The sequence below is a fragment of the Lentilactobacillus raoultii genome (genome assembly GCF_900411375.1).
Lineage (GTDB): Bacteria > Bacillota > Bacilli > Lactobacillales > Lactobacillaceae > Lentilactobacillus > Lentilactobacillus raoultii.
On sequence record NZ_LS423005.1, the window covers coordinates 1 to 57,671 of the forward strand.

Below are 57,671 nucleotides of genomic sequence, written 5' to 3' on the forward strand. Positions count from 1 at the left end.
TGTTTTCAAGCGGAAAATTAATATTAGCTAGTTTTGAGAGAACGAAGTTCTTTCAGGAAAATAGTGTGGTGGCGATAGCCAGAAGGAGACACCTGTTCCCATGCCGAACACAGCAGTTAAGCTTCTGCACGCCGAGAGTAGTTGGGGGATCGCCCCCTGCCAGGGTAGGACGTTGCCACGCAAACACGAATGAGGTTAAAGCAATTAATAGTTGTTTTGACCTCATTTTCGTTTAAACCGTGAGCCTGTTTTATAAATTAGTAGCCTAATAATATACGAAAGTATTATACAGTTTATCTGGCTTCCTATGCCGTTTTAGCTCAGAAGGTAGAGCATTTCCATGGTAAGGAAAAGGTCCCGGGTTCAACTCCCGGAAACGGCTTAAAATAAGTGTATGAAATATTAGACGTTGATCAGCTTCTATGGCTGCAACGTCTTTTTTGATTGCTGACTAAGATTAATTTGAATGACATAAAAATTTACTCAATATCAAATTAATGTTGAGATATAATTACTTTCTTGCTATAATATAATAACGAATGAAAGATCGTGAAAATGTAAAGGGAGTCATAGAAATGGAGCCAAAAATTCGAATCAATTTAAAAGAAAAAGGCGGTAACGATCGATTTTGTTTTTCTGCAAAATTTGAAAAATATGGGTTTAAATACACAGATCGATCTAAAACACATGCTCAACCCACACTTTTATTGAAAGACGTGATGGATGAAGAAAGGAACCTTTTGACGGACCATCTGTGGTTCAACTTGACTAAAGGATTCAAAAATCTAGGCATTTTGCATGTTGGCGATGTTCTACGTTTCAATGGCCGAGTGAAATCTTATCAAAAGGGGTACCAGGGTCACCAACCGGAAATTAGTCGCACTTTGACAATTGATTATAAAATTGATCGGCCTACTAAAGTCCAATTGAAGGATTGTTGTAATGACCAAAAGATTCACCAAACATTTTTGGGAGAAAATTGGCAGGTATGCAATCAAATTTATGATATGTATCAAGCTGATTATCAATCTCGAGGAATTCCAGTTCCTTATTCTTCCTATTTTTAAAATTGCTAATAGATAGTTTGGTAGTTTTTTCTCAAAAGGTCAACACCTTTTAGACAATTTAACAGATTACAATTTATTTTGAGAAAATTTTAACAATATGTATTAACTTTTTTAAATAGGTCATGTAAAATTTATTTGTACCTAAAAATTCTGGGGGGATTTATTATGAATAAGAAGAATCACCATGTTGGCCAATGGATTTTGGCTGTTATTGCAATTTTGTTTATTGCATTGATTTCAATGCGACCGGTTAAGGCTGATCAAGCTAGTCTTGGTGATGGGTCTTACAGTGTTCCTGTAACATTATTAAAATCTGGTAGTAGTGCGACTTCAATGGCCAATGTGTTTTTTAAAAACACCGCTAATGTTAAAGTCACTGGTTCACAATACCAAATCCAGTTAAACACTACTGGTGCGAATTACATTAAGTCAATGACCATGGGAGGTCAGGCGGTGAATGAAGAAGATCGCTCAGGTTCAAATGCGACATTAACTGTGACGTTAACTAGTCCCAGTGACCTGATTCCCGTAACATTCGACTTACAGATGATACCGATTCTTGGTGCAATGAAACAATCAGCTCAATTTCAATTTGATTGGTCGAATGCGACTAGAACGGAAGGTGCCTCGACAAATGAATCGAGTGCTGGCAATAGTGGCGCAGCAACACCGGCTGCCACTTCGTCTTCAACATCTAGCACGCCAGTTGTTTCATCGTCAAGCAGTTCCGTTGTAACGAGGGAGCCCAATATGGTGGCCCCATCAACCGCAACCAAGAAGGCCACTAAGTCAAAGAAAGTGTCCAATAAAGCCAATGCAGCTACATGGAAATACGTTGTCTTAAAGGCTGATTCTAATGCAAAATCAATGGCCAATAAGTACTATACTCACGTTGCACAAGTTAAAAAGATCAAGCACCATTATCAAGTTTTACTAAAGGTTAGTTATAAAAAGTCGCTTAAATTAGGTTCTAAAGCCGTTCGGCCGATTTTAATCAATGGTCGAAAGCCGGCAAATATTAAATATGGATCAACGACTAAGACATATACAATGACTTATTCATTCAATGTTAGTTCAACAAAGACATTGAAGAAGGTTATTGCCGGTAAAATTCATGTGAAGGTGCCTTATCTCAATATTAGCCAAACTTTCGGGATTAGATTTAAGTTTAGCCATGCTGCAACGACTTCTAAAACCGCGACAAAGGTAACCAAATCAAGCAGTCATCAATTAAAAGCTAAAACAGCCACGGCTTTACCAATTGCACGCAGTCAATCTAAGAGTAAAAGTGAACAATTACCACAAACTGGTAATGATCGGAATACTTCTGCCTCAGTTATTGGGGCAGTCCTTGGAAGCGGTCTCTTATTTAGCTGGGGGTTAAGTCATGAAATTAAATAAATTGAAATTTCTACTGTTGATTTTTAGTTTTATTATTTCGATTGCAAGTCTTTCAAGTTTCGAAACTGTCGCAAATGCTAAATCAGTTTCTTATAAAGCACTTCGCTATGGGGCAAACCAAACATCCATGGCAAGCGGCTATTTTGTGAGGCCAGCTACGGTAACTGTTAAACATCATCGATATGTTGTGACGATGCAAATTAAAACGGCTAAGAGTTTATCATCTTTTCCAGTAGCTGTAAATTGGGTTAATGGTGAAAAGCCCCAGCATGTTCGAAAAATTAAGGACCGGGCTGGCAATTCACACTATTTTTACTCATTTACAACCACTAACCTGCGCAAAAAAGTTAACGCTAAATTAGCTATTGATGTTCCCAAGGTTTATAAGGCTCATCACTTAATCACTTTTAAGTTTAATCCAACAGGATTGCCAAGACTTGGTCGATCCACTGCTTCCACTGCTAAGGTGACAGTTTCCAAATCTCATCCCCAAAAGGCAGTTAAGAAAAAGCAAGTAACACGACCATCAGCGAGTAAGCGCACACATGTAAATAAGGAAAAAACAACTAATTCACCATCCAAACAAAATTCTTCGGCAAAAGCTGTTAGCCCCAAAAAGTCATCACAATCCAAAAAACAATCACAGCAGCCAAAAAAATTAAAACAAAGGGCATCGAGTTCTTCTAAAAAGCCAAGTTCGACTGTCAGTTCAACTCCCCATCAAAAAGCGGCTCCAAAGTCCAAATCAAAGGGTGTTCATTCAAAGAATCATACACCATGGATTGTTAGTGGCGTAGTCGCCGTAGTAGCGGCTATTGGGACTGGCTCTTGGTTGATTTATCGGCACTAGGAGGCCTTAAAATAAATGAAAGGGTCACGAAAAATTGGCTTAGTCTTTTTAGCGGTCATTGCCGTCATCGGAATCGGGTTAGGTCTTGTTTTTGGTTTTCGATCAACTAAGCCGCGTCAAACCAAGCCAAGAATTATCGCAACGACTTATGCCGTTGTCCAAATTGCGGACAAGTTGGACTTGCCATTAGTGGGCGTGCCGACAACGGCCAATAAAATACCCACTCGTTATAAAAATGTTGCTAAGGTTGGTAATCCGATGAATCCAAACGTGGAAAAAATTGCTGACTTAAAGCCGACAGTGATTTATTCTGTTACAACTTTAAAGGATCAATTTGGGAAAGCATTTTCTAAACGACACATTAAGCCCTATTTTTTAAATCTAACTAGTGTTAAAGATTTGGAGACGACGGTTGCTCAGATGGGAAAACGGTATCAGCGAACCACTCAAGCAAAGACAGCGATTAGCCAAATTAATCAGGCAAAGCGCCAAGCTAAAAAAATTGCTTTAACGCATCATCGACGCCCCCGTGTACTGGTCTTAATGGGTTTGCCTGGTGCTGCCTACATGATTGGCACCAATCGTTCTTATGTTGGTAACTTGGTGGCCACTGCAGGTGGTCGAAATGTTTTTAGCTCATCAAATCAGGAATATATTCAACCAAATGATGAAGCGATTAAAAAAGCGAACCCAGACGTTATTCTCCGACTAGAGCACGCACTTCCGAAGATGGTGACAGCACAGTTTAAACAAGCGTTTAAAACTGATCCAATGTGGTCAACTTTGTCAGCGGTTAAACATCATCGAGTTTATGATCTTCAGGAACCTGATTTCGATGCGACAGCTAATATGAAAGCTGCTACTGCAATTAAAAAGGTTTCAAAGTGGCTATACCCACAAAATGGGGGGGGCTCAATGCGGTGACAAAACGTGAAGTCATTTGTTATGTAGTGGTTATTATATTGTTGTTAGTCACTATTTTGGGATCGTTAATGGTTGGGACGACTTTCTTTTCACTAGAGCGCCTTTTAACGGCTTTCTTGGGTCACAATCAAACTGATTTAGCACTCCTGGTTCAAATTAGGTTGCCAAGAGTATTGGCAAGTTTAATTTGTGGTGGAATGTTGTCAGTTGCCGGCGCAATAAGTCAAGCGACTTTTCATAATTACTTAGCCGATCCCAGTATTTTAGGGGTTACTTCTGCGGGGAGCTTTCTAACGCTGTTGGCTGGCTTCGTAATCCCGGATTTTCCACTTGATAAGCTAATTTATGCATTTTTGGGAGGGGGATTGACGCTTGTTTTTCTTTCTTCAAGAACCCTCCTGAAAAATTCTTATAAATTAATTATTGTTGGTGTTGCCCTAAATTTAACGCTTTCTGGACTTCAACAGTTGTTTTCCGGTAATTTGCTGGTTGGTACTAACTCATTTAACGGCATTACCTGGCCAGATACGTTAACACTATTGATAATGGGGGTCATCGGCCTCGCTTTTGCAATTATCTTTTCGCCCTGGGCTAATTATTTAAAAATGCCGGATTCGCAATTAGCACTTCGAGGGGTCACAGCTTCAAAGCTTCGATTGGTACTTCTGGTAATTGTTGTCTATTTGGCTTCGGGAGCGACTGCTGAAGTTGGGGTGGTTCCTTTTGTTGGTATTATTGTCCCTAACGTTGTTCGATATTTGGTGGGACATGATTATCAAACAATTGTGCCATTGTCAATGCTACTGGGATCATGGCTATTACTAATGACTGACACCATCGGTCGAATTATTGTGTTACCCGGGGAAATTCCTGTTGCAACAATTATGACAGTTCTGGGTGGGCCATTCTTAATCTGGATGTTGTGGAGGCAAAAATTTAATGAAATTAGATAATGTTAGTTTTAGCTTTCAATCTGCTCACCCAATTATTCAGAATGTGTCCGCTGACATCCAACCCGGATCGATTCTTTCGATTGTTGGTCCAAATGGGGCTGGCAAGAGCACCCTTTTAAAATTAATGGCTCATCAATTGAAGCCAACTTCTGGCAAAATTAAAATTGATGACCGTTCGATTGACCAAATGAGTAATCTTCAACGTGCTTCAGAAATTGCAGTCGTTAATCAGCAAAATAATTTATATGAGGATATGCGGGTGATTGATGTAGTCAAAATGGGGCGGTTAGTAAAACATCATTTATTATCAACAATTGAAGATAAAGAAGTTTTGCCCTTTCTGGAAATGACGAACGTAAGTGACTATGCCTACCGGGGGATGCTACAGCTTTCCGGTGGTCAGAGACAGCGAGTTTGGATTGCAGCAGCGCTTGCACAAGAGCCCTATTATTTATTGCTGGATGAACCAACCACTTATTTAGATATTCGGTACCAATCAGAATTGATGGCTATTATTCGAAACTTGCATCAAACTCAAAAGATAACGATTGTGATGATCCTTCACGACATTAATCAAGCTTTTAAAATTAGCGACCGACTATTGTTTATTAAAAATGGGCGATTAATTGCTAGTGGCAAACCGATTCAATTTTATGATGAGCAACTACTAAGCAGAGTCTTTCAAACGTCAATTCACATTGTCAAAATTCCCGGATACGGCCCCTATATTATTGAATTACCATCCAATTAAAGTAGGGGTTGCTGGGTGTTTTCGAATAATGATGGTTCAATTAAAATATTACTCCCGTCAAATCCTTAATTCTTCTAACAGATTTGACGGGAGTATTATTTTAATTTTGATTTATAACGAATTACTTTTTATAAATTGATTGTGGCACACCGTAACGTGAACGACCCCATGTCTTTTGAAGCCATGGAATAAACCAATAATCCAGTCCAAATGAACGACCAGAACCGTTCATCAAAGCTAATGCCACAAACAGTACCCATGTGGTTGTCCAAGTCAGCATTCCAAAGAAGAAGAGACAAATGACCAATAGGTTTGCTAACCAAGTGAAGAAGCCAAAGAAGATCAGAACACCTAGAACAATTTCAAGCGGGCCCCAACCAGGATGAGCAGTCACTAGAAAGCTGACTGAATCGTTAACGTTGGCCATTCCATCAAAGAACAGTGCCAGGCCAAAGAAAAGTCTTAGTGGCACACTCCAAAGAACGTTGCTTCTTCTAGAAGTATTATACCCAAAAACGGTTCGGCCATTCTTAACTCTGAAGAATTCTTCCAGCAGATATTTAAACATGAAGTACCCTGAATGGATGCGCATAAAGTACATGATGTTCGTGAAGTGTTTCATGATGGTTGCAACCCAACCACGAATCCGCTTGCCACCAAAGACTTGCGCAATGCCATAGTAAGCACCGAAAGATACGGTGAAGCCCATGTTCTTATCTTTGAATTCCATATAGTTTTGATTGCCTTCGATATCAGCTGCCATATTGGTTGAAACGACGATCGCTTCATTTTCGGCTTCCTGCGCAGTTTGTGGGACAGCTCGTTCGGCACCCTCTTCGGTAGCATTTGCATCATCGCCGGCAACGTAGATACTTTTATCTTCAAAGCCCTTTGCCTGTAGATACTTGTTGGTAACCAGTCGACCACCTCGACCGGCTTCGATTCCAAAGCTGTCTGCGATATGGTTGGTCTTAACACCGGCCGTCCAAATCAGGGTATCCGTGGCGATAGGATCCTGATCTTTAATTTCAACAGAGTTTTTGTTTACCTGAGTGATCATGGAACCAGTTCGAATTTCGACGTTGTTTTTCTTAAGATAATTCTCTGCATGTGCTGCGTTTGTTCGATCAAGCATATTGATAATGGTTGGTGCAGCTTCAACCAGCATAATCTTGATCTCACTCGGGTCAATTTTATTTTCGCGTGCCAAAACCTTCTTATAATCAATCAATTCACCAACCGTTTCGGCGCCGGTAAAGCCAGATCCGCAGACAACCAGTGTCAGCATTTCCTGTCGTTTTTGTGGATCGCGTTCCAAAGCACCTCTGCGAATGGTTAAGTTAATATGATCACGTAAGGTCATGGCATCTTCCATTGACCAAAGTGTAAAGCCGTTTTCTTTAACGCCAGGTGTACCGAAGTCGTTAGGTTCACCGCCCATACTGATTAACAGACTATCAAACGGATAGGTCCCATTTTCGCCAATGACTTGCTTATTTTCTTTATCGACCTCCGTCACATTATCAGTAATCAATTGTACGTTTTTTTGTTTATGAAAGATTCGCTGCAAATCATACTGAATACTATCAGGTGCCACCCGCTCCGTTGCAACTTCGTGTAATCGCGTCATATACGTAAAGTACGAATGACGATCAATTAAGGTAATCTGAACATCAGGATTCCCCTTGAAATGTTTGGCTAACTTTTTAGTGGCGTAAACGCCAGAAAAGCCGGCACCAATGACAACAATATTTTTTGCCATAGTAACTTCCCCCTTACAAAGTTTGACGATAAGTTAAGCAATTAAAAATATATAATGAAATGAATAATAGCATAACCTATTCTTACCATTCATATTATAAAAGCCTGCGGCCAGATTGTCTAATGAATGCCATTACAAAACGAAAAAAATATTTGTGAGATTCTTTTCACAAGTATTCGTGTGCCTGTGATTCAAGCGCTTTCTGGGATTGTTGAGTTAACCGCAATTTTCTTTCACAAAACATAAATAAATATTCATGCTCAAATGATATTTTCATTTGAATATTAACCGGCCAATCGATACAATAGAAGTATATGGGGAGTACTCATAATTTGTAAGTTAAGGGGGGATACAACAATGTTGAATCTTGGTTTATCAATATTAGGTTTATCGCGATTTCAGTTTGCAATGACCACGGTCTTTCACTTCTTCTTCGTTCCGTTTTCGATTGGGTTAGCCTTTATCGTATCAATTATGGAAACGGTCTACGTTGTTAAGAAAGATGAGACGTACAAGAATATGGCGAAATTTTGGGGAAAGATTTTCCTGTTTAGTTTTGCCGTTGGGGTCGTTACCGGGATTATTCAAGAATTCCAGTTTGGTATGAACTGGTCCGAATATTCACGATTTATGGGTGATATTTTCGGTGCGCCATTGGCAATTGAAGCCTTGGCCGCATTCTTCCTAGAATCGACATTTATCGGTCTTTGGATGTTTACCTGGGATCGCTTCAACAAAGTTGTTCATTGCTTGTTTATTTGGTTGACTGCATTTGGGTCAACGCTATCGGCTTTATGGATTTTAGCTGCTAATAGCTTTATGCAGAATCCGGTGGGATATGTGATCAATTCACAGACCCATCGAGTTAACATGACGAGTTTTTCAGCAGTTGTCATGAATCGTCAGTTGTGGAATGAGTTTCCACACGTTATTTTCGGTGCTTTCGTAACGGCAGCCTTTGTCGTTGCGGGCGCTTCAGCTTGGCGATTGCTTAAGAAGGATCATGAACACTTCTATCGTAAGTCGCTAAAAGTTGGCCTGATCGTTGGTCTGTGTGCTTGCTTAGGTTCCATTTGGTCAGGTGATACACAAACCCGTTACTTAATTAACAATCAACCAATGAAATTTTCTGCGATGGAAGGCCTTTATAAGAACTCTACTAATAAAGGTGATTGGGACTTAGGCGCTGGCTTTAACACTAAGCAGCATAAAAAGACCTGGTCCATTGAGATTCCTTATGTGCTGAACATTTTGAGTTATCATAAACTAAGTGGCACTATTAAAGGCCAAAATCAAGTTAACAAAGAGTTAAAGGCCAAGTACGATAACACCAAGCAGGGCCAAAAGATTAAGAATTATTATGTACCGACCAAGACACTTTTCTGGAGCTTTAGAGTAATGGCTTTGTCGGCTGGCTTGTTTGCCTTACTGGCAATCGTTGGTTTGTGGCTCAATCGGGAGAAATCCGATGCGATTATGAGGCAGCGCTGGTTCCTGTACATTATGGGAATATGCTTGTGGCTGCCGTTTATCGTGAATACAGCAGGTTGGTTTATCACTGAATTTGGTCGTTATCCGTGGGTTGTTTACGGACTACTCACAATTGCCGATGCGGTTTCACCAACGTCAACCGTTGTCGGATTGCTGTTTACCAATATCGTTTACTTCCTGATCTTTGCTTCTTTAGGAGCCGTGATGGTCATTTTGAGTCATCGGGTTCTCAAAGAAGGTCCAGATTCGGTATTGACTGATGGTTATTCCAGCAAGCCGGAGAAATCTTCGGATGTAGATCCATATGAAATGGGGGCGGCTCATAATGACTAATCTGCAGTTACTGTGGTTTTTATTGATTGGTGTTTTGTTCAGCGGCTTCTTCTTCCTGGAAGGATTTGATTTTGGTATCGGAATGGCCGTTCGGTTCTTTGCGGCAAATCGTGATGAACGTGATGTGATTATTCAAACGATCGGTCCGCACTGGGATGGTAACGAAGTTTGGCTGATCACAGCTGGCGGTGCCATGTTTGCATCATTTCCGATGTGGTACGCTTCCCTGTTTTCCGGTTACTATATTGTGTTGTTCCTGATTTTAGTTGCCTTGATTTTCAGAGGTGTTTCGTTTGAGTTTAGAGCTAATATGAGAACAGAGGCTTGGCGAAACTTTTGGGAATGGGCTGCAACAATTGGCAGTTTTTGCGCCGCCTTTCTCTTTGGAATGATGTTCACGAGTATGATTCAAGGTGTGCCATTGGATAAGCAGGGGAATATGACAGGAACGTTTACAACTTACGTCAACTGGTTCTCCTTGGTTGGTGGCGTTGCCGTTTCACTGCTTTGCTTCATTCACGGATTGAATTTCTTGCGCTTGAAGACGAGTGGCGAACTTAGACAACGTGCTGAGAAATGGAGCAAAGTGCTTTATCCGGTCTTATTGGCTGGCGAGGTTGTCTTTGTTATCCTGCTTTATCTGACCACTGACTTCTTTACCAAGAAGCCAGCAACTACTTGGAGCATTTTAATTGCGTTAGTCATCTTCACGCTGATTGCATGGTGGGGTGCGATGGCGTCCCACGATTGGGCTTCATTCTTAGCAAGTGGTTTGTCCTTGATCAGTGTGGTCGTCTTGATCTTTAACGGAATTTTTCCAAGGGTCATGGTTGGTCAAAATAACGTTAACTCAATTTTGATCAAAAATGCCTCAAGCTCACCTTACACGTTGCATTTGATGACCATTTTAACGTTCTCGATTTTACCGATTGTGCTCATTTACTTCATTTGGAGTTATTGGGTATTCTATAAGCGGTTACGGTCGCCAAAACAGGCAGCCTAAACGTTTAAGTTCAAATTATTAAAAAAACAGTGGTTGGTTATTTCCGTTTTAAAAGGAGTAATGAATCACTGCTTTTTTAATTTATTGACATTTACGGTTTTATTGCGTGCAACTTTTCACTATACTGGTACTTGTAATTAATAATAGTTGGGGGAGTGAACGAGTTGATTGATAAACGACTTTTGGCACTGCCGGGGATGCGGCGATACATGGGAATTTTAGGAATCCTGGTATTTGTGCAAGCAGTTGCCATCATTGTTCAGGCAAGGTATTTATCGATTGCGATCGTGAATCTTTGGAATTTGAAAGCATTAAATTCAATTTTGGTTCCAACGATCGTTTTTGCCATTGCCTTTCTAAGTCGCCATTTATTAACTGTGGCCGAGAATCGCGTCTTTTTTCCCTTTGTTGAAAAAACGAGTGGTGAGATGCGCGAACATTTAATGGCTAAAATTTTTAAATTAGGCCCAGCAGAAATTGAGAAACAGGGAACTGGTAACATCGTCACGATGGCACTCGAAGGAATTGACAAGGTGCAGACATATTTGATGTTGGTCATTATCAAAATCTTGGATATGTCGATTACACCATGGCTGATTTTGATCTATATTCTTTTTTTGCGATGGGAGCAGGCCATCTTTTTATTTATGATTTTTCCAGTTATTATATTATTTATGATTATTTTAGGATTAGCCGCTCAAAGTAAGGCTGATCGTCAATATGAGGGCTATCAGCGCCTTTCCAACCATTTCGTTGATACTTTACGCGGCCTTTCAACGTTAAAGCAGTTGGGGCTTTCTAAGCGTTATGCGGATAATGTTTATGAAGTGAGTGAGTCATATCGAAAAGAAACGATGTCAACTTTGCGCATTGCATTGACATCTACGTTTGCTCTGGATTTCTTTACAACGTTATCAATTGCGGTAGTAGCTGTTTTCCTTGGGTTTGATCTACTAGATGGAAAAGTCATGCTGCTGCCGGCATTAACGATTTTAGTTTTGGCACCCGAATATTTTTTGCCGATTCGAAACTTTGCCAATGATTATCATGCCACTTTAAATGGTAAAAATGCTTTGACGGCCGTTTTGGAAGTTTTGAATGAACCTGAGATGTCACAAACGAATGTGTTGCCAGACTTTAAGTGGCAATCGACGTCTTCTTTAACATTAAAAAAATTGAATTTTACCTATCCAGATGCTGACCAGCCGGCACTAAAAGATGTTTCAGTAACGGTAAAGGGCATGCAAAAGATTGGCATTATTGGTGCTTCAGGATCAGGGAAATCAACGCTGATCAATTTAATTGGTGGCTTTTTGGCGCCGGATGCGGATGGCCAGGTCGCCATTAATGGGCAATCTTTGCCGCATTTAAATCAAACGGCTTGGCAGAAGAACTTTTTATATATTCCTCAAAACCCATATCTTTTTCATGCAACGCTGGCCCAAAATATTGCTTTTTACGTTGATCATGCAACACCAAAAGAAATTAACGAGGCAGTAAAGCGTGCCGGGTTGTCTGCTTGGGTAGCAACCCTTCCAGCGGGGCTGGAAACGATGATTGGTGAAGGTGCCAGAAGTGTGAGCGGGGGTCAGGCCCAACGAATTGCATTGGCCCGGGCTTTCTTGGACCCGAATCGACGAGTTTTGCTATTTGACGAGCCAACCGCGCATTTGGATATTGAAACTGAGGCGGCCTTAAAAAAGGATATCTTGCCAGTCTTTGACAATCACCTGGTCTTTTTTGCAACACATCGTCTCCACTGGATTAGTGAAATGGATTATGTCTTAGTTATTGATCATGGACGAATTGTTGAGCAGGGAACACCTCAGGAATTGGCAACTCGTAATGGCGAATATGTTAAATTACGTTCAGAAATGGGGGCAGCCGAATAATGAAACAACTAAAACAAACTTTTACGCACGATACTTGGGTCATGCCTTATTTGCGGAAATATAAATTTTTGTTGCTGCTAGTCTTATTTTTGGGCTTCATGACCTTCTTTTCCGGCGGCGCCCTGATGTTTAATTCAGGTTATCTAATTAGTGAAGCTGCCAGACAACCTTCTAGTATTGTTTATATTTATGTTCCCGTCGTTTTGGCCCGGGCATTTGGGATTGCCCGCCCAGTCTTTCGTTATGTCGAACGACTGACTAGTCACAACTGGGTTCTAAGAATTGTATCAGATTTTCGAAAAAAGTTGTATCAGACTGTTGAGCGTAAGGCATCGGCAATTCAGCGTTCCCACCAGACAGGAGATATTCTAAGTATTTTAGCGGATGATATTGATCATATTGAGAATCTTTATCTTAGGACCGTCTTTCCAATGGTTATTGGTTGGTTACTGTACCTGTTTGTGGTGATTGGGATTGGCAGTCTTAATTGGGGTGTGGCCCTCTTGCTGTTGCTGTTACTAGGAATTATTGTCATTATTATGCCGCTGACATCAGTTGCCACCAACGGGGTTCGCGAATTTAAGCAACATCAAATTCAGCACGAATTTTATACAAATTTAACTGACGAAGTGCTTGGATTGGGAGACTGGTTGATTTCCGGCCGATATGATGATTTTATGGCCCTTCAAAAAAAGCCGATTAAATCAATTGCTAAATTGCGACGGAAAGATCATTTTTATCAATGGTGGCGGTCATTTTTCGTCCAGGTTATTGTATTGCTGACGGTGCTGGTGCTACTGATTTGGAGTGGTCTGTCACTAACCGACACGAAGGCGGAAGCCGATTGGATTGCCGCATTTGCGCTGGCAATTTTCCCTGCTGTTTCGCCATTTTTAAATATGAGCCAGGGATTGAGTGAGTGGCCAGTTTATCGGCGATCAATTGAACGCGTGAATCAGTTGGATAAGAATCAACCTCACTTAGCGCCTCAAAAGAACCTTAAAGAACAATTTAAGTCATTAAAAGTTGATCAGTTAACATTTCGGTATCCTGATGGACCAAAAAACGTTGTGAACAAGTTGTCAATGACTATTAAGCCTGGGGAAAAGATTGCATTACTTGGCCCGAGTGGAACCGGCAAGAGTACTCTTTTGAAATTAATTGTAGGTGATTTGAAGCCGGTAAGTGGTCAGGTCACAATTGATGATGTCCCCGTTTCCGCTCTACAGCAGGACCGTGCCGCCTGGTTTGGTATTTTGGATCAACAGCCATACCTATTTGACACAACGGTCATGAACAATGTCCGATTGGGAAATATCAACGCTTCTGATGAGGCCGTTAAAGCAGCGATTGAAGCCGTGGGACTTAAGCCTTTAATTGAATCGTTGCCTGACCAGTATCAAACACATGTTCAAGAAGCCGGTAAACGGTTTTCAGGGGGTGAGCGACAACGGTTATCGTTGGCCAGAATTTTACTCCAGGATGCGCCTATCATTATTTTAGATGAACCAACGGTCAGTTTGGATCCAATTACAGAACGTTATCTGCTAGACCAGGTTTTTGATCTATTGAAGAATAAAACGATTATTTGGGTGACCCATCACTTGGCGGGCATTAGTCACGTTGACCAGGTTCGCTTCTTGGAGAACGGACAATTTGACATGCAGGGGGATCCCCAAACGTTGTATCGAACCGAACCTAGATTCAGACAATTATACGATTTGGATCGAGGAAAATAGCTCAGTTGATTTTACAATCAGCTAATTGAATTAATTTAATATTGTTTTGCGATTAACCAATGATGTTTTTTGGTTAATCGTTTTTTGTTTTAAACTAGCTAAGAATGTTCATCTGTGAAAAAATTAATAAACGATGCAACTGAGTGACGCCAATCTTTTTGAATAATGATAGCGTTTACTAAGCTAAATTGGCTGATCTCTTTAACTTATTTTAAAAAACAAATTAATGGATATCGGAAAAAAATATCAATTACTTTTAAAAGTTAGTGATATTAATCTCAATATGGTATATAATTATATTATATTTTTATATACGTTATTAGAATGTTGGCTAATAAAACAAGTTAATCGACCATTTGGATCCCATTTAATCATGGTATGATAATGGCGAAACGAGGAGTTTAGTTAGTGGTCAAATGATGGAGCAACTAGTGAAGGGATGATCTTTAATGAGAAAATATATTGGTTTAGTCGGAACAACGACTGCCAAGTCAACTAATCGACAGCTTCTAAAGTTTATGAAACGTCATTTTGAAAAACAAGCGACGATTGAATTGATTGAAGTATCCGGATTACCAATGTTTAACAAGCCCCAGGATTTGAAAGTACCGCAGCGAGCAGTCGAAATTGCCAAAAAAATTAATAGCAGCGATGGTGTGATTATTAGTACACCGGAATACGATCATGCGGTACCGGCGGTTTTAATGAATGCTTTGGAATGGCTGTCCTATGGGATTCATCCATTGCTTGATAAACCAGTGATGATCATCGGGGCTTCATTTGGATCTTTAGGAACTTCCAGAGCGCAGGCCCACTTGCGTCAGATGCTGGATTCTCCAGAAATTGGCGCTCGGGTGATGCCTAGTTCTGAATATTTGGTTGGCCACGTTCTTGAAGCGTTTGACAAGGATGGCAATTTATGTGATCAGGAGAAAATTGATCAATTAGACGCCCTATTCGCTGATTTTGAACAATTTGTCAAAATTTCAAAAGAACTTTGGCATACAGAAAAAGCTGATCGAAAAGCAATTCAGAAGCTTGATAAACAGGATTTTAAGTAAGGAGAGTGCGTCATATGAAATTAGTAGGAATTGCCGGCACGGTGGAAGATAAGTCCTATAATAAAATGTTACTTCAATTTATTGCGAACCATTTTAGCCAGTTAATTGATATTGAAATTCTAAGCATTGATGATATCCCGATGTTTGATCAGGATAACGATCAAACAAACAGCGGCGCCATTCAGTATTTGAATCGTAAAATTGCGGGTGCCGATGGCGTCATTATTGCAACGCCTGAGCACAATCATACTATTACGGCAGCCCTAAAAAGCGTGATTGAATGGTTATCATTTAAAGTTCATCCATTTTCAGGCAAACCAGTGATGATCGTTGGTGCTTCTTATTATGAACAAGGGTCATCAAGAGCTCAGTTGAATTTGCGACAAATTTTGGAAGCCCCGGGCGTTAATGCAATTGTCTTTCCAGGAAATGAATTTCTTTTGGCTAACGTAAAGGAAGCATTTGACGATAATGGTAATTTAAAGGACGAGAAAACGGTTGCCTTTCTTCAAACAACACTTCAAAAGTTTCTGAAATTTGTCGAAGTCATTAATACAATGAATCAGAAACCTAAGGGCGGCAGTGATGCTTCCGACAGTGAAGATTTAAATGCTACCGGAAAAATTTCGACGACAGTTGAGGGTGTTGATATGGCAGCCGATGATTGGGTTGAGAAGGCGGCAGAGAAAGTTAAGGCGGTTGATGGGTCGACTTATGTTAAATTGGATCGGGGGTTATTAACGGTTGACCAGCTTAATTATTTTCTGAATTCAATGCCAATTGAGTTGACGTACGCTGATAGTAACAATCAGTTTATTTATTATAATAAAATGACCGAGACTAAGAAAATGCTGGCACCAAGGCGTCCCGGCCAAGTCGGTGACCCATTGGCACTCGTCCATCCCAAACGGGCAATTAAAGGCGTTAAGCACGTGATTCACGCATTGCGAACTGGCCAAACCGATTTGGTTAAAATGCCGGTTCCTGGAAATGGTCCCGATAAGTATATTGTGCATTATTATAAAGCGATGCACGATGAGAAGGGCAAGTATGTCGGAATCAATGAATTTGTGGCAGACATTATGCCGATTGTTAAATGGTATCTAAAGAAAACGGGCCAAAAGTTAACGGTTGATCCCAATGCCAAGGCTGACGCAAACACTGGCGCATCAGCTAAGGATGATCAAACTGATGACTCTGCAGATGCCAATACTGGGGCTTCAGAAAAGGAAGAACCAACGGCGTCCACTAGCACTGAAACCAGTAGTGATGCGACGACTGGTGCATCAGAAAATTAAATTATTTGATTATGAAATCAGCTAATGATTTAGTTGGCTGTTAATGATTCAGACTTAAAAAATTCCGTAAAATCAATGCTTCAAAAACATTGGTTTTGCGGAATTTTCATCGTTATTGATTTCTTTGCAGAAGCATTTTAGTTAATTTGCGTAAGTCGTTTTTGGCTTTTTGATCAGTAAGCTGGTCAATCAGTGCTAAGGATTTTTGGGTCAACTCATGCGCAATATTGTGGGCTTGTTTTAAGCCGCCAGAATCAATGACAATTTTTTGAATTTGATGGATATCGTCATCGGTTAATTGTTGTCGTTTGGCCAAAAGAGGCGCTAGTTGCTGGCCAGCCGTTTGAATTGCCATAATTAACGGCAATGTGTAGACCCCAGACCTAAGATCTTCTAAAACCGGCTTTTTGGTCTGGTCAGAATGACCTTGATAGTCCAAAATATCATCCTGGATTTGATAAGCCTGGCCAACTGCAAGACCAATTTTTTCACCCAGCTTGACGATTTTTGGGGATGCATGAGTTAAGATTGCGGCTTGTTCGAAGCTTAATTTGAAGAGTTCGGCAGTCTTACCCGTGATTTCGTGAAAGTAGTCGCTTTGGGACATGTCTTGTCGATAGTTAAAGGTCATTTGATCCAACTCACCGTTGAGAATGGTTTGCATTGCATTGATATGCCGTTTTAGATCAGCTGTATCGTGGGTTGATTTTAAAACCTGATCGAAATAACAGGTAAATAAATAGTCTCCTGCATATATGGCATTTTTTTGCCCATATTGAGTTTGAATTGTCTGAACGCCCCGGCGAAGAGGTGATTGGTCAATTACATCATCGTGGATGAGTGTGGCGACGTGAAGCAATTCAATCGCTGCAGCACCGGCACGTAATTGGTTACTTGGTGTCGGTTCTCCAAATTCTGAATATATGTAGAAAAACCCTGGTCGTAGCAATTTTCCCCCAGATTTTAGTAAAGCCAAAATTTTTGAATGAACGGGTTGATTCGACAATGAAACCGCCTTTAAAAGGTACGGTTCAAGTTGAATTAATTTTAACTGAATGCGTGGAAATTGGTGCCAAATTCGATGAACCATAGGATATAACCTCAAGTCTTAAGAAAATTTTAATTACCTTATCTAAGATACAAATTACTTGGGTAATTGTCAATCATTGGCAATAATTGAAATATTAAAAAAATAACCCGCAATTCCTGATTAAGGATTGCGGGTTGAGGTAAAACAGCTTATTTTAGAACCGTGAATTTAGACCTTTTTGTTTTTTAGGGTTCGTTCAATTTTGACTTGGCGGTTGGTAAGTGACTCGTCGGTGATAAGTGGCGTCACATTGCCAATACTAATCAGTGTTAAATGATGCATTGCCCGGGTGATAATCGTATAAAGGGTCCCTAGCAGAGAGCTGTCGGGATAGTTTGTAATTGATGTGTCCCAAGCAATCACCGCGTCAAATTCAAGCCCCTTGGCCAGGTAAATCGGTAAGACCAAAATTCCCTTTGGCAGCGTTCGATCAGCATCCTTAAGCAGCTTTGCCCCAGTTTGGCTGTGAATTAACTGGTAGACCGTTTTAGCCTCAGCCATATCTTTGGTTAAAACTGCAATGGTTGCATACGTCTGGCGTTGATTTGAAATAGTCTTAAGTAACTGATCAGTTGCTTCTGACATATCCGGCGTCACAATTAGTTCCGGAATATCGCCATCCCGGTTAAAGGCTTCAATATCATCGCCATTTGGCAGGATCGATTTGGCAAATGTGGTAATGGGATAGGTTGATCGGTAGGAACGCATTAAATTAATAAGGCGTGAGTGACGAACGTGAAATGCCTGGTTTAATTTGTTCAAAATTTCTTTTGGCTGTTCAACGTCTTTAAACAATGCCTGTTCGCTATCACCTAACAATGTCCACTTGGTTTGTGGGAACGCGTACTTTAAATATTTTAATTGAGCGACCGAATAATCTTGCATTTCGTCGACAAACAAATATTTCATCGTATTATTTTGGCCACTTTGACAAATATAATCCCGCATATACAGTAATGGCGCACAATCATCAAGTTTGATTGAATGAAATTCAATTTCTTGGTTGAATTCGGAAATGGTGCGGTGCCACTGAGTTGAATCAATTTCATTTGGTAGCGGAACACGGGTCAGAAAATCAACGTATTGGACATAGGGGTCAAAGAAATTATTATTGAAGATTGCATCATAAACAACCTGAAGCCGTGCGGTCACAATCTTTTTAGCAATATAGAAGCGTTCGTCGTCTTCGTTCTGGAAATCTCGAAGTCGCTTAGTACCTAGTAAATCATGATATTTTTCTTCACTTAACTGGTCGATTTCTTCGTTAACCCAGTTAGCCTTGGTTTCTGTTAAGATTCGATGCTTTAATCGCTTGATCAGGGTATTTTTGGTTTTTAAAAAGCGATCCGGTACGGCCATTGCTGTCGGAAACGAGGCAAAGATTTGCTGAATTTCCTGCTTGCTGAAGAAAACATTTTCGTTAAAAATAATGTCACTAAATTGAATTCGATCAGCGGTTAATGATTGACAATAGTTTTCAACGTTGGCCATAAAGGCAGCGGATTCTTTGAACTCACGGATCTTTTTTTGCTGGGGAGTGAGATGGCCATCGGATTCATAACGATCAAACAAACTTTGAACATTTAACCCTTTCAAACGGTTGTCAATAAATTCGTCAAAAGTGACTTGTCGCATATTGCGTTCACCCAAGCTTGGTAAAACTTCTGAAATGTAGTGGCTAAAAAGCTTATTGGGTGAGAAAAGAATAATCTGATCAGCCTCTAATGTATCGCGACTGTGATAAAGTAAAAAAGCAATTCGTTGTAAAATAGCTGAAGTTTTTCCTGATCCAGCAACACCTTGAACAACGAGTAAGTTGCTTTTAGTGTCACGAATGATATCGTTTTGTTCATGCTGGATGGTGGCAACGATGTTTTGCATATAGTCATCATTTTGGGCGCCTAGAGCACTTTGAAGCATCTCATCGCCAACCGTTTCGTTTGTATCAAACATGTTTCGAATTTGACCGTCAACAATTTGAAATTGACGTTTTTTGGTCAGGGTGGTTTGTTGCTGGCCCATCGGTGTCTCATAGCTGACTTTGCCTAACGTGCCGTTATAGTAAATACTTGAAATGGGTGCCCGCCAATCATAGACTAAAAATTCACCATCGTCATTCTCGAAAGAGGCAATCCCAATATATAATTTTTCGGTCTCAGCCTGATCATCATCTTTGATATCGATTCGGCCGAAATAAGGTGATTTTTGCAAATCTTTCAGAGTTGAAAGTTGATGTTTTAAAATTGTTTCGTTTTCAGTTAGCCGAGAAACCAAACCACGTTGTTGCTGGAGTTCGGCACTGGTTTCAATTCGATCATCAACTTCAAAATAGTTGACAGAAGTATTATCGGAATAAGTCTGCTGAACCTTCTTGGTTTCGGTGTGGGCACGGTTGTATTCGTTTTCCGTGCTGGTAATCTTAGCACTGATTTTATCGATAACCTTGTCAACCCGCTGCTGTTCTTTTTTCTGTTCTTTACTTTCCAAAAAGGGTTCCTCCAGTCTACTTACTGTCCGGTCATCAAATTTAACTTGCAATAAAGGATAATTCACTCATGACACTTATCTTTAATTTATAGATGTTAATGAGTTGGTTTTTGATGAAAATTTGGTCATGAGTTGTCAATTCTTGAGACTTTTTTATCTTAATGCTTGCACAATTTTAGTTTGATTTTTGCATTCTGTCAATTGAAAGCGCACAGCTTTTATTTGAGGTCATGATGATCGGCTATGACTTAGGGAGCTATGGCAAGGGACCCTTTGACATTTGTGGGATTTATCAGTAAAATTAATATGTTATTAATGATGAGTAGAACCGCCGCAAAAAGAGAGGCTACATTTGCTGAAAGTGGCCATGGCGGTACGAATTGGTTTTTATGAAAGGGTGGCCCCCTTATCGCTTAGAGAGGTAACTACACTTACAGCTAGTTACAATTTAGGTGGTACCACGTTTTAGCGTCCTATTGGTCAATCAATAGGACGCTTTTTCGGAAAATAATGGATCGGTCATCAATTATCGAAAATTGAAAGGAACGTTGTCTCATGGCAAAAAAAGTTATTTTAACGGGAGATCGGCCAACGGGCAAGTTGCACATTGGACACTACGTCGGTTCTTTAAAAAATCGGGTTGAATTACAAAACTCGGGTAATTATGAAACCTTTATCATGATTGCGGATATGCAAGCTTTGACCGATAATGCACGGGATCCTGAGAAAATTCGTCATAGCTTAATTCAAGTGGCACTGGATTATTTAGCTGTTGGCATTGATCCTAAGAAAGCGACCATCTTAGTTCAGTCTCAGATTCCTGCGCTACCGGAGTTAACACAGCATTATTCAAATCTGGTTACGGTGGCGAGGTTAAACCGGAACCCAACGGTTAAAAATGAAATCAAGCAAAAGCATTTTGGTCAGAGTGTGCCGGTAGGTTTTGAAATGTATCCGATTAGTCAGGCAGCTGATATTACTGCTTTTAAAGCAACGACCGTTCCTGTCGGTGATGATCAGGAACCCATGCTTGAACAAACTCGTGAAATTGTGCGGTCATTTAATTCGATCTACCAACAGGATATTTTGGTTGAACCGGAAGGCTACTTTCCACCAAAAGGAATGGGGCGGATCCCTGGCTTAGACGGAAATGCCAAAATGAGTAAGTCACTTGGAAATGCAATTTACTTATCGGATGATGAGGATACCATTTATAAAAAAGTGATGTCGATGTATACGGATCCAAATCACATTCATGTTGAAGAACCTGGACGAGTTGAGGGCAACACGGTCTTTACCTACTTGGACATTTTTGATCCGGATAAGCAAAAAGTTGCGGACTTGAAAGCCCAATACCAACACGGCGGCCTTGGTGATGTTAAAATCAAGCGTTATTTAAATGACGTGCTTCAAGCTGAATTAAAGCCGATTCGTGAACGTCGAAATCAATACGAAGAAGATATTGCCGGCGTTTATGATATTTTAAAAAAGGGCAGCGAATATGCAAATACGGTTGCCAATCAAACCTTGAAGGAAGTTCGTGATGCTATTGGAATCAATTACTTTGGCTAGCACTGCCGGAAAGGATGGCAGGGATGCAAAACCTTGTAATTTTGGATATTGGCTCTAATTCGGTTCGAATGGCGATTAATCAGATTTTAAGTGATGGCAGCTATCGTGAAATTAAGCGGGTTAAAAATGACAGCCGGCTGTCGGAAGGAATGGGCAAAGCCAAGGTACTCCAGGTATCAGCAATGGAAAGGACGATTCAAGCCTTGGCAGATTTTAAGGTGATTTATCGTCAATACCGGGCGGATTACGTCATTGGCATTGCAACCGCTGCAGTTAGGCAAGCTAAAAATCAAGCGGCCTTTTTACAGGCAGTGAAAAAGCGAATTGGTATTACCATCCGGGTCCTTTCGGGTGTTCAAGAAGCTTATTATGATTATTTGGGCGTGATTAATCGCTTGGGAATTCAAAATTGTTTGATTTTGGATATTGGCGGTGCCAGTTGTGAGTTAATTAGGGTAGTTGGTGGCCAGGGTAAACATTTGACCAGCATCCCGATTGGCGCTGTCAATATTTCCGAAAGGTTTCACTTAAATGATGTTATTTCGGGAGCCAATCTTTTTAATGCCCAGTTTCATATTCAAAAACGATATTCGAAAATTAAATGGTTAAAACATTCACAACGAGAACCGTTGGTGCTGCTTGGTGGGGCCAATCGGACGTTAGCCCGTATCAATCGAACGCGACAAGGGATGAAACGGGTGGATTCGATTCATGGCTATCACCTGAGTTATGACCAAGTTTGTCGGACCTATTTGGCACTCTTAAGAGGGGATGTCAGACATCGACGGCAGATTCAAGGATTAGAACGTGATCGGGCCGATATTATCGTTGGTGGGTTATTACCACTAATGGTTTTGATGGATAAAGTCGATACGCGAAAGGTCCTCTTTTCCGAAAGTGGTGTTCGTGAGGGAATTATCACTGAATTTGTTGAAAAGAATCGCCGTAGTTGACGACACTGGACTGGTTGATGGAAATATGATGAACGGGCTGGCATCGGGAAAATTCCTGTCCAGCTTTTTGTTGCTAAGAAGAGTTGGAGTGATTAAATGGCATCTCACTGGGCCCACTTTTATCAAAAATCATATCAGGAACGTTTAAAACTAGTCGCAACGTTTGCCGGGTTAACGCCTGAACAGCTTGCTGATTTAAAAACGGATAACCGGGAGATTTTCGATCATTTAATCGAAAATTATTTGGCGGATTATCCATTACCTGAAGGAGTTGTCACCAACTTAAAGATTAATGGCCAATCCTATGTTGTGCCATTGGTTACGGAAGAACCTTCCGTGATTGCGGCTGCTAATAATGGGAGTCAGCTATTAGCGAGCGGTGAGGGCATCCTGGGCAAGGTTGATCAACGACTTTTGGGCGGTCAAGTGATCCTAAAAGACGTTTCAAATGTTCAAAAGTTGCAGCGGCTGATCGTTAATCAACAGGTGAAACTTCTAAAAATTGCCGATCAAAGTCATCCCCAAATCCTAAAACACGGTGGCGGTGCGAAATCGCTGACACTGCGATCATTGAACGCCCATTTTTGGTCCGTTGATTTGTTAGTTGATCCTGGCGAAGCAATGGGGGCCAATTTGATTAATACCATGCTTGAAGCCCTTGCCGATGAATTTCGATCACTTGGGTGTCAAGTCACAATGGCCATTCTGTCAAATGCGGCTGATCAAAGCCTGGTTCAGGTAGTCGGGAAAGTGCCGGTATCGCGCCTTTCGCGTGCCAAAATGGCCGGTCAGGAAGTGGCCCAACGAATTTCGGATGCTTCTCAAGTAGCGCAAATTGATCCTTATCGAGCGGTTACTCATAATAAAGGAATCATGAACGGGGTTGATGCGGTGGTTATGGCAACCGGTAATGACTGGCGAGCCGTCGAAAGTGCCGTGCATGCTTTTGCAGTCAAGGATGGTCAATATCGGGGCCTGAGCACTTGGCAGCTAAAAGGAGAATTCTTGGTTGGACAGATGACGTTGCCGTTACCAATTGGGGTGGTTGGCGGTGCGACCAGCGTTTTGTCGATGGCAATGGTTAATAAAAAAATCATTGGGATTAATCATGTTAGTGAATTGATGCAAGTAGCCGCCGGAATTGGGCTTGCACAAAATTTGGCGGCCCTTAAGGCGCTGGTGACTGAGGGAATTCAGAAGGGCCATATGAGTTTACAAATGAGATCATTGGCAATGGCCAACGGGGCAACCGAAGCCGAATTACCGATGGTTGTTAAACGACTCAGAAAAATTGATCACCCGAATTCAACAACTGTCGCAAAAATTTTGAACGAATTACGAAAGTAGGATAAAAGCATGGATAATGAAATTAATTTTGACTTAAACGATCAGGTGCACAGCTTGATTGACGCGGTGAACCATTATTTTCCGGGAACGGTGACCGTCACTTTTCTGGGGAAGCTTCAGGCAGGGTATGTTCGTCATGATCAGTCACAGGTGGTGCAGGATGGTAAAAACGTGATTATCCAAATTGCAGATCTAAGTGCGCCAAACTACACGGCATCGCATGAATTGCTGCATTTGCTAATGGTCTTAAGAGGGTTCCCCCAAGTCTTCTTTTCATTGACCACCGGCAATTCCCAACTGGATGATCAACTCAAAATGATGGGGACTGAATTATATGATATCGTTTCTCATTTTGTGGTGGTTTCCGAACAGCGAAAACACGGCTTGATTGACGATGACGTTGAAGAGATGTACTTGAAGGGAATTTATGCAACCATTAAACCCGAACCGAATCCACTTGATGATCAAATGACTTTGCGCTTAATGACATTACTGGATGCCATGGTGTTTTATGGCGATCATTTTGATCAAGTTGTTGGGAAATTAAAACAGGACTTTCCGATTTCATTAGCGGCCGCTGAAAAGTTGTATCAAGTGATCACCGAAAAACCGACCGATTCACCCTTTGGTTTGCGACGAAACGTTGTCAAATTGTTTAAAGCTTTTGATGAGCAGTTAAAGCAGTGGGAATTGCCGCCCCTTCACAATACTGAATTTACGACGTTAACCAGCGTCCTATCTAAACGGCAACTAAATCTTCAAGTTCGTCAATTATTCGAAGTTTTCCATTCGGAATTAATTGAGATTCACAGCAATACGCGAGCTTACGTTGGTTTTAATCGGGTTGATGATCAAAATGCGTTTGTTTTGGCTAATCCAAAGGGTGACCAGGATAATCCGGAATTTTTCAAAAAAATTTACGATAAAACAGTCAAAGAACTGTTCGATAGCTTAAAAATGCCTTATATTGAACGTGAGTAGTTAATTAAGGGGGATGCAAAATGATTGATCAAAAAATTCAAGACTTATTTGATAATGCGAAAAAAATCGTTTTTCTGACAGGAGCGGGTGTTTCAACCGCATCTGGAATCCCAGATTATCGTTCTAAAAATGGCTTATACACTAATGATAAGTCTGATAAACCGGCTGAATATTATTTAAGCGCTGACTGTTTGCGCGATGAACCCAAAGTCTTTTATCAATATGAGAAGTCGAATATGTATTATCCGGATGCCAAGCCGAATGTCATTCATGAAAAGCAGGCTGCTTTCACGCAAAAGCGGGATGCAGTGGTTGTGACGCAAAATATTGACAGCTTATATCGAAAAGCTGGGACTAAGCACTTAGTGGAGTTTCACGGGAACCTTTACAATGTTTACTGCCAAAAATGTCGGAAAAAAGTGGACTATCGAGAATATTTAAAGAGCATGTATCATCGAAATTGCGGGGGGATTCTCCGACCTGATATTGTCCTTTATGGTGAGGGCTTGAATCCCAGTGCAATTTCTCAAAGTATTAAGGCGGTTTCAGAAGCCGATTTAATTGTCATCGTCGGCACCTCCATGCGGGTTTATCCCTTTGCCGGCCTGATTGATTACCGAACTAATCACGCAACTGTTTTGGCCGTTAATGAAGAACAACTATCATTTTCATTTCCATTCACGATGATTAAAGAAAATGCGGTTGACTTCTTTGATGATTTAAAGGTCAACGCTTAAGGGTTGCGTTGGTGCATTTAAAGTGAGGTGAGACGTGATGATTACAATTGGGTTAACCACTTTTTCGGAGCATCCGGCACTCATCGGGCATGCCAAGCGAAAGGTTCGTTTATCGGAATACAGTGCTCATTTTCCAGTTGTTGAATTAGATACGCCGTTTTATGCAGTTCCTAAAGTGACAGTGATTCAACATTGGCAACAGCAAGTGTCGGATAATTTTCAGTTTATTTTAAAAGCTAACCGGGTGATGACGATGCACGATCAGGGAAGTGGTGATCCGGTAAGTACTGAAGAGCGTTTAGCCATTTTTAAGGACTATAAACGGACGGTGACGCCTTTAATGAAGGCGGGGCAGTTAAAAACCATCCTATTTCAATTTCCACCTTATTTTTCCCGTAGAGTAGAAACCATCGAATATTTACGTCGGATCAGCCGGTTAATGGCCGGCTATCCGGTTTCGGTTGAATTTCGGAATCCCTCATGGTATGGTCAGGGCATTCTGAATGATGTTTCCGGTTACTTGAAAGAGTTGGGCTTTGATTTAGTGGTAGTCGACGAACCCCATACAACTAATATGGGCGTACCATTTGAACCGGTGGTCACCAGTGACCAACTGTGCATGCTGCGGTTGCATGGTCGTAATGTTAAGGGATGGACGGATACGACGGGAGATTGGCGAAGTAAACGAACACTTTACCGCTATTCAACTAAAGAACTCATGCAATTAAAAGAGGTTGTTTTGTCACTGCAGAAACGGACAAAAGAGGTTTGCGTTATTTTCAATAACAATGCTGGTCGGGATGCCGCTGACAACGCCCTTGAGTTGCAAAAGCTACTGGGAATTTCCTTTGACGGGTTATCGCCTCTTCAAATGGATCTGTTTTGAGAAACTTTTCTTAGCACCTCTCGCACCCGTTTGCTTTTTTTGCTATACTTGATGGTAATTATTATCAAAGAATCATAGATTAATACGATTGGAAAAGAGGTACTTTCATGGCAGAAAGTAAGCCAACATTTTATATCACAACACCAATTTATTATCCTTCCGGAAGGTTACATATCGGCAATTCCTATACAACAATCGCTTGTGATGCCGTTGCTCGCTACAAGCGGGCAATGGGATACGATGTGTTTTTCCTGACGGGGACTGATGAGCATGGCTTAAAGATTGAACAAAAAGCCGATAAGTTGGGAATGACTCCTCAAGCTTATGTTGATAAAATGGCTAAGGGAATTAAAGCCCTGTGGAAGAAATTGGAAATTTCCAACACTAAATTTATTCGAACAACGGATGATTATCATGAAAAAGCGGTTGCCCAAATTTTTCAGCAGCTTCAAGATCAAGGCGACATTTATTTGGGTGAATATACCGGTTGGTATTCCGTTTCAGATGAAGAATATTTCACTGAAAGCCAGCTTGCTGAAGTTTATCGTGATGATAATGGCAAGGTAATTGGTGGTAAGGCACCCAGTGGACATGAAGTTCAATTGGTTCATGAACAGTCTTACTTTTTTAAGATGAGTAAGTACGCTGATTGGTTGCGGAACTACTACCAAGAGCATCCGGACTTTATTCAACCGGCCAGCCGAATGAATGAAATGATTAAGAACTTTATCGATCCCGGACTGGAAGATTTAGCGGTTTCGAGAACGACTTTCCACTGGGGGGTGCCTGTTAAATCAGATCCTAAGCACGTGGTCTATGTTTGGATTGATGCGTTATCCAACTATATTACCGCATTAGGGTATGATGGTCAGGATGACAGTGGTTTCAAAAAATATTGGCCAGCCGATGTCCAAATGGTTGGAAAGGAGATTGTCCGATTCCACACCATTTATTGGCCGATTATTTTGCATGCACTGGGGTTGCCATTGCCCAAGACAGTCTATGGACATGGCTGGTTATTGATGAAAGATGGCAAGATGTCCAAGTCAAAGGGAAATGTGATTTACCCGGAAACCTTGATGGATCGCTATGGACTGGACGCACTGCGTTATTATCTATTGCGGGCAATGCCGTATGCCAATGATGGTATTTTTACACCTGAAGACTTTGTTGACCGGGTAAACTTTGATTTAGCAAATGACTTGGGCAATCTGCTGAATCGAACAGTTTCAATGATTAACAAGTATGAGAACGGGGTCATTCCAGCCTTTAAACCTGGGGTTACCGACTTTGATAAAGAGTTGGAGGCGGTTTCCAAACAGACGATTGCCAACTTCAAGAAGTGGATGGAGGAGCTGCACTTCTCTGATGCACTGGCTGAAATTTGGAAACTGGTTTCACAATCTAATAAATACATTGATCAGACAGAACCTTGGGTTTTAGCTAAACGTGATGAAGACCAGGAGCAGTTGGCTTCGGTAATGGCGCATTTAGCAGCTAGCTTGCGGGTAATTGCTGAGTTGATTAGTCCGATTATGACTCACGCACCAAAAGAAATTTTTCATCAGCTTGGTTTGGATGAACCCATTGACCTTAAGAATCTTGACATTGCCGATTTGCCGGCTGGCGCTAAAACTGTGGCCAAAGGAACCCCAATTTTTCCACGAGTTGATGTCGATGAGGAAGTCAACTTTATTAAGACTAAGATGACCACTAATACTAAAGCGAAGGGTCGTTCGGCAATGAAAGCTGCAGCTGAAAAACAATTTGATCCTGAAGAAACCAATTTGAAACTTACCAAAAAGGAAGTTCGGTTTGAGGCGTTTGAAAAGATCGAATTGAAAGTGGCTGAAATCCTTGATGTTAAAAAAGTTGAGGGTGCCGATAAATTACTGCAATTCCGTTTGGATGCAGGCGACGATGGTGATCGACAAATTCTTTCCGGGATTGCTAAATGGTATCCTGATTACCAAAAGTTGATTGGTAAGAAAGTCATTATCGTTTCTAATTTAAAGCCGCGTAAGATGCGTGGACAAATTAGCCAAGGCATGTTACTGTCGGTTGAACACGATGATGGTAACGTTGAACTTGTAACGGTTGATTCACATCTTGAAAATGGTTTAACTTTGGAATAACTCATAAAATGGACCAATTTTCTCATCTTTTCATTTGATAAGAAAAGCGGCCCGTTTTTCTTTCATAACATTAATAAATTAAATAAAGGGAATTTTTAAATGAAAATTTTTGATTCACACACACATTTAAACGATGATCATCTTTACCCTCAAGCTGAAAAATATGCCACTCACGCACGTCAACTTGGGGTCGTTAAGCTGGCTAATGTTGGGTCTAATCAACTCCTTAACGATCGTTCATTGGCGTTAAGTGCAAAGTATGATGGGATGTATTCAATTATTGGCTGGCATCCTGAAGATTCAATTCACTTTCATGAGGCCCAAAGACAATTGTTAATCGAGCAGCTTCAACAGCCTAAAGTTGTGGCCTTAGGCGAAATTGGGTTGGATTATTATCAAACCACGTCGCCGCGTGCTGTTCAAAAGCGAGTCTTTAGAGAACAGATTGAAATTGCCAAAACACTTCATTTACCGATTTCAGTTCATAATCGTGAAGCATTTGAAGACACCTACGCCATTTTAAAAGAATCGAATGTGAAGGAAATCGGTGGCGTCATGCACAGTTTTAATGGCGATGCTGAGTGGCTAAAGAAATTCTTGGATTTAGGCATGATGGTTTCCTATAGTGGTGTGGCGAGCTTTAAAAAGACTCACGAAGTTCATGATGCTGTTAGACAGACGCCATTTGACCGAATGTTGGTAGAAACTGATGCGCCGTATTTAGCCCCTGAGCCGCTCAGAGGCAAACAAAACGAGCCGGCTTATAGTCTATATACCGTTGAAGCGATTGCTCGCTTCTGCGATGTGAATCCGGACATGATTGCTGAGAATACTTATCGAAATGCATTGAAATTATTTGGACTTGATAAAAATGAAGAAAATTAAAGAAGTTATTGTCGTCGAAGGAAAAGATGACACAAAGCGAGTTTTAAGGGCCGTTGACGCTGATACAATTGAAACCCGTGGATCCGCGATTCCAGACGAAACATTGGCACTGATAAAGAAGGTGGCCAAAACGCGCGGGATTATTGTTTTCACGGATCCTGATTTTTCGGGTGAAAAAATTCGAAAAACAATTGCGGCTGAGGTACCAAACGCGAAGCATGCTTTTATTACCAAGTCTCAGGGAATTCCTAAACGGTCAGAAGGCTCTTTAGGAGTTGAACATGCCAGCCCTGAGGCCATTCGAGAAGCACTTAGCCGAGTTTATACAGAAGATGAACAAGCCGAAGAATTAATTTCTCGTGAGTTGCTCATGAAATACCGGTTAATGGGGAGCCCAGACGCTCGAAAGCGCCGAGAAAAACTTGGTGAATTACTCGGCATCGGCTACGTTAATGGGAAACAATTGCAACATCGATTGCGAATGTTTGGCATTACCGCCGATCAGTTTAAGCATGCCGTTGAAGAGATAGACAAAGGTGAGAAATAAAATGAATGATTATCCAGAAATTGCTTCGCCGGCAAGGACTCAGGCAATTTTAAACCGCTACCGGTTATCGGCTAAAAAGAGTTTGGGCCAGAATTTTCTAGTAGACCTCAATATTCTTAAAAAAATTGTTGAAACTGCCAACTTAACTAAAAATGATAACGTGATTGAAATTGGTCCCGGGATTGGTGGATTAACGGAACAGTTGGCTAAGGTTGCCAACCAAGTACTGGCATTTGAAATTGATCAGAATTTACTGCCGGTTTTAGCGGAGACACTAGCGCCTTATGATAATATTGAAATTATTAACCAAGATATTTTAAAGGCCAATCTTCCAGAAATAGTTGGTCAAAAATTGACACCGGATCAGCCATTGAAAGTGGTTGCCAACTTGCCGTATTATATTACGACACCGATTGTAATGGATCTACTGGCAAATCCGGTTAAGTTTGACTCAATTGTTGTGATGATGCAAAAAGAGGTGGCGGATCGATTAAATGCTGTTCCGGGGACCAAAGCGTATGGCTCTCTTTCCGTGATCGTTCAGCAACAGAATGAAGTTGAAATCTCGTTTATTGTGCCAAAAACGGCTTTCATTCCCCAACCCAAAGTTGACTCGGCAATTGTTAGGTTATCCCAGAAGTCATCTGGTGATGAGCAACCATTTAATCATAAGCGGTTTGTTGGTTTTGTCAGGGGATGCTTTATGCATCAGCGAAAGACATTATGGAATAACTTGTTAGGAATCTTTGGGAAAGAGCCGCCTGCAAAGGCGCACATTAAATCAATATTAGCGGATTTGGCAATCGACCCAACCGATCGTCCGGAGCAGTTGGCAGTGCAACAATTTGTCTCTTTGGCTAATGCATTTCACAAAGTTGGGCTGCTTAATTGATTTGAGTAGGAGCTGGGTTGAATGAGTAAAATGTTAAACTTTTTGTTGCCAGATAAGGTATTTTGTGATATAATTTGAATTTTTTTCACATTAGTGGTATCATTACTTAATATGAGGTGGTAACATGCCAATTACTTTATCTGTGATTAAACACAGATTAGATGATCATATTGGTCAGCATGTTCTTGTAACTTCTCAAATTGGCCGTCGCAAGACAACCAAGCGGCATGGCGTTTTGAGGGAAACATTCCCTGCCGTTTTCATTGTTGAATTGGATCCGGGAAAATCCAGTTTTGAAAGGGTATCGTATAGTTATACTGACATTTTAACGAAGAATATCGCAGTGAATTTTGATGATGAACAAGTCGATTAATATGTTTACCTATGTCTAGGGGCGAGCGCAATTTGAATTGTGCCTGGCCTTTTTTTCTGGCCTAAATAAACTTTAATTGTGACAGCTTTTAACCACACTTACTGATTGTTCACTGACAAGTGCCGGATAATTTAGTATAATTTTGTTAATTAATCCTAATCCGATGGTCGACCGATTGGGCAGTCATTGTTTAGGTGGAGAATAAATAAGTGTGTGAAAAGAGGTGTCGCCGTTGAAAATTATGACACGGGCGCCGGCAAAACTAAATTTAAGTTTGGACACGCCACGCATTCATTCAGATGGAACGATTGAGTGGCGAATGATCATGATTTCAATTGGTTTAAGTGATTACGTTCAAGTAGAAACGACCATGACTAACTTAATTGAGATTTTTTCAGATAGTGGCTTTTTACCACAAGATAATCGAAACCTGGCTTACAAAGCTGCCCAAATTTTTCTTGAAGAAACGCAAATTAAAACGGGGTTGAAGATTACCATCGAAAAGAATATTCCGGTAGCGGCCGGCTTAGGGGGTGGCTCTTCGGATGCCGCAGCTGTTTTTCGAGCTTTAAATGACCTCTTTCAAGTTAACTTACCGTTAGTTGCACTTGCAAAAATGGGACTTCGGGTAGATTCTGATGTTCCCTACTGCATTTACGGTGATACTGCGTTGGTTAGCGGACGGGGTGATGTGATTACGCCCTTACCAAAACTGCCTAAAATGTGGTTTGTGCTGGCGAAACCCCACGCTAGTGTCTCAACACCACGGATTTTAAAGAAACTGTCAACAACGGCTGTGCAACACCCAAGAACGGAGGCATTGCTTGCCGCAATTACCAACCGTAATTATCAAGAAATTATTTCGAATATGGGCAATGCATTGGAGACCATTACAATTGCAGAGCATCCTCAAATTTTAACGCTTAAAGAACGATTAATAAAATATGGGTGCGACACTTCTCAAATGAGTGGCAGTGGGCCAACAGTTTTTGGCGTCTGTCGAACTGAATCCAGGGCTAAACGAGTGTACAACAGTCTTTCAGGTTTTTGCCATGAAGTTTATCTAACTCAGGTGACTTCTGAGAAGCCGAGTATTAATTAAAAATGGGTTAAAACGAACTGCTTTTAAAAGTTGTTTTGAGAAAGCAGTTCATTTTTTATGCTAATCTGACCATTATTTTAGGTAGGGGGATAGAGGCAAAGACGTTGTGAAATGCATCATTGTATTTTAAACTATAACAGTAATACTTACTTTTTTAGGTGGAGGGAAAGTTGTTTGAATGAGACACTCATTTCAGTTAGAAATTTATCGTTAAGTTTTCCAAATCATCAAGTCCTTTCTAATTTAAGTTTTGATGTTAAGCGCGGCGATTTTATAGGCATCATTGGCGAAAATGGGGTTGGCAAGACCACGCTGGTTCGATTGATTCTGAAACAATTGCGGCCGTCATCCGGTGAGATTGTGTTGAAAAGTGGTCTAAAAATTGGCTATGTGCCACAATTTCGAAATATTGACGTAGAATACCCGTTATCTATTAAAGATTTTATTTCTCTGAGTTATACCGGTATTAAGTGGCCGTGGCTCTCGAGAAAAGAGCACACCAGAGTTGATGAAGTAATGGCACACATTGGGTTAACAGAGATTGCCAATCGACCGCTTGGGCTGGCTTCCGGCGGAGAAAAGCAAAAGGCTTATTTAGGTCAGGCATTGTTAAAGCATCCGGATCTATTGATCTTAGATGAATCAACTGCCAGTTTGGATCCAAACACCAAAAAAGAGTTGCTGGATGTTGTCAAACAGTTGAATCAGAAATTGGGTTTGACAATTTTATTTGTCTCTCATGATATGCAGGTAGTGCGGAACTATCCTAAACGGTTTTTGTGGCTTCGGCGGGATGGCTACCAGACTGGATTGACATCGCAGTTACAAACCGACTCAAGGGGGGAATTGCATGTTTAGTTTTGAGTTTATGCAGAATGCCTATCTTGCCGGGACCTTGATTGCCATTGTGAGCGGGATGATGGGGATCTTTGTGACAGCCCGAAATATGCCATTTATGACCCATACACTTTCAGAAATTGGTTTTTCTGGAGCAGCGTTTGGCATTTTTGCCGGTTGGACACCACTAAACGGGATGTTGGCATTTACGACGATTAGTTCAATTTTGGTTGGCGAGCTTAGCGGTAAAGTTGAATCACGGCGTGAAGCGGTGATTAGTGCGATCTCAGGTTTCTTTATCGGGCTGGGAATTTTATTCTTGTCGCTCTCTAATAAAAATTCGAGTTATGCAACCAATATTTTGTTTGGTAGTGTTATTGGCATCAGTCGGCAGGACGTTTATCAAATGGTCGGCTTATCAGTAGTGGTTTTACTCATCCTGTTTTTGATTTTTAGAAATTTAAAAGCTGATTCTTTTGACCCGGTGGGCGCTCAGACTAATCACGTGCATAGTGCTTTGATCTCGGTAATCTTTTTAGTTTTATTAGCATTCAGTGTCAGTGTTGCCGCCCAAATTGTTGGCTCGCTTTTGATTTTTGTTTTGCTAACGTTGCCGGCTGCCAGCGCTAAGTACTTTGCCCACTCGGTTTTGAAGATGATGTCATTAAGTGTCGGTTTTGCCCTAATAGGCGTTTGGTTGGGACTATATCTTGGCTATATCACAAATTGGCCGGTGACCTTTTTTATTTCTTCAATTGAAGCGGGAATCTATGCGTTTTCACTGGCCTATCGTCATTTACAGAGTCACAGTGGGTAATTCTTGATAAAATTACTAAGAAATTGATGATAATTTTGTCAAACTTCCCTAAACCCGAACATTTATGATAAAATCAAATAGATATTACATAAACTAGAGGTGGGAGAATTTGAAAGTACGAAGAAGTGACAGACTGATTGATATGACCAGATACTTGTTAGAACGACCGCATACGTTAGTTCCTTTAACCTTTTTTGCGGACCGGTATGATTCAGCGAAATCGTCAATCAGCGAAGATTTAACGATTTTAAAACGAACTTTCCAAGCCCGGGGAACCGGTCTTTTGGAAACCATTCCCGGAGCTGCCGGTGGTACCCGATTTTTGCCTTATATTTTGAAAGAAGAGGCTCAACAAGTTGTTGGTGGCTTAATTGATGAAATGTCTTCCGATAAACGCTATTTGCCAGGCGGTTACGTCTACATGTCCGATTTATTGGGGAATCCAGCAACGTTGCGGCAAATTGGCCGGATCTTTGCGACCCAATATTTAAATCAAGACGTTGATGCAGTGATGACAATTGCGACGAAGGGTGTGCCAATTGCACAAAGCGTTGCTAACTTTCTAAATGTTCCCTTCGTAATTGTTCGTCATGATACTGAAATCACCGAAGGCTCAACGGTTAATGTCAATTATGTTTCCGGGTCATCAACCCGAATTGAAAAAATGTCCCTTTCAAAACGAAGTTTAAAACCGGATTCAAACGTTTTAATTGTTGATGATTACATGCGTGGTGGTGGCACCATTGGTGGGATGATCTCAATGGTTGAAGAATTTGATGCCCATTTAATTGGGGTTGGCGTTGTGGCTGAAAGCACTGCGCCGGCAGGTCGAACAGTTGGTGACTACACGTCACTAATGCGAGTAGATGCTGAAAATAATACGGTGGTTTCCCAGGCAGGTAACTACCTTGAAAAGATTTTTAATTAGATAAATTTACTGAGGAGAAGTTAGAATGGCAACAAAAAATACGATCATTTTGGCAGCTGGTAAAGGGACACGAATGAAGTCCAAACTTTACAAGGTCCTTCATCGATTGTGCGGTAAAACAATGGTTGATCATGTTTTAACTCAAGTTGAAAAAGCCCATATGGACCACATTATTACGGTGGTTGGATTTGGTGCCGATGCGGTCCGTGATAATCTTGGCAATCGAACTGAGTATGCGGTTCAAGAAAAGCAACTTGGTACGGGTCATGCGGTTTTGCAGGCTGAATCATTACTGGGTAAACTGGACGGGATGACGATGGTGGTAAGTGGTGATACACCCTTATTGACGGCCCAAACTTTTGAAAATTTGTTTACCTATCATCAAAATAAAAAAGCCAAAGCAACAATTCTAACATCAATGGCACCGGATCCAACGAGTTACGGTCGAATTGTTCGTAATGATTTGGGAATTGTTGAAAAAATTGTTGAACAAAAGGATGCAACGACTGAAGAACAGGCCATTCATGAGATCAACACTGGGGTTTACGTGTTTGATAATCAAGCGTTATTTGAAGCACTTCACAAAATTAATAATCATAATGCGCAAGGCGAGTACTACTTAACCGATGTCATTGAAGTGCTTAAGTCAGAAGGCGAAACGATTGCAGCTTACCGGATGGCAAATTTTGATGAGTCAATGGGGGTTAATGACCGGATTGCGTTGGCTCGAGCTACTAAAATTATGCAAGCCAGAATCAATCGCCAGCACATGCAGGCTGGTGTTTCAATGATTGATCCGGAACGGGCTTACATTGATGTTGGGGTCAAAATCGGGGCTGATACCGTGATCGAGCCCGGTGTGCAATTAAAGGGCACAACGACGATTGGCAATGATTGTTATATCGGAGCCGGTTCTGAAATTCGAGATTCCGTTATTCATGATCATGTCACCGTGACCTCTTCTCTGATTGAAAGTTCAGAGATGTCGGCCCATTCTGATATTGGTCCTAACAGTCACCTTCGACCGGGGGCACTGATTGGTAAACACGTTCACCTTGGCAACTTTGTCGAAGTTAAAAAGGCTTCCATCGGTGAAGGAACCAAGGTTGGCCATCTCACTTACGTTGGAAATGCTAAGTTGGGTAAGAATATCAACGTTGGTTGCGGTGTAATCTTTGTTAATTACGACGGTGCCAGAAAGCATGAGACGACGGTTGGTGATGATTCCTTTATTGGCAGCAACGCCAATCTAATTGCGCCACTTGAGATTGCTGATCATTCCTTTATCGCCGCAGGATCGACCATTAACCGGCCAATAAACCGATACGATATGGCAATTGCCAGGTCTCGTCAGACCAATAAGCCGGGTTATTTTAAAAAATTACCGTATCAAAAGGATTAAACCTGATTTTTCCACTTGAAACATTGTATAATTAAGTTAGAAAAATGGAATGGAGGATCATATGGCTCGGCAATATTTTGATTCTAAATTAAAAATCTTCGCGTTGAATTCTAACCGCCCTTTGGCAGAAAAAATTGCGAAAACGGTGGGCGTGCCACTTGGAAAAACGTCTGTTGATCGTTTTAGTGATGGCGAAATTCGAATTAACATCGAGGAAAGTATTCGTGGTGACAATATTTTTATCATTCAATCCACTTCTGCGCCGGTTAATGACAATTTGATGGAATTACTTATTATGGTAGATGCATTGAGGCGAGCTAGTGCCGGCACGATTAACGTCGTAATTCCTTATTATGGTTATGCTCGTCAGGATCGTAAAGCGCGCTCACGTGAGCCAATCACCGCTAAGCTGGTCGCAAATATGATTCAAAAGGACGGTGTTGATCGGGTTGTCACGCTTGATTTACACGCAGCCCAGATTCAGGGCTTCTTTGATATTCCAGTCGATCACTTAATGGGAGCACCTTTGTTAGCTGATCATTTTATCAAAGAGGGCTTTGGCAGTGACGATGTTGTTGTCTCTCCAGATCATGGTGGTGTTTCGCGAGCGAGAGCCTTGGCTGAATTTTTAAAGTCACCGATTGCCATTATTGATAAGCGTCGGCCAAGAGCCAACGTTGCTGAAATTATGAATATTATCGGTGACGTGGCCGGTAAACGGTGCTTAATGATTGACGATATGATTGATACAGCCGGAACGATTACCTTGGGTGCCCAGGCATTGATGGATGCCGGCGCAAAGGAAGTTTACGCTTGTTGTACCCATCCTGTTTTATCAGGGCCGGCAATTGAGCGGATTAAGCAGTCACCAATCAAACAATTAGTGGTCACGGATACCATTCAGTTGCCAGCTGAAAAACGGATTGACAAGATTCAACAGGTTTCGGTAGGCCCATTAATTGGTGATGCAATTAAGCGGATTAATGAAAATAAACCGGTTAGTCCATTGTTTAATAACCGGTTTCGTGGTGATAATGATTAATGATTGATTGGTTAAAGCAGCGACCGGCTTCAGCAGGGATTATTCTGGTAACTCTCTTGAACGTCACGACAATTTTAAGTGGTTTATCAATGATGGTCATCGGTAACTTTGACTTTTTGATTGGTCTCTTTTTACTAGTACTGGCTTCTATTTTCATTGTTGGATCAGGGCATTTATTTACTGGTTGGCGGTTTTTTTCAAAGAAGAAAACGGATTTGGAAAATGAAAATATGCCTAAGCACCCAGCAGCCAAAGATGTCGCCTCAATTAAAAATCAACCGATTAAAGTGAATCGGCATGCCCGTTTTTGTTTAAGGGTTGGTGGCTTTTTAGTTGTGTTGGGGATTGTCTTAACAAGCATTGTATCGTAAATAAAAAATCAAAGAAGAAAGCCCAACGGCCGGTGATTGGCATCAAATTGCTTATCACACTGGTCGTTGGGCTTTTGCTAAATCCTGTTAGCTATTTTTAAAGTAGCCATTTTTTAATCGCGTAAGCCACCCCATCTTCTGAGTTGGGCTTTGTTACGAAAGAAGCGGCCTGTTTGACGTCGTCAATCGCATTCCCCATCGCAACTCCGAAGCCGGCATACTTGATCATCGTCAAGTCGTTTCCCTGATCACCAATAGCCATTACATTCTCAGAAGAAAAGCCTAAGTCGGTGGTTAATGCTTGAAGCGCGGTTCCTTTACTGGCGTTTTGGTTCATTAGCTCAATAAAAAACGGCTCACTTTGAACAATGTACAGTTTATCGCGCAGTTCTTGTGGGATCTGATTGTTTGCCTGAGTGATCAGCTTTGGAAAATCAACAAACATGGCTTTTGAAATGACTAGGTCGGTTTGAATTTCTTCCGGTGTTCTGAATTTAATCGGTAGACGTACCAGGTAACTTTCGCCAATGCTGTAAGGACTTAGATCCCGATTAAAAACGTAAATCGCATCCATCGTCTCAAATTGGTAATGGACGCCAAGTTTTCTGGCAAGCATCTCAGTCTCTAAAAAATCATTGCGGGTTAGTGTTTGATGAGTAATGACCTTTCCACTCAGATTTTGAGACATTGCGCCATTAAAGGTAATCGCGTATTCATTTGAACCGTTGATGCTTAACGCGTCTAAATAAGGCTTAACACCACTCAAAGGTCGGCCCGTGCAAAGGATAACTTTGATTCCTTTTTGTCGGGCAGCGGTAATCGCATCAATGGTTGGCTGAGCCAGACGATTTTTTTCGTTTAGCAGCGTGCCGTCAATGTCGATTGCGATGATTTTAATGTCCATAAAAATTCTCCTTTAAACATTAGTTAATTAGTTTACCGTTGTGAATGTGACCCTTGAATTCTTCATACTCTGGTTCAAAGAGATCAACGTTTTTAGCGGGCTGAAGGACCTCGCGGGGGAAGAAGAAACGATTATCGCCAGTTTGACGGTCCGAAATGGCTGCCACAAGTGGACTGACCGTTGAAAGATCGACTAAGCTGCCATCGTCCTGCATTAATTCAATCTGCTTTTTACCAGGGCGATAAGCGTCATAAGGTAAATCAAAGCTGTTATCGGTAGCCGTATAATAATCAGGATTAAATCCGGATTGTTCGATGATTTTACGTAACCGTGGTAACAGTGATTCAGTTGTTTGGTCATATTTAACAGATTTTAAGGGTTTACGATCAATGAATCGAGTTGCCAAATTACTCAAAATATCGTCTGGATAACGTTTCCAGTGAATGAAATAGGTGTTTAAAACGCCATCGTCCAGCTGCAGGTAATCATCCAAGTTGAATTCACCTTTTAGGAAAGGTAATAGTAAGTATGGCGTTGTTGGCCCATTTTGGGTGGTTTCAGCGAAAATTACCCGCGCCCGTCTTAATAACCGGTTCAAAACGACCTCCATTGCCCGCGATACGGGATGAAAGTAAACCTGCTGGTACATTTGAAATCGACTGACGATGTAATCTTCAACAGCGTGCATGCCACTCATTTCAAAACAAATCCCGTCTCGATAGGGCCGCATGACTTCCAAGATTCTGGAAAGGTCAAAAGTGCCATATTTAACGCCGGTATTGTATGCGTCTCGTAACAGATAATCCATCCGATCGGCATCCAGTTGACTGGAAATCATTTCGACAACTTGTTTGTTTGGATAAGTCTTGTTAATCACACTGGCTACCTGACGGGGGAAGTCTGGACTGACACGTGTCAGGATGTGGTTGATTTCAGTTGAATCAGATGTGATAATTGCTTGGGTAATTTTTTCGTGATTCGTTCCAAAAATATGCTCAAAGGTATGAGAGTAGGCACCATGCCCAATATCATGAAGTAGGGCGGCACATAACACAACCAAATCTTCGCTTGGATTCCATAAGCCATCACCCGGCTGTGTGGAAAGAAAGTTTTTTTCGAAGGATTCAATAATTCGTCTGGCAATTTCATAGACACCCAAAGAATGTGAAAATCGTGAATGTTCGGCGCCGTGAAAGATTAATGAAGTTGTACCAAGCTGATGAACTCGTCTGAGACGCTGAAATTCAGTTGAATTAATTAAATCTAAAATGACTTGATATTTGACGTAAACGTAATTATGAACGGGATCACGAAAAACTTTTTCCCGTTTTAATTGTTGATGAGCGTAATCCAAAAATAACCCTCCATGGAAAAGTTAATGGCTGGGAAGCTGTTGATTTCTCAGCTGAATTTTTCTTAAATGTTTCTTTTGTAAATTTAAAAAGGTTTCGGAACTCAGAAGCTGGCGATCACCATCGAGATCCAACGGGATTTGCTGCCGGCTGATACTGGTTAAAAAGTTTTGGGTGACGGTTTGAGAATTAATTGTTGGCAAACCGAGGGCCTCAATTGTGGTCATTGTTGTTTTGTCCACATGCGGGAAAGTCCATTGGCTTTGTGAGTACGCATCGCCTGCACGGTAAAAGTCAGCCACCACACTGCTTCTGGCATCCTGATCACCGGTAACGCTTAAGTACAGCATGAGGACAACGGCATGATTGGTTCGGCGCTGGGCAATTCCGGCAATCTTTTGGCCATTCACACTCAGATCATATTTTCCGGGACAGTAGGAATTAGTGATTTCATAAGTCGCAATTTGAAGTGTCGGAAATGTTTGCTTGATTAAATTGGCAATCACTTCGTATGCATTGTCAACGGTTAATTTCTGTGGGCCATCCGGAATAAATAGTGAAATATTTAAGACTCCCGGATCACTGATAACAGCCAGGCCGCCGGAATTTCGTAAAAAATAATCATATTGGTGATGTGTCAGGCTGTTGAGCCCCGCTGATAATTTAGGTAAATGACGATCGTTAATCCCTAAAATTAAGGTGGGCTGATCCGTCGTCCAGAAATGAACAAATGGTCGTTGAAATTGATCACAATAATCCAACAGCGCGTTTGTATCCGCAAACGAAATCAACTTGTTCACTGGCGAATAGCGTCGTTTGATGACCGTTATCGGCGTATCGGTAAAAGGCATATTTTCCCTCCATTCTGCTAACACACAACTCATTTAATTATAACAGAATCTAAGCCATTTTTCGCTTCACAGCCGATACTAATAATAGTGGCATCATCGGATCAGGCAATTCAATTATGTGCACAAACCGACCGTTGGTTATATAATAATCTAATTAGAACAAGAAGAATTTAAGAAGGTGTACTATGGATAATTTAGCAACTGGGGTTCCGGTTCAGATTCACTTGGAAACAAATATTTTGCAGAATGGTGAGACTTCGAATTTTGTGTTTGATGCAACGGGACAACTAGTTCAGGTAGGAACGTCAATCTACATTCGTTATCAGGAAGAAACTGATGACGGATCCGTTCCCGTAACAATTAAATTAATGGAGAATGGAGATGTTAAGTTAACCCGTTCGGGCGAAAATCGCCTGCAGTTAATCTTTTCGGCTGGGAAGCGGGTGGCTGCCCGGTATCGGACGCCCTATGGTCAGCTGGAAGTCCAAACGGTGACTTCCTCACTGGACATGGAGATTCTTAACCAGCCATTAAGAGGAACGGTCGGCATTGATTATCTGCTATATGCTGGAAGTGATTTATTAGGGAAATACAATATTAGATTGCAATTTACAATTTAATCGGGTATAGTAGTTTTTAGACTGTTGAAAGGACGTGTACCAGTTTGGAATTAGAAGTCTTTAAAGGCCAAAATAAAAGTGAACTATCGATGATTGAAGTTGCCCACGCAATTTTAGCAAAACGAGGCGATACCATGCCATTTGCTGATCTTGCTAATGCGGTACAGGCTTATTTAGGCGATAGTAACAAAGAAATTCGAGATCGCTTGTCGCAATTCTATACTGATTTGAACGTTGACGGTAGCTTTATTTCACTTGGTGATAATCTTTGGGGCTTACGAACATGGTACCCATACGAATCAATTGACGAAGCCACTGTTCATGCGGAAGATGAGGATGAAGATCGGCCAAAGCGCAAGAAGCGTAAGAAAGTTAATGCCTTTTTGGCAGATGCTTCAGATGATGACGATGTCATTGATTACGATGATGATGATCCCGAAGACGATGATGATTTCGATGAAGATGAAGCTGATGATGACGATGAAGCGGCATCGGATGAAGATCTTGGCAAATACAATAAAGATTTGCAGGATATCGAAGACAATGCCGACGATCCGGATGATTCTGATTTACCAGACGGCATTGAGGGCCAACTTAATGAGTTGAGCGATGATGACGATTTTAATGACGACGATGACGATGATTCCGATTCAAAGTAAAAGTAAGCTTGAGTTGAGGATTATTCTTGACTAATGGCTGTAATGTATGTATCATGTTTTTTGGGCTCCTTGAGATATCAAGGACATCTGAACGATGATAAAATGGTTCCCTATTCATACCGGATAGGGAATTTTTTCGTTTTTCATTCCCCGGCAAACATTAAGAGGAGAGGATTATATAATGACCAAATATATATTTGTAACCGGTGGCGTTGTTTCATCCTTGGGTAAGGGCATTGTGGCTGCATCTTTGGGTAGATTGTTAAAAAATAGAGGATTAAATGTCACCATTCAAAAATTTGATCCGTATATCAACGTGGATCCTGGTACCATGAATCCATATCAACATGGTGAAGTCTTTGTCACAAATGACGGAACCGAAACCGATCTTGACCTTGGCCATTATGAACGATTCATTGATAACAACCTCAATAAGTATTCAAATGTCACCACTGGTAAAATTTATGACGAAGTCCTTCGAAAGGAACGTCATGGTGATTATCTTGGGGCAACTGTTCAAGTAATTCCTCACATTACGGGAATGATTAAGGAAAAGGTGATGCGGGCGGCTAAAGTTTCCGATGCCGAAATTGTGATTACGGAAATTGGCGGAACGGTAGGCGACATTGAATCACTACCATTTTTGGAAGCAATTCGCCAAATGAAGACTGAAGTGGGTGATGAGAATACCTTCTACATTCATACGACTTTGGTGCCGTATTTGCATGCCGCACATGAAATGAAAACTAAGCCAACTCAGCATAGTGTTAAAGAGCTCCGTAGTTTGGGAATCCAACCAAATTTGTTGGTTGTTCGATCTGAAAAGCCAATTACGGATTCGATGCGGAAAAAGATTTCGTTATTCTGTGATGTTAAGCCACAAGCGGTTGTTGAATCACTTGATGTGCCGACCCTCTATACGATTCCGTTAAATTTGCAAAAGCAGGGAATGGATCAACAAATTTTGGATCACTTTGGCATTTCCAAACCGGCAGCTGATATGGAAGAGTGGAAAGAATTGGAGCACCACGTTCAACATCTTAAACGCAAAATTCACATTACGTTGGTTGGCAAATACGTTGGCCTTCACGACGCCTACATTTCCGTTGCCGAGGCGTTAAAACATGCTGGCTATAAAGTAGATGCCGACATTGATTTGGAAATGTTGGACTCAGAAAAAATTACCTCGGAAAATGTGGCCGAATTATTGGCACCGGCTGACGGGATTATTGTGCCTGGCGGGTTTGGCGATCGCGGAATTGAAGGCATGATTACAGCAATCCGCTATGCTCGAGAAAAGGACGTCCCATTTCTTGGCGTCTGCCTGGGAATGCAAATGGCATGTGTCGAGTTTGCCAGGGATGTGCTGGGTGAAAAAGACGCCAATTCAACAGAAATGAATCCGCGAACCAAGCATAATGTCATCGATTTAATGGCGGATCAGGAAGATGTTCACGATATGGGAGGCACGCAACGATTAGGTGCTTATCCATGTAAATTAAAACCGGGATCAGTTGCCGCAGCTGCTTATGACAATGCTGACGTCATTTCAGAACGCCATCGTCACCGTTACGAATTTAACAATGCTTACCGTAAACCAATGGAAGACAATGGTCTGGTGATCTCTGGGACCTCCCCGGATAATCATTTAGTGGAAGTGGTTGAAATTCCAACCAATAAATTTTTTGTTGGTTCACAATACCATCCGGAATTTATTTCACGGCCTAACCGTCCTGAAGGGTTGTTTAAAGAATTCGTGGCAGCAGCCAACCAGCAATATCTTTCAAAAAACAAAGGTTAATTTAGTTAATCATTAAGCTAATCGACAGCCAACTGACAGAGTGATGTGACTCTCAGTTGGCTGTTTTTTGTTTAACCAGCCCTTAACCCTCAATTTCACAATTGAAACATGGTACACTAACTATAGCGACCAGTTGGGCATTCTTCAACTGTTTGAAATATTACAAATTGTATAATTCAAGTGAAGGTATTGTATTTTGATGCTATTTTCTATAATATGTTTCATGACATGAAAAAATGTTCGAATGTAAAAAATGAGGAAAGTTTCAATGAGCAAATTAATAGTAAATGGAGGGAACCGACTGTCTGGTGAGGTTTCAATCGGCGGTGCTAAAAATAGTACAGTTGCTTTGATTCCGGCTGCTATTTTGGCAGATACCCCAGTTAGATTTGATTCGGTTCCAGATATTTTAGATGTCCATAATTTAATGCTGATATTAAAATCAATGAATGTTTCGTCAACTTTTAAGGGTGACGTGTTAACAATTGATCCAACAAATATTGTCGAAGCTCCTTTACCCAGTAAAGCCATCAAAAGTTTAAGAGCGTCTTACTATTTTATGGGGGCTTTACTAGGTAGGTTTCAACGGGCAGTAGTGAGCTTTCCCGGTGGTGACAATATCGGCCCGCGGCCCATTGACCAGCATATCAAGGCGTTTAAAGCATTGGGAGCAGAAGTCAGTGAAGTGGATGGCACCGTTACTATTAAAACGGGGCCTAAGGGGTTACACGGTGCCCAGATTTTCTTGGACATTGTCTCAGTTGGTGCAACAATCAACACGATTTTAGCATCTGTTAAGGCTCCCGGGACAACGGTTATCGGTAACGCCGCTAAAGAACCTGAAATTATTGATATTGCGACTTTTCTTAATAACATGGGTGCAAACATCCGGGGTGCCGGGACGGACGTGATCCGGATTGAAGGTGTACCAACACTACAGGCAAAAAATACGCATACAATTATTCCGGATCGAATTGAAGCTGGCACGTACTTATCTTTAGCGGCAGCGATTGGGGATGGGGTTTTAATTACCAACATCATTCCAGAACATTTGGAATCATTTGTTGCCAAGTTGGAAGAGATGGGATGCGACTTGACGGTTTATGAAGATAGTATTTATGTCGGACGATCTCAACATTTAAAACCAATTCGAATTAAAGTCATGCCATATCCGGGATTTGCAACTGATTTGCAGCAACCGATCACGCCATTGCTCTTTAAAGCAGACGGCCGAAGTGTCATTATTGATACGATTTATCCACAACGGATTAAACATATTTCTCAACTTAATAAGTTGGGTGGGCGAATTAAGTCCAAAGATACCGATGAGGGCATCATCGTTGTTGACAATTCACCACATTTAAAGGGAGCAAAGGTCGATGCTGGCGAAATTCGGGCTGGTGCCTCCTTGCTGATCGCTGGCTTAATGGCAGATGGTGTCACAGAGATTTCGCATGCCGAAAATATTATGCGTGGCTATGGCAGCCTGGTTGATAAATTGACTGGTCTGGGTGCTGATGTTAAGCTAAGTGTTGAGGACGAAGAACGCGTTTGAAAATCATGCAATCAACTTTTTGTGATTGATGTAAGGATTTATCGAAAGATCGTTGATTGGAATAAATAAGTGTGGTACACTAACAAGGTTGACTAATCGATAATCTCTGGGCCATCATATTGACTCAGGGCAAAGGAGCGATATATTATGAAAAAAGGAATTCATCCAGATTATCATCAAGTTGTATTTCAAGATTCAAGTACTGGCTTTAAGTTTTTATCAGGCTCAACTAAGACTTCTGATGAAACCATTGAATGGGAAGATGGCAAGACGTATCCATTGATTCGTGTTGAAATTTCATCTGATTCTCATCCATTCTACACGGGAAAGCAAAAGTTTACCCAGGCCGATGGTGCTGTGGATCGATTCAACAAGAAATATGGTTTTTCAAACAACTAATATTAGTTAAAAGATTGGTGGCAGAAAATTATTTTTGCTTCCAATCTTTTTTATTAATTATTGATAAGTTAAAAAGCGCCCGTCAAAAAGCAGTCACCTCTTTTTTGGCGGGCGCTGAATAAACTAAGCGTGATTCTTTCGCATGACCTTGGTATTGTTATAGACTAATATTAAATTTAAAAAGACTAAAATAGCAGTTGAAATGAAAACGCCAGCGTAATTAAACGTGGTGGAAATAATCGAGCCAATAATTGGGCCGGAGACGTTTCCCATCGCTTGAAAAGATTGATTCCAACTAAAGACCCGACCAGTTACTTCAAATGGTGTGTTTTTAGCTAAAATCGCTTGGACGGCCGGCAACATTGTGGCGTTTGCAATCCCAATTAAAAATCGCAACCCAATTAGCTGCCAAACATTAGTGACAAAGGCCATTGGCACATAAACAATCATGGCCAAAATGAAGCCAATAATTATGATTCGGTCAGTCCCAATTCGATCGCCGAGTTTGCCCAACATTGGAGCAGCTGCTAAAGTTGCTATTCCAGGAACGGCCGCAACAATTCCGCTATAGAAAGTGGTAGCTGAGCTGTCATTCATAATTTGCCGAACGTATAATGCCAGAATCGGGGCAATTGAATTGTTGGCAGCTTGGATAATCATCGTGGTGATAAACATCCCAAAAACCAGTTTGGAATTGGTTAATCGCTTAATCACACCACGAGTGCTCAACATCATGGTCTTAGCAACTGGTTTAAAATCTTCGTGAACTAAGAGAAGCGTTAGCAGGAAAACGGATAGCAACAAGCCACCGGTAATAAAAAAAGTGATCCGATAGCTGAATAACGAAGCTAAAATCCCACCTAGTAAAGGGCCAAGCAAAGTACCGGAAACGTTTCCTGTTACCAATGTTCCTAAAGCTTGGCCGCTTTTATCTTTGGGAACCTGGGTGGCGATTAAGGCGTTGGCGTTACTGATATATCCTGAAAAGACGCCCTGCAGTAATCGAAGTGCAATTAATTCCCAGACGTTGGTCACCAATCCCATTAGAAAGAAGACGATTGCCATTCCGGCTGAAGCTCGAACCAACATTAATTTTCGACCGGTTTGATCGGCCAGTTTTCCCCAAAATGGTGAGGCAAGAGCTGTGACAAGATAGGTTGCAGCAAAAGCTAGGCCACTGTATAAGCTTAATTGATCATGTGAAAAATTTCCCATTGTATCAACATAAAGCGATAAAAATGGCATAACTTCACTAAAACCAATTCCAGCCATAAAGGTGCCAAACCAGAGAACGGTTAAATTTTGACGCCAGGAATTGGGTCGGCTCTTTAATTTTAGCAATGGTAAACTCCTTTCAAAAAGTAATGGTGGTCATTAAAAATGAAAAAGATAAAAATTAAATCCAAATTTTTTACACTGATCTTTAGCTTGTTAACTTTGACGGCATTGGGGTTAATTTTTAATCGACCAATCAAAAATCAATTAATTGATTCTTACCACCCCAAAATTACACGTCAAACAGTTGCGGCAACTAAACGACGAATGGCGGAGAAAAACCCTCAACATCAACAAAACGTCAGCTATGATTTTAAAAAGGTGAGGTCACTTGATTTCGAAACGGCTTTTCGCTCGCGCTTCAATACACAACGAATTGAATTAATCGGCCAACTTCTAATTCCCGAATCGGGCATTCATTTACCAATTGGCTTAGGAGTTTCAAATCAAACGTTAGCATTGGCTGCGGGAACGATGCGACCAGATCAGCAAATGGGGGATGGAAATTATCCCCTCGCCGGTCACCACATGGTTAATCGAAACGTCCTGTTTGGCCCGCTTTATTTTAAAACGCGCGTTGGCCAGCCAATTTATTTAACGGATATGAAACGCGTCTACCAATATCGGGTTTATCAACGAGTGTTTATTGCGGCTAATCGAATAGATGTCATTAAACAGACACGTCGATCAATTGTGACGCTGATAACGTGCGATGCAACTGGGAAGGGACGGTTAATGGTGAGGGGTCGTTTGATTCGTTCTTTGGCACTTTCGCAGGCGTCACCAAAATTAAAACGAGCCCTTTTGAGGCCCGCCAACACTTAAAGCAGATTTGATTTAATATAGTCCAACCAGTAGGGCAGCGCCAGTGACAGTTGTCGATAGGTCCGGCCAAATCGATGATCGTACCATGGATCAGGAATATCCTGGCCGGCTTTTTCAGGAACAATGTCAAAGCAAAGGTGAACTTTTTTCTGATCAGCTGGTGGTGCCATTTGTTTTAAATAATAAATGTTTTGACTGTCCATGCCGATGATGAGATCAGCCCGATGGAAGTCTTCCAAGGTAACCGGCCGGGAACGCAAGTTGGAAATATCCAAACCATGCTTGGCCATTTCCACCTGAGCACCGGGGTGGGGTGGGTTGCCCTGTTCTTCAGTACTGATTCCTGCTGAGTCAACCGTGACTTTGTTTTCCAACTGTTGATCTTTCAGCATTTTTTTAAATAGTCCCTCAGCCATTGGTGAGCGACAAATATTTCCTAAGCAGACAAATAAAACGTTAGTCATCACATACATCCTCAAATCAATAGTCTATTAATTCTAATCATACCAATGATCGCTTGGGAGGGCAACCAACTCGCAATTTATTAAATTGTTGCAATGCTTGTTCACTAATTAGTTATTTTAAAAAGATTTTAGAGACAGATATTCTATTCCGGAGTACAATGAAAATGAAAAGCTGAGATGGAGACATGAACGATGAAGGGTAATTTCATATTTATTAATACAAATCCAATTTCCAACATGATTTTGTCGTCTGGAATTACGACGGCTGATTATGTTAACGGGCTTGACGAGCTTCCGGATAATATTATCTTGCTTAATGGTGACGATGATGTTGCTAATGGGTATAATTCACATTCCCGGTTTGATTTACTGAGCGGGTCGGGTGAGATTCGCCGATACCTTTTAAGGAACCCGACTAAGCAAAAGAAATTCATTGATTTTAATGACGAAGACAGTTTAAATAGCTTATCGCCGTTTGAAATTGCTGAACTGCTATACTTGGGGCATATGGGCACGCCGATGGGGAGACCATTTTCTTCCAAGCTGCTCAACCATTACATCTATCTTGATTTGGAAAACAATACCACAAGAACCTATTATCGCCGTTTTTCGGATTTCAATCATGTCTTGGAGATTGCTTTGAAGCGTAATTTACGAGAAGTTCATAATACATTACGGGTCTTTCTACGGCCATTGGCGATTAAAGATGTTGACAATTCAATTTTGATTAAGTTGATTACACGAGCTAATGACGGTTTATTTGTAGTATTTGGCGCACTTAGAGAAAAAAGTCGAATTTACCATATTCCGTTAAGGATTTTGAAAAATCCGGATCAGGTTTCGATTATTTTAAAAACAAAGGAAATTGAATCCAATACAGATTATATGGGTGATTTAACGTATGATTTACAGCATTCAAAGTGGGATTTGCAGTGGCGTGACGATCAAAGCTAATAATAGTTTGTGTCGAGGGGATGGCACACCGATTTAAAGACGGTGGCTGTTTCGTCGATTATTTTTTGTTATAATAAATAGTAATTATATTTTAAATTGGAGCGCTAAAAATGAAAATGACGATTGGCGAAATTGTCAAAGCAATTGATGCCAGCATTGATGATCAAACTGATAAGGCTTTACAAACCGAAGTGGTTGGGGTTTGCTTTGATACACGTAAGCTAACACCCGGCCAGCTCTTTATCCCGCTAAACGGGTCACACGATGGGCATGATTTTATTGACAAAGCCATTCAAGGTGGCGCTGCTGCAACGCTTTGGGGACGCGATCATGCTGATCGGCTGCCCTTAGAGATTCCCGCTTTGGTGGTTGATGATCCGTTAACAGCTTTTCAGAAATTAAGTCGATATTACCTGACTAAAATTAACCCTCGAGTCATTGCAGTCACCGGTAGTAACGGCAAGACCACTACCAAGGACATGATTGCCTCAGTCTTGAGTGATGAATTTAATGTCACTAAGACGTATGATAATTTCAATAATGAAATTGGAGTGCCATATACTATTTTACAGATGGATTCCAATACTGACTTTTTAGTTGTTGAAATGGGGATGGATCGGCCAGGCCAGCTTGATTTTCTTTCTAAATTAGTTCAACCTGATGTTGCAATTATTACAATGATTGGGGAAGCCCATATTGAGTTTTTTGGCACCAGGGATAAAATTGCGGATACTAAAATGGAAATTACGCATGGCTTGAAAGCTGACGGATATTTCATTTATGATGGTGACGAGCCTTTATTGGTTGAACGAGCCAAACAAGTAGACTTTGCAAAGATGACCTTTGGCAGGTCTAAGACGGATGACGTTTACGCGACTGAAACCAGTGATGGTCAGTATGATACGTCGTTTAAAGTCAATCTTTGGCCAGAGCAAAAAATAACCATTCCAATGATGGGAGACTATAACGTTAATAATGCGCTGGCAGCGATCGCCGTTGGTAAACTGTTTCAAATTCCTCAGATTGAAATTGTTCGGAAACTTTCCAAATTTGATTTAACGAAGAATCGAACCGAATGGTTAACCGGCAAAAATGGCGAAAAAATTTTGAGTGATGTCTACAATTCAAACCCAACGGCTGCCAGAGAAGTTCTTAGCGCTTTTTCCCGAACGCCCGTCTCTGGGCGGCGAATTGTTGTATTGGGCGACATGCTCGAGCTTGGACTGAAGTCACCCCAGATGCATGCGTCGTTAGCCAAAGAGATTAATTCAAATGAAATTGCGATGGTTTATCTAATTGGTGAAGACATGAAAGCATTATACGAGAAATTAAAGCCGGTTTTTGCACCTGAAAATCTGCATTACTATCGCGCCGATCAGTTGGATCAACTCAGTGAGGATTTAAGAAAAGAACTGCAAGCTGACGATGAGGTTATGCTTAAGGCCAGTCATGGGCTGCATCTTGAGAATGTGGTGACCAGGCTGACTGCGTAAAATTACCCAATTTAATTAAGAATTGTTAAATGAAAATTCTACTGTTGCTTTTCAACAAATTAATTGATAATGGATTTTTGCTTAATGATTTTTCCTTGCGTAATTGATGTAAACGATGTAGAATTAATAAGTTACTTTTTGAAAATCAAATTTAGTTTGAAAAAGAAGCTGGATTAATTTAAAATTTAAAGAAAACTAGTCAAGTAATTAACGATTTACGAAAAACGGACTTTTTTCAGTTAATTACGGCACTGCTATTGTTTCAATTTTAGGAGGAAACATATTTGAAGTTTAGTGAATTAGGACTATCGGATTCTCTGCTTTCTGCAATCTCGAAGAGTGGTTTTGAAGAGGCAACGCCGATTCAGGCAGAAACTATTCCAATGGTTCTTAAGGGACAAGACGTTATTGGTCAGGCACAAACCGGTACTGGGAAAACAGCTGCCTTTGCCTTGCCAATTTTGCAACATTTGGATTTTAGCAATCCTAATGTACAGGCACTCATTATTTCACCGACCCGTGAATTAGCTATTCAAACCCAGGAAGAAGTTTATCGACTTGGAAAAGATGAACACGCTAAGGTCCAGGTTGTTTACGGTGGTGCTGACATTCGTCGACAAATCAATGCTTTGAAGAGTCATCCACAGGTTATTGTGGGGACTCCGGGAAGAATTTTGGATCATATTAGTCGCCATACATTAAAGTTGGATCATGTTAAGACCTTAGTGTTGGATGAAGCTGATGAGATGTTGAACATGGGCTTCTTAGACGACATCGAATCAATTATTAAACAGGTTCCGGATGATCGACAGACCCTTCTTTTTTCGGCAACGATGCCGCCGCAAATTAAGCGGGTCGGGGTTCAGTTTATGAAGGATCCAAAGCAGGTAAAGATTAAGGCTAAGGAATTGACGACTGACCTAATTGATCAGTACTACGTTCGTGTTAAGGAATACGAGAAGTTTGATACGATGACTCGGTTCTTCGATGTCCAAGACCCTGAAGTAACGATTGTCTTCTGTCGAACCAAGCGCCGAGTTGATGAAGTTTCGAAAGGCTTGGAAGCCCGTGGCTATAATGCGGCAGGCCTTCATGGCGATTTGACTCAAGCCCGTCGGACCGAGATTATGAACGAGTTTAAACGGGGTAAGGTTGATATTTTAGTTGCGACAGACGTGGCAGCTCGTGGGATCGATATTTCAGGTGTGACTCACGTTTACAACTATGATATTCCTCAAGATCCGGATAGTTATGTTCACCGGGTTGGCCGAACAGGGCGAGCAGGGAAACATGGTGTTTCCATTACCTTTACGACCCCTAATGAAATGGATTATCTGCATGAAATTGAAAAATTAACTAAGGTGCGGATGTTACCACTGAAGCCACCAACGGAACAAGAAGCATTTGTTGGTCAGTTAAACGCTGCTGAATCAGATATCGGCGAATTAATTAAACGCACGAACACTGATAAGTACGAAAAAATGGCTGACAAGCTTTTGGACGAATATGAAGCTACCGATTTAGTAGCGGCATTATTGAATGATGTTACTCGAGACTATGTCAAGGTTAAAATTACGCCTGAGCGGCCATTATCACGGCGGCATCATGGAAGTGGACGTCGTAACAATAATCGCGGCGGTGGCCACTGGAACAATCGACGAAATGGTGATCATCATTCATCACACAATCGAAATCGTCGCAATGGCGGTGGTAATCGTGATCGAAAACGAAATGATGAACGTCATTCAAGCAGTAAACATCGGTTTACGATTAAAAACAAATAGTGTTAATGAACAACGTTAGCTCATTAATTAATTGATAACAAAAGCTGGGGCAGAAAAGATTGTTCCGGCTTTTGTTACTTACATAAAAAATATGGTATTATTAAATGTAATGCGAATTTGTGAGGAATTTATCTATGATTACCGGACTTGGCGTTGATATTACAGATATTGATCGAATTAAAGCAGCTGTCGCTCATAATGGTCACTTTATTAAGCGGATCTTAACGGAAGCTGAAATCAAACAAATGGTTAATTTTTCTGAAAAACGGCGAATCGAGTACATTGCGGGGCGATTTTCTGCCAAAGAATCCTATTCAAAAGCATTTGGCTCCGGATTGGGATCGGCTGTTAGATTTCACGATTTAACGATTGTCGACGATGAGAAGGGAAAACCAATCATTTTGACACATCCGTTTGACGGCCGCGCCTTCGTATCCATCTCTCACACAAATGAAATAGTGATGACTGAAGTGATTTTAGAGAGAATCGAGGATAAGTAATGACAGTTGGAACTTTACGAAATGCAAAATTGATTATTGATCAAAAAGCAATTTTTAATAATGTCCGAAATGCTGTTCAGAACACCGATTCAGGAACTGACTTATTTGTGGTGGTTAAGGCAAACGGCTATGGGCATGGTGCCATTCAAGTGGCCAAAGCGGCAGAAAAAGCTGGTGCAAAGGGGTTCTGTGTTGCTTTGTTGGAAGAAGCATTGGAACTGCGACAGGCTGGCTTTACCGAACCAATTTTAGTTTTGGGAATTACTGAACCGACTTTTGCGCCATCAGCTTGTGAACATCAAATTTCGTTGACTGTTAGTTCAACTGAATGGTTGACGACGGCTGCTTCAATTTTAGCGACTCAATCTTTAAAAACTAAATTACACATTCACTTGGCGATGGATACCGGGATGGGCCGGATTGGCTTTCAAACGCCGGCTGAACTACAGCAAGCAATTGCAATTTTAAACCAGCATGCGACACTGTTAGATCTAGAAGGTTTGTTTACACATTTTGCGACAGCAGATAGCCAAAATGATTCCTATTTCAACTACCAATATGAAAATTATCAAAAAATGATGGCGGTCGTTGATCAACGGCCCAAATACGTCCATGTTGCCAACACCGCAACTAGTCTTTGGCATCGGGTTTGTGGTGCCAATATGATTCGCTATGGAATTGCAACTTATGGATTGAACCCTTCTGGAAGAACTATTACTAAAACACCTTATCCATTACATCCGGCAATGCGATTTGAAGCGGGATTAACCTATGTTAAACGTGTCGCCAAGGGACGCTCAATTGGTTATGGTGCAACCTATCAGGCATCTGAAGATGAATGGATTGGCACCGTTCCAATTGGCTATGCAGATGGCTTTCCTAGGAAAATGCAGGGCTTTTCAGTGTTAGTGGATGGTCAGTATTGCCCCGTAGTTGGCAGAGTTTGCATGGATCAATTTATGATTAAGTTACCGAAGGCTTATCCGATTGACACGACCGTTACGATCATTGGAAAATCCGGGAATCGTGAGATTACGGTTGATGATCTTGCGGAGCAGTTAGGGACAATTAATTATGAGGTGGTTTGTGGATTTAGCGAACGACTTCAAAGGAAATATGTCTGACCTTACTGTTTTATTCGTGGTTTCATGGTATATTAGAAGGTAAAGTAATCTTGAAAAGTAGGAGATATCACAATGGAAAAGGCGACTAATCAACAGCAATTTTCAGTTGTAATCAATGATCGAGTTGCAGAGAGGTTGGCTCAATTCTGTACAACCGTTGGCGTCTCTGAGAATGCAGCGGTTGGACTTGTAATCAACTATTTTTTTGATGATCCTAAATTAATTAGTAGACTCATGAAGGGGTATCGCGAAATGGCAACTCTTAATCGCGAAATCAGTCATGATTTTTCTTGCTGTGAGGAGGATGCCGACGCTCATCTCGCACAGTATCGGCGGAGATTACGGAATTTTTATTAGTTAAATAATTAAATGTTGCGATGATGGGAGGTGTGAGGGTGACTGACGTTATTTTTAAACGTGGAGACATTTTCTACGCTGATCTATCACCCGTTGTCGGTTCTGAACAGGGTGGTATGCGACCGGTGTTAATTATTCAAAATGACATCGGCAACCACTATAGTCCAACCGTCATTGTTGCTGCCATAACCGCTAGAATCTCAAAACCAAAGATGCCGACGCATGTTGGAATATCAGCTAATAATGGTATCGAAAGAGACTCGGTCATCTTATTGGAGCAGATTAGAACGATTGATAAGCAACGACTAAAAGATAAGGTAACCCATTTAAATAATTCGACAATGACCAAGGTTGATAAAGCGATTCGAATTAGTTTAGGGTTAGCCAAAAACGCGTGAAAGATCAGTATACATATAGGGACGTTCAAAGTGAATGAAACTAGGGGAAATGAGGAAGCGTGAATAATTTGGATTTCTTACTGAAGTCCAAGGGTATTTTTTACAAAAGTAGAGAATACCTGGTGACCAGTGACGAAGGCTGGTTACTAATTGATGACAGATCGGGTATTTAAATATAAAAGTCGAAGTTCAGTTAATTCATTGGAATTGGTTGAACTTTTTTAATTTAATTTAAAAAATCTTTTTAGTGACACGGTGTCATTTATGTGTTAAACTAGGTTCAATTAGTAAATGACACGGTGTCACTTAATAACTTTTGGAGGATTTTTTATGACAATCACATTGTTTCTTGCCATCACGACGATTACTTTAGCACTTATTTTCTATACAGTTGGTGTTTTTTCGGAACGCCATGCTGGTTCACTTAAACTAAGACACATTATTTGGTTTGGCTTAGGCTTGATTTTTGATACGACGGGAACAACGATCATGTCCTCAATTGCGAATGCTGAAGCTGGCGGGAGTCAGTTCTCACTTCATCAAATAACTGGGATGGCGGCAATCCTTTTAATGGCGTTTCACTTTGTTTGGGCAATCTATGTTTTAATCAGGGGGACTGAAAAAGCTAAAACAAACTTTCACCGTTTTAGTTTACTAGTTTGGTTATTCTGGCTGATACCATACATTGTTGGTGTGGTAATCGGTATGGGACAATAAAGGGAGGTCAATAAACAAACATGGCTCGAAAAAATGCATCATTAGCGATGGTCATCTTAACACTAGGCGTCTTCATGTCAGCCCTTGATAATGGGATTATTGCAAGCGCGTTAAGCAGCATTAACTATTCATTTAATGTTAATGAAGTGCAAGGGACTTGGGGCATCACATTGTACACACTGGGCATGGCCATTGTGACGCCGATTATTGGCAAGTTGGCAGATAAATATGGTCGAAAAAAATTATTTTTAATTGAAATTGCGACTTTCGCCCTTGGCTCGTTATTGGTCTCACTGAGTCCATCATTTATATTGTTTTTAGCAGCGAGATTAGTTCAGTCCATTGGCGGTGGCGGAATCTTTATTATTGCTTCCAGTCACGTTTTATCAACCTATCCAAAAAATAAACAGGGTGGGCTGCTTGGTATTCTTGGTGCAGTTAATGGCATTGCGTCAGTTGTTGGTCCCAATCTGGGAAGCTTAATTCTAAATATGACTGGTCGTTGGAACTGGTTATTTCTAATTAATTTGCCAATTGCAATCCTCATTATTGTGAGCGGCTGGCTTGTAATTCCAGAAACCAAGGGCGCCGATTTAAAGGAGCTTGATCTAAAGGGACTGGTTTTTCTGAGCCTTGGAATTTTCAGTTTGATGCTAGCGGTCACTAACTTGCAAAGTGGTGCTTTAATAGCTAGCTTATTACGACCGCAAGTATGGGGATTATTACTGATTTCACTAGGTTTATTTGTGGCATTTGTTAGAAGTGAGCGAAAGGTCTCTTCTAAGATTGATCCATTCTTACCCTATCAATTGCTGAAGAATAAAGGCTTCATCATAACGTTGTTAATGGGATTATTATCTGGGATGCTAATTGCGATTTTCGTGTTCATTCCAAGTTTTGTTGAGCAGCGATATGGTATTTCTGCGGATAATAGTGGTGTCTGGATGACCGGAATTGGGTTAGGGTCAATCTTTGGCGCAGCTTTTGGTGGTAAATTAGTGACCAAAATGGGCGCTGATAAGACGACGGTGGTTTCAGGATTAATCTCAGCTGTTGGGTTTGCACTGATTGCATTTCTTAGTCCAACCACGGTTTGGTTTATCGTGTCGTCAACAATTGCCGGCTTGGGTTTTGGCATGTTAATGGGAGCACCATTATCAGTCTTGATGTCTGAAGCAGCTAGTCAAAAAGATAATGGTGTCGCACTTGGGACGCTATCAGTTAGCCGCCAAGTGGGATTGACCATTGCCCCAACCATTTACGCCACAATTGTCCAAGCAGGTTTTACATCGCTAAATAGCAATACTTCAATTGAAAATTATTATCGGCATCTGTTATCTTCAACTGTCGTCAATAAACAATCGTTACTGACTAATTTCTATCGTTTAGCTGTTTCAGCCTACCAGCATATGTTCTGGTTAGCGATTGCGGCTTCGATCATAATTATGCTGGGTGGTTGGTATTTGAAGCGTCGGCGTCAGAACCGGGAAGCGACAGAATAACAAGTTAATAAAAAGCCGAAGCAACACTGATTATTGCTCCGGCTTTTGCGTTAATTAATTGATTATTTGTTTTCTTCTTTTAGGTTCTCCACTTCAGGCACTCGAAATTCTTTTCGTTCCAGCGCAGCAATAATTCGATTAAGTCGATCTTCGTCAACTTCTGCTGGTAAGGTAAACATGATTCGATGAACAAGTTCACCCTCTTGGGCATCCAGTGAAATGACACTG

Annotated in this window: 54 protein-coding genes, 1 tRNA gene and 1 rRNA gene (1 of these 56 running past the window's edge); 47 read left to right on the forward strand and 9 right to left on the reverse strand. The window is 41.1% G+C overall.

Annotated elements, in window-relative coordinates:
* Positions 1–64: 64 nt before the first annotated feature.
* The 8 genes from rrf to ED605_RS13515 all read left to right on the forward strand — a co-directional run bounded on the left by rrf (position 65) and on the right by ED605_RS13515 (position 5,946).
* Positions 65–181 (forward strand): 5S ribosomal RNA (gene rrf / locus ED605_RS13480).
* A gap of 128 nt (positions 182–309) precedes the next feature.
* A tRNA-Thr gene (locus ED605_RS13485) sits at positions 310–382 on the forward strand.
* A 193-nt stretch (positions 383–575) separates the two neighbouring features.
* The gene (locus tag ED605_RS13490) at positions 576–1,067 is read left to right on the forward strand and encodes a hypothetical protein (protein ID WP_121979411.1); all 492 of its coding nucleotides are present in this window, start codon (positions 576–578) and stop codon (positions 1,065–1,067) included.
* Positions 1,068–1,232: 165 nt separating this feature from the next.
* Positions 1,233–2,468 carry an NEAT domain-containing protein gene (locus ED605_RS13495; protein WP_121979412.1) on the forward strand — a complete coding sequence of 412 codons (1,236 nt, stop codon included), beginning with the start codon at positions 1,233–1,235 and terminating at the stop codon, positions 2,466–2,468.
* Positions 2,455–3,318, forward strand: a complete 864-nt coding sequence (locus ED605_RS13500) for an NEAT domain-containing protein (protein WP_121979413.1) — start codon at positions 2,455–2,457, stop codon at positions 3,316–3,318. The genes ED605_RS13495 and ED605_RS13500 overlap by 14 nt, the downstream gene beginning before the upstream one ends.
* A gap of 15 nt (positions 3,319–3,333) precedes the next feature.
* Complete coding sequence (gene isdE / locus ED605_RS13505) at positions 3,334–4,242, forward strand: heme ABC transporter substrate-binding protein IsdE (protein WP_121979414.1); 909 nt, start codon at positions 3,334–3,336, stop codon at positions 4,240–4,242.
* A complete protein-coding gene (locus tag ED605_RS13510) occupies positions 4,239–5,195 on the forward strand; it encodes a FecCD family ABC transporter permease (protein WP_121979415.1) in 957 nt (318 codons plus the stop codon). The genes isdE and ED605_RS13510 overlap by 4 nt, the downstream gene beginning before the upstream one ends.
* Entirely contained in the window at positions 5,182–5,946 is a 765-nt protein-coding gene (locus ED605_RS13515) for an ABC transporter ATP-binding protein (protein WP_121979416.1), read from the forward strand. The genes ED605_RS13510 and ED605_RS13515 overlap by 14 nt, the downstream gene beginning before the upstream one ends.
* 121 nt (positions 5,947–6,067) lie before the next feature.
* Here ED605_RS13515 and ED605_RS13520 read toward each other — a convergent pair whose 3' ends face one another.
* The gene (locus ED605_RS13520) at positions 6,068–7,708 is read right to left on the reverse strand and encodes an FAD-dependent oxidoreductase (RefSeq protein WP_121979417.1); all 1,641 of its coding nucleotides are present in this window, start codon (positions 7,706–7,708) and stop codon (positions 6,068–6,070) included.
* 357 nt (positions 7,709–8,065) lie between these two features.
* Here ED605_RS13520 and ED605_RS13525 point away from each other — a divergent pair, with 357 nt between their 5' ends.
* From ED605_RS13525 to ED605_RS13550, 6 genes are all read left to right on the forward strand, one after another.
* Positions 8,066–9,532 carry a cytochrome ubiquinol oxidase subunit I gene (locus ED605_RS13525; RefSeq protein WP_121979418.1) on the forward strand — a complete coding sequence of 489 codons (1,467 nt, stop codon included), beginning with the start codon at positions 8,066–8,068 and terminating at the stop codon, positions 9,530–9,532.
* Complete coding sequence (gene cydB, locus ED605_RS13530; RefSeq protein ID WP_121979419.1) at positions 9,525–10,535, forward strand: cytochrome d ubiquinol oxidase subunit II; 1,011 nt, start codon at positions 9,525–9,527, stop codon at positions 10,533–10,535. The genes ED605_RS13525 and cydB overlap by 8 nt, the downstream gene beginning before the upstream one ends.
* Positions 10,536–10,699: 164 nt before the next feature.
* Positions 10,700–12,427: a thiol reductant ABC exporter subunit CydD gene (gene cydD, locus ED605_RS13535; protein WP_121979420.1), complete on the forward strand. Its 1,728-nt coding sequence runs from the start codon at positions 10,700–10,702 to the stop codon at positions 12,425–12,427.
* A complete protein-coding gene (cydC, locus tag ED605_RS13540; protein ID WP_121979421.1) occupies positions 12,427–14,166 on the forward strand; it encodes a thiol reductant ABC exporter subunit CydC in 1,740 nt (579 codons plus the stop codon). The genes cydD and cydC overlap by 1 nt, the downstream gene beginning before the upstream one ends.
* Before the next feature lie 449 nt (positions 14,167–14,615).
* Complete coding sequence (locus ED605_RS13545) at positions 14,616–15,227, forward strand: NADPH-dependent FMN reductase (RefSeq protein ID WP_121979422.1); 612 nt, start codon at positions 14,616–14,618, stop codon at positions 15,225–15,227.
* A gap of 14 nt (positions 15,228–15,241) precedes the next feature.
* On the forward strand, positions 15,242–16,525 hold the full coding sequence (locus ED605_RS13550) for an NAD(P)H-dependent oxidoreductase (protein WP_121979423.1): 1,284 nt from the start codon (positions 15,242–15,244) through the stop codon (positions 16,523–16,525).
* Positions 16,526–16,637: 112 nt separating this feature from the next.
* Here ED605_RS13550 and ED605_RS13555 read toward each other — a convergent pair whose 3' ends face one another.
* Entirely contained in the window at positions 16,638–17,615 is a 978-nt protein-coding gene (locus ED605_RS13555) for a polyprenyl synthetase family protein (protein ID WP_121979424.1), read from the reverse strand.
* Positions 17,616–17,783: 168 nt separating this feature from the next.
* On the reverse strand, positions 17,784–20,102 hold the full coding sequence (gene helD / locus ED605_RS13560; RefSeq protein WP_121979425.1) for an RNA polymerase recycling motor HelD: 2,319 nt from the start codon (positions 20,100–20,102) through the stop codon (positions 17,784–17,786).
* Positions 20,103–20,657: 555 nt separating this feature from the next.
* On the opposite strand from helD, the gene trpS reads away from it, so the two are divergent.
* From trpS to ED605_RS13650, 18 genes are all read left to right on the forward strand, one after another.
* Entirely contained in the window at positions 20,658–21,674 is a 1,017-nt protein-coding gene (gene trpS / locus ED605_RS13565) for a tryptophan--tRNA ligase (protein WP_121979426.1), read from the forward strand.
* A gap of 23 nt (positions 21,675–21,697) precedes the next feature.
* Positions 21,698–22,627, forward strand: coding sequence for a Ppx/GppA family phosphatase (locus ED605_RS13570; RefSeq protein ID WP_162919818.1), 930 nt, complete (start codon positions 21,698–21,700; stop codon positions 22,625–22,627).
* A gap of 96 nt (positions 22,628–22,723) precedes the next feature.
* Positions 22,724–23,974: a hydroxymethylglutaryl-CoA reductase, degradative gene (locus ED605_RS13575; RefSeq protein ID WP_121979428.1), complete on the forward strand. Its 1,251-nt coding sequence runs from the start codon at positions 22,724–22,726 to the stop codon at positions 23,972–23,974.
* A gap of 9 nt (positions 23,975–23,983) precedes the next feature.
* On the forward strand, positions 23,984–24,955 hold the full coding sequence (locus ED605_RS13580) for an IpaB/EvcA family protein (RefSeq protein WP_121979429.1): 972 nt from the start codon (positions 23,984–23,986) through the stop codon (positions 24,953–24,955).
* Positions 24,956–24,975: 20 nt separating this feature from the next.
* Entirely contained in the window at positions 24,976–25,692 is a 717-nt protein-coding gene (locus ED605_RS13585; RefSeq protein WP_121979430.1) for an NAD-dependent protein deacylase, read from the forward strand.
* Between the two features lie 37 nt (positions 25,693–25,729).
* The gene (locus tag ED605_RS13590; RefSeq protein ID WP_121979431.1) at positions 25,730–26,578 is read left to right on the forward strand and encodes a DUF72 domain-containing protein; all 849 of its coding nucleotides are present in this window, start codon (positions 25,730–25,732) and stop codon (positions 26,576–26,578) included.
* 107 nt (positions 26,579–26,685) lie between these two features.
* Positions 26,686–28,713: a methionine--tRNA ligase gene (metG, locus tag ED605_RS13595; RefSeq protein ID WP_121979432.1), complete on the forward strand. Its 2,028-nt coding sequence runs from the start codon at positions 26,686–26,688 to the stop codon at positions 28,711–28,713.
* A gap of 99 nt (positions 28,714–28,812) precedes the next feature.
* Positions 28,813–29,598: a TatD family hydrolase gene (locus ED605_RS13600; RefSeq protein WP_121979433.1), complete on the forward strand. Its 786-nt coding sequence runs from the start codon at positions 28,813–28,815 to the stop codon at positions 29,596–29,598.
* Positions 29,585–30,145 carry a ribonuclease M5 gene (gene rnmV / locus ED605_RS13605; protein ID WP_121979434.1) on the forward strand — a complete coding sequence of 187 codons (561 nt, stop codon included), beginning with the start codon at positions 29,585–29,587 and terminating at the stop codon, positions 30,143–30,145. The genes ED605_RS13600 and rnmV overlap by 14 nt, the downstream gene beginning before the upstream one ends.
* Position 30,146: 1 nt before the next feature.
* Entirely contained in the window at positions 30,147–31,037 is an 891-nt protein-coding gene (gene rsmA / locus ED605_RS13610) for a 16S rRNA (adenine(1518)-N(6)/adenine(1519)-N(6))-dimethyltransferase RsmA (RefSeq protein ID WP_121979435.1), read from the forward strand.
* Between the two features lie 124 nt (positions 31,038–31,161).
* Positions 31,162–31,410 (forward strand): Veg family protein, encoded by a 249-nt coding sequence (locus ED605_RS13615; RefSeq protein WP_121979436.1) that lies wholly within the window; start codon positions 31,162–31,164, stop codon positions 31,408–31,410.
* A gap of 232 nt (positions 31,411–31,642) precedes the next feature.
* Positions 31,643–32,512: a 4-(cytidine 5'-diphospho)-2-C-methyl-D-erythritol kinase gene (gene ispE, locus ED605_RS13620; protein WP_191981387.1), complete on the forward strand. Its 870-nt coding sequence runs from the start codon at positions 31,643–31,645 to the stop codon at positions 32,510–32,512.
* Positions 32,513–32,686: 174 nt separating this feature from the next.
* A complete protein-coding gene (locus ED605_RS13625; protein ID WP_225419161.1) occupies positions 32,687–33,370 on the forward strand; it encodes a metal ABC transporter ATP-binding protein in 684 nt (227 codons plus the stop codon).
* On the forward strand, positions 33,363–34,166 hold the full coding sequence (locus ED605_RS13630) for a metal ABC transporter permease (protein ID WP_121979439.1): 804 nt from the start codon (positions 33,363–33,365) through the stop codon (positions 34,164–34,166). The genes ED605_RS13625 and ED605_RS13630 overlap by 8 nt, the downstream gene beginning before the upstream one ends.
* 142 nt (positions 34,167–34,308) lie before the next feature.
* Positions 34,309–35,094, forward strand: a complete 786-nt coding sequence (gene purR / locus ED605_RS13635; RefSeq protein WP_263852964.1) for a pur operon repressor — start codon at positions 34,309–34,311, stop codon at positions 35,092–35,094.
* Between the two features lie 25 nt (positions 35,095–35,119).
* Positions 35,120–36,496: a bifunctional UDP-N-acetylglucosamine diphosphorylase/glucosamine-1-phosphate N-acetyltransferase GlmU gene (gene glmU / locus ED605_RS13640; protein WP_121979441.1), complete on the forward strand. Its 1,377-nt coding sequence runs from the start codon at positions 35,120–35,122 to the stop codon at positions 36,494–36,496.
* A 61-nt stretch (positions 36,497–36,557) separates the two neighbouring features.
* Positions 36,558–37,538 (forward strand): ribose-phosphate diphosphokinase, encoded by a 981-nt coding sequence (locus ED605_RS13645; RefSeq protein ID WP_121979442.1) that lies wholly within the window; start codon positions 36,558–36,560, stop codon positions 37,536–37,538.
* Positions 37,538–37,909: a DUF3899 domain-containing protein gene (locus ED605_RS13650; protein ID WP_121979443.1), complete on the forward strand. Its 372-nt coding sequence runs from the start codon at positions 37,538–37,540 to the stop codon at positions 37,907–37,909. The genes ED605_RS13645 and ED605_RS13650 overlap by 1 nt, the downstream gene beginning before the upstream one ends.
* A gap of 97 nt (positions 37,910–38,006) precedes the next feature.
* Here ED605_RS13650 and yidA read toward each other — a convergent pair whose 3' ends face one another.
* Genes yidA through ED605_RS13665 form a run of 3 tightly spaced genes read right to left on the reverse strand, consistent with a single transcriptional unit; the run spans position 38,007 to position 41,016 of the window.
* A complete protein-coding gene (gene yidA, locus ED605_RS13655; RefSeq protein WP_121979444.1) occupies positions 38,007–38,813 on the reverse strand; it encodes a sugar-phosphatase in 807 nt (268 codons plus the stop codon).
* A 19-nt stretch (positions 38,814–38,832) separates the two neighbouring features.
* The gene (locus tag ED605_RS13660; protein ID WP_121979445.1) at positions 38,833–40,167 is read right to left on the reverse strand and encodes an HD domain-containing protein; all 1,335 of its coding nucleotides are present in this window, start codon (positions 40,165–40,167) and stop codon (positions 38,833–38,835) included.
* 21 nt (positions 40,168–40,188) lie between these two features.
* Positions 40,189–41,016, reverse strand: coding sequence for a lipoyl protein ligase domain-containing protein (locus ED605_RS13665; protein WP_121979446.1), 828 nt, complete (start codon positions 41,014–41,016; stop codon positions 40,189–40,191).
* A 185-nt stretch (positions 41,017–41,201) separates the two neighbouring features.
* On the opposite strand from ED605_RS13665, the gene ED605_RS13670 reads away from it, so the two are divergent.
* The 5 genes from ED605_RS13670 to ED605_RS13690 all read left to right on the forward strand — a co-directional run bounded on the left by ED605_RS13670 (position 41,202) and on the right by ED605_RS13690 (position 46,050).
* Positions 41,202–41,636 carry a YwiB family protein gene (locus ED605_RS13670; RefSeq protein WP_121979447.1) on the forward strand — a complete coding sequence of 145 codons (435 nt, stop codon included), beginning with the start codon at positions 41,202–41,204 and terminating at the stop codon, positions 41,634–41,636.
* 44 nt (positions 41,637–41,680) lie between these two features.
* Positions 41,681–42,295 (forward strand): DNA-directed RNA polymerase subunit delta, encoded by a 615-nt coding sequence (rpoE, locus tag ED605_RS13675; RefSeq protein WP_121979448.1) that lies wholly within the window; start codon positions 41,681–41,683, stop codon positions 42,293–42,295.
* Between the two features lie 181 nt (positions 42,296–42,476).
* On the forward strand, positions 42,477–44,096 hold the full coding sequence (gene pyrG / locus ED605_RS13680) for a CTP synthase (RefSeq protein WP_121979449.1): 1,620 nt from the start codon (positions 42,477–42,479) through the stop codon (positions 44,094–44,096).
* 268 nt (positions 44,097–44,364) lie between these two features.
* Positions 44,365–45,651 carry a UDP-N-acetylglucosamine 1-carboxyvinyltransferase gene (gene murA / locus ED605_RS13685; RefSeq protein ID WP_121979450.1) on the forward strand — a complete coding sequence of 429 codons (1,287 nt, stop codon included), beginning with the start codon at positions 44,365–44,367 and terminating at the stop codon, positions 45,649–45,651.
* A gap of 147 nt (positions 45,652–45,798) precedes the next feature.
* Complete coding sequence (locus ED605_RS13690; RefSeq protein ID WP_121979451.1) at positions 45,799–46,050, forward strand: type B 50S ribosomal protein L31; 252 nt, start codon at positions 45,799–45,801, stop codon at positions 46,048–46,050.
* Positions 46,051–46,173: 123 nt separating this feature from the next.
* On the opposite strand, the gene ED605_RS13695 is transcribed toward ED605_RS13690, so the two are convergent.
* A complete protein-coding gene (locus tag ED605_RS13695; protein WP_121979452.1) occupies positions 46,174–47,391 on the reverse strand; it encodes a multidrug efflux MFS transporter in 1,218 nt (405 codons plus the stop codon).
* A gap of 39 nt (positions 47,392–47,430) precedes the next feature.
* Here ED605_RS13695 and ED605_RS13700 point away from each other — a divergent pair, with 39 nt between their 5' ends.
* Positions 47,431–48,150 (forward strand): class A sortase, encoded by a 720-nt coding sequence (locus tag ED605_RS13700; protein ID WP_121979453.1) that lies wholly within the window; start codon positions 47,431–47,433, stop codon positions 48,148–48,150.
* Here ED605_RS13700 and ED605_RS13705 read toward each other — a convergent pair.
* Positions 48,147–48,614 carry a low molecular weight protein-tyrosine-phosphatase gene (locus tag ED605_RS13705; RefSeq protein WP_121979454.1) on the reverse strand — a complete coding sequence of 156 codons (468 nt, stop codon included), beginning with the start codon at positions 48,612–48,614 and terminating at the stop codon, positions 48,147–48,149. The two genes, ED605_RS13700 and ED605_RS13705, sit on opposite strands and share 4 nt — an antisense overlap.
* Positions 48,615–48,806: 192 nt before the next feature.
* On the opposite strand from ED605_RS13705, the gene ED605_RS13710 reads away from it, so the two are divergent.
* The 9 genes from ED605_RS13710 (at position 48,807) to ED605_RS13750 (ending at position 57,443) form a co-directional block, all read left to right on the forward strand.
* On the forward strand, positions 48,807–49,568 hold the full coding sequence (locus tag ED605_RS13710; protein WP_121979455.1) for a hypothetical protein: 762 nt from the start codon (positions 48,807–48,809) through the stop codon (positions 49,566–49,568).
* A gap of 110 nt (positions 49,569–49,678) precedes the next feature.
* The gene (locus ED605_RS13715; protein WP_121979456.1) at positions 49,679–51,061 is read left to right on the forward strand and encodes a UDP-N-acetylmuramoyl-tripeptide--D-alanyl-D-alanine ligase; all 1,383 of its coding nucleotides are present in this window, start codon (positions 49,679–49,681) and stop codon (positions 51,059–51,061) included.
* A gap of 284 nt (positions 51,062–51,345) precedes the next feature.
* The gene (cshA, locus tag ED605_RS13720; protein WP_121979457.1) at positions 51,346–52,845 is read left to right on the forward strand and encodes a degradosome RNA helicase CshA; all 1,500 of its coding nucleotides are present in this window, start codon (positions 51,346–51,348) and stop codon (positions 52,843–52,845) included.
* Positions 52,846–52,979: 134 nt separating this feature from the next.
* Entirely contained in the window at positions 52,980–53,345 is a 366-nt protein-coding gene (acpS, locus tag ED605_RS13725; RefSeq protein WP_121979458.1) for a holo-ACP synthase, read from the forward strand.
* Positions 53,345–54,469, forward strand: a complete 1,125-nt coding sequence (alr, locus tag ED605_RS13730) for an alanine racemase (RefSeq protein WP_121979459.1) — start codon at positions 53,345–53,347, stop codon at positions 54,467–54,469. The genes acpS and alr overlap by 1 nt, the downstream gene beginning before the upstream one ends.
* Positions 54,470–54,541: 72 nt before the next feature.
* Positions 54,542–54,826, forward strand: coding sequence for an antitoxin (locus ED605_RS13735; protein ID WP_121979460.1), 285 nt, complete (start codon positions 54,542–54,544; stop codon positions 54,824–54,826).
* Between the two features lie 20 nt (positions 54,827–54,846).
* Positions 54,847–55,224 (forward strand): type II toxin-antitoxin system PemK/MazF family toxin, encoded by a 378-nt coding sequence (locus tag ED605_RS13740; RefSeq protein ID WP_121979461.1) that lies wholly within the window; start codon positions 54,847–54,849, stop codon positions 55,222–55,224.
* A 330-nt stretch (positions 55,225–55,554) separates the two neighbouring features.
* Complete coding sequence (locus ED605_RS13745) at positions 55,555–55,941, forward strand: HsmA family protein (protein ID WP_121979462.1); 387 nt, start codon at positions 55,555–55,557, stop codon at positions 55,939–55,941.
* A 20-nt stretch (positions 55,942–55,961) separates the two neighbouring features.
* The gene (locus ED605_RS13750; RefSeq protein WP_121979463.1) at positions 55,962–57,443 is read left to right on the forward strand and encodes an MFS transporter; all 1,482 of its coding nucleotides are present in this window, start codon (positions 55,962–55,964) and stop codon (positions 57,441–57,443) included.
* Positions 57,444–57,505: 62 nt separating this feature from the next.
* Here ED605_RS13750 and cbpA read toward each other — a convergent pair whose 3' ends face one another.
* Positions 57,506–57,671, reverse strand: the end of a protein-coding gene (gene cbpA, locus ED605_RS13755) for a cyclic di-AMP binding protein CbpA (RefSeq protein WP_121979464.1). Its footprint extends 479 nt past the window's final position; 166 of the gene's 645 nt are visible here — the last part of the coding sequence; its start codon lies off the right edge, out of view; it ends in the stop codon at positions 57,506–57,508.

Coding starts and splice junctions, on each gene's coding strand:
- ED605_RS13490 (WP_121979411.1), top strand. CDS start 576: ATGGAGCCAAAAATTCGAATCAATTTAAAAGAAAAAGGCGGTAACGAT.
- ED605_RS13495 (WP_121979412.1), top strand. CDS start 1,233: ATGAATAAGAAGAATCACCATGTTGGCCAATGGATTTTGGCTGTTATT.
- ED605_RS13500 (WP_121979413.1), top strand. CDS start 2,455: ATGAAATTAAATAAATTGAAATTTCTACTGTTGATTTTTAGTTTTATT.
- isdE (WP_121979414.1), top strand. CDS start 3,334: ATGAAAGGGTCACGAAAAATTGGCTTAGTCTTTTTAGCGGTCATTGCC.
- ED605_RS13515 (WP_121979416.1), top strand. CDS start 5,182: ATGAAATTAGATAATGTTAGTTTTAGCTTTCAATCTGCTCACCCAATT.
- ED605_RS13520 (WP_121979417.1), bottom strand. CDS start 7,708: ATGGCAAAAAATATTGTTGTCATTGGTGCCGGCTTTTCTGGCGTTTAC.
- ED605_RS13525 (WP_121979418.1), top strand. CDS start 8,066: ATGTTGAATCTTGGTTTATCAATATTAGGTTTATCGCGATTTCAGTTT.
- cydB (WP_121979419.1), top strand. CDS start 9,525: ATGACTAATCTGCAGTTACTGTGGTTTTTATTGATTGGTGTTTTGTTC.
- cydC (WP_121979421.1), top strand. CDS start 12,427: ATGAAACAACTAAAACAAACTTTTACGCACGATACTTGGGTCATGCCT.
- ED605_RS13545 (WP_121979422.1), top strand. CDS start 14,616: ATGAGAAAATATATTGGTTTAGTCGGAACAACGACTGCCAAGTCAACT.
- ED605_RS13550 (WP_121979423.1), top strand. CDS start 15,242: ATGAAATTAGTAGGAATTGCCGGCACGGTGGAAGATAAGTCCTATAAT.
- ED605_RS13555 (WP_121979424.1), bottom strand. CDS start 17,615: ATGGTTCATCGAATTTGGCACCAATTTCCACGCATTCAGTTAAAATTA.
- trpS (WP_121979426.1), top strand. CDS start 20,658: ATGGCAAAAAAAGTTATTTTAACGGGAGATCGGCCAACGGGCAAGTTG.
- ED605_RS13570 (WP_162919818.1), top strand. CDS start 21,698: ATGCAAAACCTTGTAATTTTGGATATTGGCTCTAATTCGGTTCGAATG.
- ED605_RS13575 (WP_121979428.1), top strand. CDS start 22,724: ATGGCATCTCACTGGGCCCACTTTTATCAAAAATCATATCAGGAACGT.
- ED605_RS13580 (WP_121979429.1), top strand. CDS start 23,984: ATGGATAATGAAATTAATTTTGACTTAAACGATCAGGTGCACAGCTTG.
- ED605_RS13585 (WP_121979430.1), top strand. CDS start 24,976: ATGATTGATCAAAAAATTCAAGACTTATTTGATAATGCGAAAAAAATC.
- ED605_RS13590 (WP_121979431.1), top strand. CDS start 25,730: ATGATTACAATTGGGTTAACCACTTTTTCGGAGCATCCGGCACTCATC.
- metG (WP_121979432.1), top strand. CDS start 26,686: ATGGCAGAAAGTAAGCCAACATTTTATATCACAACACCAATTTATTAT.
- ED605_RS13600 (WP_121979433.1), top strand. CDS start 28,813: ATGAAAATTTTTGATTCACACACACATTTAAACGATGATCATCTTTAC.
- rnmV (WP_121979434.1), top strand. CDS start 29,585: ATGAAGAAAATTAAAGAAGTTATTGTCGTCGAAGGAAAAGATGACACA.
- rsmA (WP_121979435.1), top strand. CDS start 30,147: ATGAATGATTATCCAGAAATTGCTTCGCCGGCAAGGACTCAGGCAATT.
- ED605_RS13615 (WP_121979436.1), top strand. CDS start 31,162: ATGCCAATTACTTTATCTGTGATTAAACACAGATTAGATGATCATATT.
- ED605_RS13630 (WP_121979439.1), top strand. CDS start 33,363: ATGTTTAGTTTTGAGTTTATGCAGAATGCCTATCTTGCCGGGACCTTG.
- purR (WP_263852964.1), top strand. CDS start 34,309: ATGACCAGATACTTGTTAGAACGACCGCATACGTTAGTTCCTTTAACC.
- glmU (WP_121979441.1), top strand. CDS start 35,120: ATGGCAACAAAAAATACGATCATTTTGGCAGCTGGTAAAGGGACACGA.
- ED605_RS13645 (WP_121979442.1), top strand. CDS start 36,558: ATGGCTCGGCAATATTTTGATTCTAAATTAAAAATCTTCGCGTTGAAT.
- ED605_RS13650 (WP_121979443.1), top strand. CDS start 37,538: ATGATTGATTGGTTAAAGCAGCGACCGGCTTCAGCAGGGATTATTCTG.
- yidA (WP_121979444.1), bottom strand. CDS start 38,813: ATGGACATTAAAATCATCGCAATCGACATTGACGGCACGCTGCTAAAC.
- ED605_RS13665 (WP_121979446.1), bottom strand. CDS start 41,016: ATGCCTTTTACCGATACGCCGATAACGGTCATCAAACGACGCTATTCG.
- ED605_RS13670 (WP_121979447.1), top strand. CDS start 41,202: ATGGATAATTTAGCAACTGGGGTTCCGGTTCAGATTCACTTGGAAACA.
- pyrG (WP_121979449.1), top strand. CDS start 42,477: ATGACCAAATATATATTTGTAACCGGTGGCGTTGTTTCATCCTTGGGT.
- murA (WP_121979450.1), top strand. CDS start 44,365: ATGAGCAAATTAATAGTAAATGGAGGGAACCGACTGTCTGGTGAGGTT.
- ED605_RS13690 (WP_121979451.1), top strand. CDS start 45,799: ATGAAAAAAGGAATTCATCCAGATTATCATCAAGTTGTATTTCAAGAT.
- ED605_RS13700 (WP_121979453.1), top strand. CDS start 47,431: ATGAAAAAGATAAAAATTAAATCCAAATTTTTTACACTGATCTTTAGC.
- ED605_RS13705 (WP_121979454.1), bottom strand. CDS start 48,614: ATGACTAACGTTTTATTTGTCTGCTTAGGAAATATTTGTCGCTCACCA.
- ED605_RS13710 (WP_121979455.1), top strand. CDS start 48,807: ATGAAGGGTAATTTCATATTTATTAATACAAATCCAATTTCCAACATG.
- ED605_RS13715 (WP_121979456.1), top strand. CDS start 49,679: ATGAAAATGACGATTGGCGAAATTGTCAAAGCAATTGATGCCAGCATT.
- acpS (WP_121979458.1), top strand. CDS start 52,980: ATGATTACCGGACTTGGCGTTGATATTACAGATATTGATCGAATTAAA.
- alr (WP_121979459.1), top strand. CDS start 53,345: ATGACAGTTGGAACTTTACGAAATGCAAAATTGATTATTGATCAAAAA.
- ED605_RS13735 (WP_121979460.1), top strand. CDS start 54,542: ATGGAAAAGGCGACTAATCAACAGCAATTTTCAGTTGTAATCAATGAT.
- ED605_RS13740 (WP_121979461.1), top strand. CDS start 54,847: ATGATGGGAGGTGTGAGGGTGACTGACGTTATTTTTAAACGTGGAGAC.
- ED605_RS13745 (WP_121979462.1), top strand. CDS start 55,555: ATGACAATCACATTGTTTCTTGCCATCACGACGATTACTTTAGCACTT.
- ED605_RS13750 (WP_121979463.1), top strand. CDS start 55,962: ATGGCTCGAAAAAATGCATCATTAGCGATGGTCATCTTAACACTAGGC.